This window comes from Acidovorax sp. Root217 (assembly GCF_001428645.1).
GTDB lineage: Bacteria > Pseudomonadota > Gammaproteobacteria > Burkholderiales > Burkholderiaceae_C > Acidovorax.
In genome coordinates this window covers 63694-118672 of the sequence record NZ_LMIH01000023.1, presented here as the reverse complement: position 1 = coordinate 118672, position 54979 = coordinate 63694, and the positions used below count along the sequence as shown (strand labels likewise).

Here is a 54979-nt window from a genome sequence, read left to right as displayed (position 1 = left end):
CCGGTGTGCCGCCTGATGGACTACGGCAAGTTCAAGTACCAGGAGCAAAAGCGCGCTGCCGAGGCGAAGGCCAAGCAGACGGTGATCGAGATCAAGGAAGTCAAATTCCGTCCGGGCACGGACGATGGCGACTACAACATCAAGATGCGCAACATCCGCCGCTTCCTGGCCGAGGGTGACAAGTGCAAGATCACGCTGCGTTTTCGCGGCCGTGAAATCACCCACCAGGAACTGGGCCTGGCGCTGCTCAACCGCATCCGCGACGAGCTGGCCGACACCATTCTGATCGAGCAGTTTCCCAAGCTGGAAGGCCGCCAGATGATCATGATGATTGCGCCGGGCAAGAAGAAGCCCGCCGCTGCCAAGCAGGCCAGTGCCGAGAGCACGCCTTCCGGCAGCGCAGCCTGACGGCTGGCAGTCCTCAAGAAAGAGACAGAATTTGCCAGGCGGGCCCCGCAAGGGGCTCGCCGGGTGATAGGCAGCGGTCACACGCTGCCGCACAGCCGGTGCAAACCGGCTGAAAAAGTGGCTCGGGGCCAACAAGTTTGCAGATCCCTTTGCAAACGCCTCACGAGCACAACGAAAAGGAGCATTCACATGCCCAAAATGAAGACCAAGAGCAGCGCGAAAAAACGTTTCCGCGTTCGTCCCGGTGGCACCGTCAAGCGCGGTCAAGCCTTCAAGCGTCACATCTTGACGAAGAAGACCACCAAGAACAAGCGCCAACTGCGCGGTTCGGTTGCTGTGCATGAGACCAATATGGGCTCTATTGCACAAATGCTGCCCGGTGCTGGCCTTTAATAACGACGAACAAGGAGTACTCACATGCCTCGCGTCAAACGTGGTGTAACGGCCCGTGCCCGTCACAAGAAAGTTCTCGCCCTTGCAAAGGGCTTCCGTGGTCGCCGCGGTAACGTCTACCGTATCGCCAAACAGGCGGTAATGAAGGCTGGGCAATATGCCTACCGCGACCGCCGCACCAAGAAGCGCGTGTTCCGCCAGTTGTGGATCGCCCGTATCAACGCCGCTTCGCGCGAATTGGGGCTGACCTACAGCCAGTTCGCCAACGGCCTGAAGAAGGCATCCATCGAGATCGACCGCAAGATGCTGGCCGACCTCGCAGTGCACGACAAGGCTGCCTTTGGCAGCATCGTGGAGCAAGTCAAGGCCAAGCTGGCTGCTTGAGTTCACGACAGGCGGCCGTCTCTTACCGGACGGCTGTTTGCGCAATAACAGCAAGGGCTAGGGCTTGTGAAGGCACTAGCCCTTGTTCATTTTCAAGAGTCGATATGAACGAGTTGGATTCCCTGGTCGAGAGCGCGACGCAACTGTTTGCCCAAAGCGCCACCCCTGCTGATCTGGAAAACGCCAAGGCGCAGTTTCTGGGCAAGGCCGGTCGCGTGACCGAGCTCATGAAGGGCATGGCGCAGCTGTCGGTGGACGAGAAGAAGTCCCGCGGCGCGGCCATCAACGTCGCCAAGCAGGCCATCGAGGCCGCGCTCACTGCCCGCCGCCAGGCTCTGGCCGATGCGGAGCTGCAGGTCCAGCTCAAGGCCGAGGCCCTGGATGTGAGCCTGCCAGGGCGCCAGCGCGGCCAGGGCGGCCTGCACCCGGTGTCGCTCACGCTCGAGCGCATCGAGGGTATCTTCGGCTCCATGGGCTTCGACGTGGCCCAGGGCCCCGAGATCGAGACCGACTGGTTCAACTTCACCGCACTGAACACGCCGGAAGACCACCCCGCGCGTTCCATGCACGACACCTTCTATGTGGAAGGCGGCACCCCCGAGGCGCCCAACCTGCTGCGCACGCACACCAGCCCGATGCAGATCCGCCACGCGGTGCAGCACGTCAAGAAGCACCGCGCCGCGCTGGATGCCGGCCAGCCCATGCCCGAGATCCGCGTCATCGCGCCGGGCCGCACCTACCGCGTGGACAGCGATGCCACGCACTCGCCCATGTTCCACCAGTGCGAAGGCCTGTGGGTCGGCGAGAACGTGAGCTTCAAGGACCTGAAGGTGATCTTCACCGCCTTTTGCCGCACCTTCTTCGAAAGCGACGACCTGGTGCTGCGCTTCCGTCCGAGCTTCTTCCCCTTCACGGAGCCCAGCGCCGAGATCGACATCCAGTTCCAGACCGGCCCGCTGGCCGGCCGCTGGCTGGAGGTGTCAGGCTCCGGCCAGGTGCACCCCGATGTGGTGCGCAACATGGGCCTGGACCCTGAAAAGTACATCGGCTTTGCCTTCGGCATGGGCCTCGACCGCATGACCATGCTGCGCTATGGCGTGAACGACCTGCGCCTGTTCTTCGACGGCGACATCCGCTTCTTGTCGCAGTTCCAGTAAGCAAAGGCCGGCCCTGCCTGCAAGGCCGGGCCACCCAGCCGTTTTCGCCCTGGCGCGCGCTTCGAGATCCTGGCCGCGCAAGGCACTTTCCGTACAAGAGTTCGACTATGCAATTCCCTGAATCCTGGTTGCGTGAGTTCTGCAACCCACCCCTTTCGACTGCCGAGCTGGCCGAGACTTTGACCATGGCCGGCCTGGAGGTGGAGGAGCTGCGCCCCGTGGCCCCACCGTTCGCGAAGATCGTCGTGGGCGAGATCAAGGAGGCCGTGCAGCACCCCGACGCCGACCGCCTGCGCGTGTGCCAGGTGGACGTGGGGCAGGGCGCGCTGCTCAACATCGTCTGCGGTGCGCCCAATGCGCGCGTGGGCATCAAAGTGCCTTGCGCCCTGGTGGGTGCCGAGCTGCCGCCCGGTGACGACGGCAAGCCCTTCCTGATCAAGGTCGGCAAGCTGCGCGGCGTGGAAAGCCAGGGCATGCTGTGCTCGGCGCGCGAACTCAAGCTGTCGGAAGACCATGGCGGCCTGCTCGAGCTCGATGCCTCCGCGCCCGTGGGCCAGGACATCCGCGAGCACCTGAACCTGGACGATACGCTGTTCACGCTCAAGCTCACCCCCAACCTGGCGCACTGCCTGAGCGTGTACGGCATTGCGCGCGAAGTCTCGGCGCTGACCGGCGTGCCGCTCTCGCAGCCGGCCTTCCCGGCCGTGGCGACCAAGGTGGCTGACATGCTGGCCGTGAAGATCAGCGCCCCCGACCTGTGTGGCCGTTTCAGCGGCCGCGTGGTGCGCAACGTCAACACCCGCGCCACCACGCCGCAGTGGATGCTCGACCGCCTGGCCCGCTGCGGCCAGCGCGGCGTGTCGCCGCTGGTGGACATCTCCAACTACGTGATGTTCGAGCTGGGCCGCCCCTCGCACATCTTCGACCTGGACAAGATCCATGGCGGGCTGGACGTGCGCTGGGGCAAGGCCGGCGAAGAGCTCAAGCTGCTCAACGGCAATACCATCACCGTGGACGAGAAGGTCGGCGTGATCGCCGACGGCCAGCAGGTTGAATCGCTCGCCGGCATCATGGGTGGCGATGCCACCGCCGTGTCGGACGACACCAAGCACATCTACATCGAGGCCGCCTTCTGGTGGCCCAAGGCCGTGGCCGGGCGCTCGCGCCGCTACAACTTCTCGACCGATGCGGGCCACCGCTTCGAGCGCGGTGTGGATCCGGAGCTGACGGTGGAGCACATCGAGCGCATCACGCAACTGGTGATCGACATCTGCGGCACGCCCGAGACGGCCTGCGGCCCGATGGACGACCAGCGCGTGAACCTGCCCGTGCCAGCACCCGTCACGCTGCGCGTGGCACGCGCGGCCAAGGTCATCGGCATGCCGATCACGCAGGCGCAGTGCGCCGACGTGTTCAAGCGCCTGGGCCTGCCGTTCACGGAAGGTGAGGGCACCGTCACCGTGGCGCCGCCAGCCTACCGCTTCGACATCACCATCGAGGAAGACCTGATCGAAGAGGTCGCGCGCATGGTGGGCTACAACAACCTGCCCACCACGCCGCCGCTGGCCCCCATCACGCCCAAGCTGCCGGCCGAGGCCACGCGCAGCCCGTTCGCCGTGCGCCGCACGCTAGCCGGCCTGGGCTACCAGGAGACCATCAACTTCAGCTTTGTGGAAGAGCGCTGGGAGCAGGAGCTGGCCGCCAACGCGCAGCCCATCAAGCTGCTCAACCCGATTGCCAGCCAGATGAGCGTGATGCGCTCGACCTTGCTGGGTTCGCTGCTGCAGGTGCTCAAGTTCAACCTGGACCGCCGCGCCGAGCGCGTGCGCGTGTTCGAGCTGGGCCGCGTGTTCCTGCGCGATGCCAGCGTGCGCAACACCGACACCACGGTGGAAGGCTTTCACCAGCCCATGCGCGTGGCCGGTGTGGCCTATGGCGCCAACGACATGCTGCAATGGGGCCGCAAGGAGCAGGGCATCGACTTCTTCGACGTGAAGGGCGATGTAGAGGCCCTGCTGGCACCGCTGCAGGCCACGTTCGAGCCGGGCGAACACCCGGCCATGCACCCCGGCCGCTGTGCCCGCGTGCTGGTGCAAGGCAAGCCCATCGGCTTCGTGGGCGAACTGCATCCCCAGTGGCGCCAGTCATGGGAGCTGCCGCTGGCGCCGGTGATGTTCGAGCTGGAGCTCGATGCCGTGCTGCAGCGCGTGGTGCCGCAGTTCAAGTCGGTCGCCAAGCACCAGGCCGTGGAACGCGATCTGGCGGTGGTCGTGGCCGAGCGCGTGACACATACCGATGTCGTGGCCGCCGTGCAGGCTGCCGTGCCCGGCGGCATGCTGCGTTCGACCGTGCTGTTCGACGTCTACCGTCCCAAGCCGCTCAAGGCCGGCGAAGAGACGCCGGCCGGCGGCCTGGCCCCGGGCGAGAAGAGCCTGGCCGTGCGCCTGACCCTGGGCAGCGACGAAGCCACCCTGACCGAAGCCGAGATCGAGGCCGCCGTGCAGGCGGCTGTGACGCAGCTCACACAGCGCGTGGGCGCGCGGCTGCGCGGCTGACCATCGCGGCGACAATAGCCCAAGCGACGAACACAACAACATGACGATGCTGACGGGGAGAGATGCCGTGATCGAATTTGCAGTCGAAAGCCTGGAAACCCCTGCGCTCACCAAGGCGCAGCTGGCCGATCTGTTGTTCGACCAGATCGGGTTGAACAAGCGCGAGTCCAAGGACATGATCGACGCGTTCTTCGACCTCGTCTCGCAGAGCCTGGTGGAGGGCAAGGACGTGAAGCTCTCGGGCTTTGGCAACTTCCAGATCCGCACCAAGGCGCCACGCCCGGGGCGCAATCCGCGCACGGGCGAGGCGATTCCGATCCAGGCGCGCCGCGTGGTGACGTTCCACGCCAGCAGCAAGCTCAAGGAGCAGATCCAGGCGGCTGCCGGATTGTGAATTTTTGCCAGTTTGCGCGCTGAATTTCAGGGGTGGGCTGGCAGTTCCCGCCGGCCTGCAGTACCCTTGCAGGCTTTCCTGTTTGAATCCGGAACCCCATGGGCACTGTGCTTCCCGCCATTCCTGCCAAGCGCTACTTCACCATCGGTGAGGTGGCGGAGCTGTGCGGTGTGAAGCCGCATGTGCTGCGCTACTGGGAGCAGGAATTCACGCAGCTGCGCCCCATGAAGCGGCGCGGCAACCGCCGCTACTACCAGCACCACGAGGTGCTCATGATCCGCCGCATCCGCGACCTGCTGTACGACCAGGGCTTCACCATCAGCGGTGCCCGCAACCGCCTGCAGGAACTGGCGCTGCCCGCGCGCAGCGATGCAGGGCAGGGCGATGCAGACGGTAGCGATGTCGAGCTGCCCAGCATGCTGGTGGACGACGCGGGTGACCTTTCCATCGGCTCGTCGGCCTATGCTTTTGACTCGAATGCGGTGCGCCAGGAATTATTTGAGATCAGAGCACTGCTTTCTCCAAACTGACCTGAAATTGTGCATATAATCTAAGTCTTGTCGGCGTGTAGCGCAGCCTGGTAGCGCACTTGCATGGGGTGCAAGGGGTCGCGAGTTCGAATCCCGCCACGCCGACCATTTTCTTCGATGAACAACGGGCTATCGCCACAAGCGGTAGCCCGTTTTTCATTGTCCGATCGCACTCGCCCGGGTTGGGGCAAGATCCGCTGTGGTGCTGCTACTTGCCCAAGCGTGCCAGCGATTGCTGGATGTTGGCAAAGGCCTGGGTGAGCTTGTGGGTGGCGCGCTGCAACGCCTCGGGCGTGACCTCGCTGGTGCGGCGGCACCGGGGGCAGGTGATGCGCGGGCTGAGCTTGAGCTTGCCCAGCCGCTCTTTGACCGTCTGCTGGCAGTGCGGGCAGGGCAGTTCGATGCTGGCGTCGTCCAGGACAGTCATGGTGGCCCCTCTCGAAAGATGGTGGGTGCGAACTGGTGGAGCTTGCCGGGCCATTGTGACCGGTTTGCCGGTGTGCGCCAAATGCGGATTGTGCGCCGGTGTGAAGCTGGCTGGCTTGGACGGGGCTCTGTCGAAGTGGGCTGGCAGTGTCGCGCGCATGCTGCACCGTGTGGTCAAAGCGCCCTGTTTGAAAGGTCGGTGGTTACAATACGTACTGGCTTTTGGATGGATGTGCGTGGCGCCCATGGTGGTTGCTCCGCAGGTCAAGACAAGGCGCCATGCGGGTTGGTCCGATGCGACGGGGCAGTTCGACTCCGGGGCGGGCCATGGTTTCAGGGGAGCGGGGTGGGGTGATCGCCACGGGTTGGCGATGCTGCTGCGGCCTGGCATTCCTGGAAAACGCCCGTGCTGGCGGCGACCCCATCATTCACAGCGAAAGCCCAGAGCCGTTGGTCCTGGGCTTTTTTTGTGGGCAGGGGTGGCGGGTTTTTCGAGACTGCTGTGTTCCGGCTGGGTGGGTGGGGCGATGGCCCCGGCGAGAACAAACCGACAACAAGTGCTGGATGGGGATTGCATGATCGATGGACTGATTTCGGGCCGTCTCTACGGGGGCCCAGAGCGGCGTCTGGACAAGGTAGGAAAGCCCTACATGGTGGCCAAGGTGCGGGCGCCGAGTGCGGAGGGCGAGATGCTGTTTGTCAACGTCATTGCGTTCGATGACGACGTGTGCATGGCCATGGAGCAATTGCACGATGGCGAGTCCATCTCTGTGGCCGGCTCGGTCACCCCCAAGGTGTGGACCGACAAGCAGGGCAATGTGCGCCCGGCGCTCGACATGGTCGCCCACCGCGTGATGAGCGCGCGCGACGCTTGCCAGACGCAAACGAACTGACCTGCAACTGGCTGGTGGGGTGGGCGTTGCCGCCTTGGCCCTGCCGTTCGCTGTGCGCGGCGACCCCTGCTGCCTGTGCTGCGCTCAGGATGCCTTGTTCGGCGCGGTGGTACCTGCCTGCGCATCGCCAAAGCCCATGGCCACCAATTCCTCGGGCGAAAGATGCAGTTCACGCACTTCCGGCTGGCGCGGCTCGATGGAGCGGCGCCGCTCGTGCTTGTCCGGTGGGCCGGCTTCGGTCTGGCGGCGGTCCTTGCCGCTGCGCCGGTCACAGGGGGTGTTCTTGTCCATGGCGGGGGCTGTCATTGGTGGGGTGCATTGGCTGCATGGCAGGCGCTGTCTTCGTGCAAGCCTTCATGGTGATTTGAGTATGCCCGGGAAGCGGGTGCCAAAGCCGCCCCGCAACGCTTGTTCACGATTGTTGCGGGCGTGCCTGGAGATGGGGTGTCGCCACCCCCGGGCTGGATGTGTCAGCCCATCAGCGCGGCCTTGAGCAAGTACCCCGCCAATTGCGGATTTTCCTTGAGCCGACGAATGCTGTAGCCATGCCAGTCCTGTCCATAGGGCACGTAGATCCGCACCGGGTAGCCCCTGTCGCGCAGGCGGTCGCGTAGGGGCTCGCACACGCCCAGCAGCATCTGGAATTCCAACCCTGAAGGCGCAGTTTCGCCGCCACGGCGCCTTGCTGCCGCAATGACCTGCTCGATCAGCGCCTCGTCGTGGGTGGCCACTGCGACGAAGGTGCCGGTGTCCAGGCAGCGCTCGACGTGGTGCAGAAAGTGGCTGTTGATGGCGTGCCGGTCGTGGCGGGCGCCCTCTACCAGGTGGGCCTTGTCCTCGACATAGATGCCTTTGCACAGGCGCAGGTTGTTGTGGCGGCCCAGCAGTGGCTCGATGTCCCGGTAGGTGCGCTTGAGGTAGGCCTGCAGGGCCAATCCGGTATTCCCATGGCCATTGGCCCTGAGCCTCTGGAGCAGGTCGATTTCCGCCTGGGTGCACTGCAGGTCTTCCATGTCCATGCGCACGAAATTGCCGTGCCGCCGGGCTGCCGTGGCCAGCGCCGCGATGTGGGTCTCGCACTGCTGCGCATTCAGCAGAAGGCCCAGCGCCGATGGCTTGACGGAGATGTTCGCGCGCAAGCTGTGGTGGTGGATGGCGTCCAGGACGCCCTGGTATTCATCGGCCGTCTGCTGTGCCTGCGCAAGGTCGCGGGTGACCTCGCCGAGCACGTCGATGGTGGCTGTGAAGCCTTGTGCATTGAGTTCCTGCACGCGCACGACGGCCTCGGCGATGGATGCGCCGGCAATGTAGCGGCGCGAGATTTTCTGCACGAGAGGACGGGGCACATGGGCAATGGCTCGGGCCACTGCGGTGTTGAAAAAAGAGGCAAGCATGGGCTATCCAGGTGGCGATGACAACGGAACAAGATGCCGTCCGCACACGGGCACGCACCACCGCGCCAGGGCATGGCGCGGTGCGGTGTCAGGGAGTGGCGCGATGCGAAGCGGCCCGCCGGATGGCTGGATCCGGCAGGTGCCTCAGACGCAGCTGCAGCAGTCAGGCGCGCCAGTGGTGGCGTGCGCGACATGCGAGCGCGTTCAGCGTGTCTTCGTCAGGGGAGGCCAGGCGGCTGCGTGCATGGGGGTTGTGGGTGTCAATCGGCAGGGTGGAATGCGACTGCTGTGGCGCAGTGTAGCCTTCGTGCGCAGATCCTGCGTGGGAGCCGGGAAATTGCCGCGCCTTCAGGCCTCTGCAGGCGTGGCGGTGGCCGGGTCGTTCCGGGCGCGCCATCAAAATCTGCGCCTCAGTCCCCATGCAAAAAGCCCCTGACTCTTGCGAATCAGGGGCTTTCATTTGGTGCCGGAGAGATGAATCGAACACCCGACCTTCTCATTACGAATGAGCTGCTCTACCGACTGAGCTACACCGGCGTAAGCCTCAAATTATAGCGTGGAATGGTAGCTTGTGACGCGTTCGACCTCATTTTTTGATCCGAGGATCACGCTGACGCGTTCATGCAACTGTGTGGGCTCGATGTCCATGATGCGCTGCTTGCCGTTGGTGGCGGCGCCGCCGGCCTGCTCGATGAGCCAGGACATGGGATTGGCCTCGTACATCAGGCGCAGCTTGCCGGGCTTGTTCGGTTCGCGCTTGTCCCAGGGGTACAGGAAGATGCCGCCGCGCGTGAGGATGCGGTGCACGTCGGCCACCATGCTGGCGATCCAGCGCATGTTGAAGTCCTTGCCGCGCGGGCCGTCCTTGCCCTGCAGGCACTCGTCGATGTAGCGCTTCACGGGGGCGTCCCAGTGGCGCATGTTGCTCATGTTGATGGCGAATTCCTTGGTGTCGTCGGGAATGCGCACATTCTCTTCGGTGAGGATGAACGAGCCCTGCTCGCGGTCCAGCGTGAACATGGCCACGCCGTCGCCCACGGTGAGCACCAGGGTGGTCTGCGGGCCATAGATGCAGTAGCCGGCCGCCACTTGTGCCGTGCCGGGCTGCAGGAAGTCGCCAGCCTCCACGCCGCGGTCGTCATCGGGCTTCTTGAGCACGCTGAAGATGGTGCCGATGCTGACGTTCACATCGATGTTGCTCGACCCGTCGAGGGGGTCGAACAGCAGCAGGTATTCGCCCTGCGGGTAGCGGTTGGGCACCAGGTAGATGCCGTCCATTTCTTCCGAAGCCATGGCCGCCAGGTGGCCACCCCATTCGTTGGCTTCGATCAGCACTTCGTTGGCGATGATGTCCAGCTTCTTCTGGATCTCGCCCTGCACGTTCTCGCTGGAGGCCGTGCCCAGCACGCCGCCGAGCGCGCCCTTGTTGACGGCTTGGCTGATGCTCTTGCACGAGCGGGCCACCACTTCGAGCAGCAGGCGCAGCTGCGAGGGGATGAGCCCGTCGATGCGTTGCTGCTCGACCAGGTAGCGGGTGAGGGAGATGCGGGAGCTCATCGGTGGTGTGTCCTTGGGCTTTGGGTTTTTGTGAAATCAGGGTTGCGACTGTTCGCGCTCGGCCAGTTCTGCCAGCGTGGCCTCTGCTTCTTCGAGCAGGTCTTCATCGCCGCTGGCGTGGGCAATGGCCACGCGCTGCTCAAGCAGGCTGTGCGCCAGTGCGCTGTCGCCGGATTCGTGCGCCAGCACACCCTGCTGAAAAAGCGTGTCCAGCACGATGCCGTCGTCGTTGAGGGCCTGGCCCAGCGCCAGGCGCTGTTGCAGGTAGCGCCGCGCCTGGGCCGCGTCGCCCATTTCGTAGGCGTTTTGCGCCAGGTTGTTGATCAGGCCCGACAAGCGCACGTCCGTGTCGGAGCCGAAGGCGCTCTGCGCATCGGTCAGCAACTGCTGGTTGTGCGCTAGCGCCTCGTCAAAGCGCCCGGCCTCGTGCAGGGCATAGCCGATCTCTTCGCGAATGCCCAGCTTCTGCTCGGCACCCAGCGTGGCGCCGGCATGGTCGGCCCAGTGGGCCGACTGGCGCAGGTGCTCGATGGCAGTGTCGTACTCTTCGGACTGCAGGGCCGACTCGCCGATGGCGTAGTGCTGCTCGTAGCGCTCGGTGGGCGTGAGGTCCGACAGGGCGCTGCGGATGGCCAGGGCGCGCAGCCCCAGGGGCAGTCCCTCGTCGTCCATCTGGCGCTTGGAATAGACGACGAACTGCAGCCAGAGCAGCTGGGCCAGCTCGGAGGACTCTGCGCCCAGGCCTTCCGCCAGTGGGCGCAGGGCGGCCAGGTCGGCCGACATGGCCGAGCCGCTGAACATGGCGCTGGCGTCGTACACGGTGTCGCGCAGCGGGTTGAAGCGCTGCGCGAACTGCTCGGCAGGGGTGGTGGATGCCATGGGTGCCGCTGCCTGTCAGTCCGCCAGTGCGCGGGTGACCACCTCGCGCACGTCGTTGCTCAGGTCGGGGCGCGTGGCCACGCGGGCGATGGCCTCGCGGGCTGCGGTGCGCCAGGGTTCGGCCAGCTTCTTCCAGCGGTCGAGCGCACGCGCCAGCCGGGCGGCGACCTGCGGGTTGATGGCGTCGAGCTCGATCACGCGGTCGCTCCAGAACACGTAGCCTGCTGCATCGCTGCGGTGGAAGGCACCGGGGTTGGCGCTGCAATAGCTGAAGATCACGCTGCGAGCGCGGTTCGGGTTCTTCAGGCTGAAGTCCGGGTGCTGCATGAGCTGGCGCACGGCCGGCAGCACGTTGCCGCCCTTGTCCGGCGCGCCGGCCTGCAGCGCAAACCACTTGTCGATGACCAGGGGCTCGTCCTTGAACAGCGCGTGAAAGCGCGCCAGTGCGGCTGCCGCATGCGCGCTGCCGCTGGCCACCAGGGCCGTGAGCGCGTTGAAGCGGTCGGTCATATTGCTGGCCACCTTGAAGCGCTGGTAGGCCTTGCCGGGCCACACTTCGTCGCCGGTACGCTGGGCGGCGATGCACAGCATGTGCAGCGCCATGCCGCTGAGCGAACGGCGGCCGGACGATACCGGGTCGGGGCTGTAGCCACCGGTGTCCTGGTTCTGCTCCCAGGCCCATTCCCAGTCGGCCTTGAGGGCCAGGGCGAGCTGCTCGCGCATGCCTTCGCGCACGGCGTGGATGCGCTGCGGGTCCACCACGTCGAGCTGTTCGGCGATGTAGGTCTCCGACGGCAGTGTCAGGACCAGTTCCTTGAAGGCCGCGTCCAGCGCCGGGTTGCGCAGCACGCTGCGCAGCGCGTCGACCACGGCGGTGGGAAGGATGTCGCCGCTGGTCGGGCCGCTGCCGGTGATGGCATGGATGGCCGTGCGCAGCGCCAGGCGCTGGCCGGCTTCCCAGCGGTTGAAGGCGTCGGTGTCGTTGGCCAGCAGGGTGAGCAGCTGTTCGTCGGTGTACCCGATGTCCAGCACCACGGGGGCGGTGAAGTCGCGCAGCAGCGAGGGCACGGGCTCGGCGTCGAGGCCGGTGAACACCAGCGTCTGGCTGGCTTCGGTCAGCACCACGGTGCGCGATGGTGCGCCGGCCGTGTCCTCGCCCTGCAGTTGCAGGGGCAGGGCGGTGCCCTGGTGCGTGAGCAGGCCCAGGCCGACAGGGATCACGAAGGGCAGCTTCTCGGCCTGGCCCGGCGTGGGGGCGCAGCTTTGCGCCAGGGTCAGGGTGTAGGTGCGCGCGGCGGCATCGTAGCGGCCTGTGGCCTTCACGCGGGGCGTGCCGGCCTGGCTGTACCAGCGCTTGAACTGGGGCAGCAGGCGCGCCAGGTCGCTGGCGGGGTTGGCGTCGGCAATGGCCTGGGCGAAGTCATCGCAGGTCACGGCCTGGCCGTCAAAGCGCTCAAAATACAGTTTCATGCCCTTGGCAAAGCCTTCGCGGCCCACCAGGGTGTGCATCATGCGCACCACCTCGGCACCCTTTTCGTAGATGGTGACGGTGTAGAAGTTGTTGATCTCGATGTAGCTGTCGGGCCGCACCGGGTGGGCCATGGGGCCTGCATCCTCGGGGAACTGCGCCGTGCGCAGCACGCGCACGTCCTCGATGCGCTTGACGGCGCGGGCCGAGGGGCTGCCGGCCAGGTCCTGGCTGAACTCCTGGTCGCGGAACACCGTGAGGCCTTCTTTCAGGCTCAGCTGGAACCAGTCGCGGCAGGTGACGCGGTTGCCCGTCCAGTTGTGGAAGTACTCATGGCCGACCACGCTCTCGATGTTGGCGAAGTCCACGTCGGTCGCGGTCGATTCGCTGGCCAGAACATACTTGGTGTTGAAGATGTTCAGGCCCTTGTTCTCCATGGCGCCCATGTTGAAGTCGCTGGTGGCGACGATCATGAAGCGTTCCAGGTCCAGTGGCAGGCCGAAGCGCGCCTCGTCCCAGGCCACGCTGGCCATCAGCGAGTTCATGGCGTGCTCGGTCTTGCCCAGGTCGCCCGGGCGCACGTACACCTGCAGCAGGTGGTCGGTGCCGGTGCGGGCGCGGATCTTCTGCTCGCGCGCCACCAGCTTGCCTGCCACCAGGGCGAACAGGTAGCAGGGCTTCTTGTGCGGGTCGACCCATTGGGCGAAGTGGCGGCCATCTTCCAGGTCGCCGCTGTCCACCAGGTTGCCGTTGGACAGCAGCACCGGGTACTGGGCCTTGTTGGCGCGCAGCGTGACGGTGTAGCTGGCCATCACGTCCGGGCGGTCCAGGAAGTAGGTGATGCGGCGGAAACCCTCGGCCTCGCACTGCGTGAAGAAGGTGCCCTGGCTCACGTACAGGCCCATCAGGTGCGTGTTCTTGGCCGGGCAGCAGGTGGTGAAGATCTCGAGCGCGAAGGCATCGGTGCCGGTGGGCAGGTTCTCCAGCACCAGGCGCGAGCCCTCCATCTTGAACGAGGTGCCCTGGCCGTTGACCAGCACGCGCGCCAGGTTCAGGTCCTCGCCATCGAGCTTCAGTGGCTGTTCGGCCACGTCGGGGTTGCGGCGCAGCGTCATGCGGTTGAGCACGCGCGTCTTGGCCGGGTCCAGGTCGAAGGTCAGCTCGACGCTGTCGATCCAGTAGGCGGGGGCGGTGTAATCCTCGCGGCGGATGGCAATGGCCGGTCCCGCGCCGCTTGCGTCTGCGTTAGGCGATGGCAACATGGATGCGCTCCAGAAAGTCGGTGTTCATGAGTTCGTGGTAGTCACGCACGGCGGCCAGCACATGCGGGCCCGCCAGTTCCTGCGCGCTGTGGGTGCTGCACACGGCCACGGCATGCATGCCCGCGCGGCGTGCGGCTTCGATGCCGAAGGGGGCGTCTTCAAACACGATGCAGCGCTCGGGCGCAGCGCCGATGCGGCGTGCCGCTTCGAGAAAAATCGCAGGCTGTGGCTTGCCGGGCAGGCCCTCGTCGCCGCGCACGATGGTCAGCGGCTCGGGCTCCATGCCCAGGCGCGACATCGCGAAGGCCACGTTGTGGATGTCGCCTGCCGTGCCCACGGCCAGCTTGTAGCCGCGGGTGGAAGCCTGCGCCGCGAAAGCGCGAAAACCCGCCACCTCGGTGAACGAGGGGCCGAACAGCTCGCGGTAGATGTCTTCCTTCTCGCGTGTGAGGGCGTCGGCCTCGGCCTGCTCCACCTCGCGCTGCAGCAGCTCGCGGATGCACTCGGTGCCATTGCGGCCCGTGGTGCGGGCCATCAGGTCGGGCACGTCGATGGCCATGCCGCGGCGCCGCGTGAACTCGACCCAGGCCTTGGCGTGCCAGGGCATGGAGTCGATCATGGTGCCGTCCATGTCGAAGATGAAGGCCTCTACGGCAATCGCGCTGCGGCCCGGGGCCGTGGCTGCGACGGTGGTGGCGGCTGCTGCGTCGCGCTGCATCACACGCCCTGCTTGAGCGAGGCTTCGATGAAGGCGTCCAGGTCGCCGTCCAGCACCTTCTGCGTGGCCGAGATTTCCACCCCGGTGCGTAGGTCCTTGATGCGGCTGTTGTCCAGCACGTAGCTGCGGATCTGGTGGCCCCAGCCCACGTCGGTCTTGGTGTCCTCCAGCTTTTGCTGCTCTTCCTGGCGCTTGCGCATCTCGTGGTCGTACAGGCGCGAGCGCAGGCGCTGCCAGGCGATGTCGCGGTTGCCGTGCTGGCTGCGGCCGTCCTGGCACTGCACCACGATGCCGGTGGGCATGTGGGTCAGGCGCACGGCCGAGTCGGTCTTGTTGATGTGCTGGCCGCCCGCGCCCGATGCGCGGTAGGTGTCGGTGCGCACGTCGGCCGGGTTGATGTCGATCTGGATCGAGTCATCAATCTCGGGGTAGACGAACAGGCTGGCAAAGCTGGTGTGGCGCCCGCCCGAGGAGTCGAACGGCGACTTGCGCACCAGGCGGTGCACACCGGTCTCGGTGCGCAGCAGGCCGTAGGCGTACTCGCCCTCGACCTTGATCGTGGCGCTTTTGAGGCCGGCGATGTCGCCCGGGGTTTCTTCCTCGACCGTGGTCTTGAAGCCCTTGCGTTCGGCGTACTTGAGGTACTGGCGCAGTAGCATGCCGGCCCAGTCGCAGGCCTCGGTGCCGCCGGCGCCGGCCTGGATGTCTACAAAGCAGTTGAGCGGGTCGGCCTCGTGGCGGAACATGCGGCGGAACTCGAGCTGCTCGATCTCGGGCTGCAGCTTGGCGGTTTCGGCCTCGATGGTCATCAGGCCGTCTTCGTCGCCGTCTTCCTTGCTCATGTCATAGAGCTCGGTGTTGTCGGCCAGCTCGCGCGTGAGTCGTTCCAGCGTGAGCACCACGCCGTCCAGCGACTTCTTCTCTTTGCCCAGTTCCTGGGCCTTCTTTGGATCGTTCCAGACCGAGGGGTCTTCGAGCGATGCGTTGACGGTTCTCAGGCGTTCGAATTTGGCATCGAAGTCAAAGATACCTCCGTAACTCTTGCGTGCGCACGGTCAGGTCGCTCAAGGTGTTGCCGATGAGGTTGATGCGTTCTGCGTCCATGGTGGTGTCCTGGTAGGTGTGTTCTGTAGAGGGTGACAAGGCTGAACAGGCCCCTGGTGCACTGCGCTGTGGGCGCACGCAAGGGGATGACCCGCACTGGGGCGGGGTGGTTCAGCATCGCCCGAATCGGCCATTTTCTCATGGATGGGCAGGGAGGCCTGCAATGCCCCTTGCCCTTGTGAAAACGGCCGCAGAACAGGGCCGCAGGATGGCTCAGCCTCTCAGCAAGACAGGTGCCCTTCGATCAGCCGCGCCACCGCTTCGGGCTGGTCATGGTGCAGCATGTGGGCGGCGTCCTGCACCACGGCCGTGCGGCAATTGCGCACGTGGGTCAGGCGCTGGTGGTATTCGCCCAAGTCGTAGCGGCCCTTCCACCACTGGCCCAGGCTGTCGTCGCTGGCCTCCACAGCCAGCACCGGCGCGGAGATGCGCTCGTACAGGGCCAGGGCTTCGTCGAGCCGGTACAGCTGCGAGCTTGTGATCTTGTGCGCCGGGTCGCCCAGTATCTCCCACCGGCCTTGTGCATTGGGCTCTGCCCAGTGCTGGGCCAGCCAGTCGGCCTTGTCCTGTGACAGGCGCGGGTTGGTCTTCATCAGGCGCTGGGCCACGCCGTCCACGCCCCCGTAGGCCTTGAGGGCCATGTCGCCCGTCTGCAGCTTCTTGATCTCGTCGATCCACTGGGCATAGCGCTTGGGCGCCTGCTCGGGCTTGGTGGCGGGCATGCCGAAGCCCTCCAGGTTGACCAGGCGGCGGATGCGCTCGGGCCGCACGCCCGCATACATCATGGCGATGTTGCCGCCCATGCTGTGGCCCACCAGGTCCACCGGCTGGTCGCCCACGTAGTGGTCGAGCAGCAGGTCCAGGTCGGCCAGGTAGTCGGGAAAGGTGTAGTGGTCGCAGGGCGTGGGCACTTTGCTCAGGCCGAAGCCGCGCCAGTCGGGGGCGATGATGTGCCGGCCATCGGCGAACGCGGCCGAGAACGCATCCACAACGAACTGGTAGGAGGCGCCCACGTCCATCCAGCCGTGCACCAGAACCAGCGGGGGCCTGACCTTGTCGCTCGATGCCTCGCCCCAGTGGCGGACGTGGTAGTTCAGGGTGCGGATGGGGACGAACTCGCTGCGCGAGGTGCGGACGGTGGAATACATGGACGAGCGATGTGAAAGGGTGAACAGGCGTTGCTGCTATGGTACGTCGGCAGCCTGGCGGTGGTGGCTGCGGGGTTGTCGCATTGGCGCCTGCCGAGCCATGGGTATGGAAATTGCTGAGGTTGACGCAAATCAAAGCGGTGCGCTCCGATGCGTGCTGCGCCCCCACCCACGCCGAGGTCCTGCCTGATGGTTCCCATGTCTGCCCTGTCCCTGGATCTGTCGGCGCTGCAGCAGCGCCCGCTGTTCACGTCGGACCTGCGGGTGGACTCCCATGACCTGGTGGCGCGCGAGTTCTCGGACCATGGGCTGAAATGGTGCGGCGGGCCGGTGGCCACCTCGCTGTCCAAGGTGCGGGTGCGCCAGCTGCAGCTGTTCATGCTGCAATACGGTGCGGAGGTGGAGATTCGCCCGCGCCCCTTCGACGACTTCGTACTGGTGCACCTGTCGCTTTCGGGCACGGCCGAGATGGTGTCCGACGGCGTGCCCATCCGCCTGCCTGCCGGCGCCGCCGCGCTGATCGCGCCGCGCCACAACCTGCACATGCGCTGGCAGCAGGGCGCGCGCCAGCTCATCCTCAAGGTGCCGTGCCAGTTGCTGCGCGCCTGGGCGCCCGAGTCGCTGGTGGGTGATTCGACCTTTGTTCACCCGCTGCTGCCGCTGAGCGCAGGGCAGGGCCAGCAGTGGCACTTTCTCATGCAATCGTTGCTGCACGTGAGCCAGCAGGCGGTGGAGAGCACCGCGCATGCGCGCTGGGTGGACCACATGGAGAGCAACGTGGCGCTGTTCCTGGCCTCCTGCGCGCAGAGCGTGCCGGTGCCTGCGGCGCCCATGGTGCCCTTGCTGGACGCGGGTGCCGGCAACCCCTTGCCAGGCGCGCATGGCGATGTGCGCCGGCTCGACCGGCTCGACGCTTACATGCGCAGCCGCCTGTGCGCGCCCGTGGCGCTGGAAGACCTGGCGCGTGCCGCCGGTGTCAGCGTGCGCGGCCTGAACATGCTGTGCCAGCGCCACCATGGCGAATCACCCATGGCGCTGCTGCGCAACATGCGGCTCGACGCGGTGCGTGCGCGCCTGCAGGAGCGCCCCGGCCACTGCGTGACCGATGCGGCGCTGGAGTTCGGCTTCGGCCACCTGGGCCGCTTTTCGAGCTACTACCGCGAGCGCTTCGGCGAGCTGCCGAGCCAGACCAGCTTCAATTGAGCGGGCGCCACTGCACATTTGCAAGAACCGGACAGGCCCGCAGCGCCGCGTGCCGATAGTGGATAGCGGGGCAGGGCGTTGATTTCTAGCATGGAGGCATACCAATCGAAGAGGTCTCGTCCATGTCTGAAATCCCCGTCGTCGAAGTCGCGCCACCCGTTTCGCTCAAGGCGCAGCGGCAGGTATTCTTCCCGCAGTCCGATGGCTCCAGCGTGCCCTACCGGGTGTTCAGCTCGCAGGAGGTGTACGAGCGCGAGCAGGAGCGCATCTTCCGCGGGCCGGTGTGGAGCTTTCTGGGGCTGGAGGCCGAGATTCCGAACGTGGGCGATTTCAAGTCCACCTTCGTCGGTGATACCCCCGTGGTGGTCACGCGCACGGCCGAGGGGCTGGCCTGCTGGGTCAACCGCTGCGCCCACAGGGGCGCCATGGTGTGCCGTGAAAAGCGCGGCAACGCCGCCAGCCACACCTGCGTGTACCACCAGTGGAGCTTTGCGGCCAACGGCGACCTGCAGGGTGTGCCGTTTCGCCGCGGCCAGAAGGGCATGGTCGGCATGCCCAAGGATTTCAAGACCGAAGAGCACGGCCTGCAGAAGCTGCGCGTGGACAGCTACAAGGGCCTGCTGTTCGCCACCTTCAGCGAGGACACGCCGCCGCTGCCTGAATACCTGGGCGAGCAGATGCGCCCGTGGATCGACCGCATCTTCCACAAGCCCATCGAGTACTTGGGCTGCACGCGCCAGTATTCCAAGTCGAACTGGAAGCTGTACTTCGAGAACGTCAAGGACCCCTACCACGCCAGCCTGCTGCACCTGTTCCACACCACCTTCAACATCTTCCGCGTGGGGATGAAGGCGCGCTCCATCCCCGATGCGAACCATGGCCTGCACAGCATCATTACCGTGACCAAGCCTGAGGTGGAGACGGACACCGCCGCCGCCTACAGCGCGCAGAACATCCGCTCCATGGACGAAGGCTTCGAACTTGAAGAGCCTGCACTGCTCGGCCAGATCCAGGAGTTCGACGAGATGACCACCAACCACATCCAGCCCATCTTTCCGCAACTGGTGGTGCAGCAGATCCACAACACGCTGGTGGCGCGCCAGCTGCTGCCCAAGGGGCCGGGCAACTTCGAGCTGGTGTTCCATTTCTTCGGCTACGCCGACGACACGCCCGAGCTGCGCGAACTGCGCATGCTGCAGGCCAACCTGGTGGGGCCCGCGGGCTACATCTCGATGGAAGACACCGAGGCCACCGAGCTGGTGCAGCGCGGCACGGTGCGCGACGGCGACAAGCACTCCTACATCGCCATGGCGCGCGAGGCGCCCGAGCAGATGGACACCGTGATCACCGAGAACCTGATCCGCCGCTTCTGGGTGGGCTACCAGGGACTGATGGGTTACTGAAGGACCGCACGCCATGACCACGATGACCACCCCTACCGCCCCCATCGAGATCAGCCGCCAGGAGCGCCTGCAGCTGTGGACCGAGCTCTTGGAGCTGCAGCACCGCTACGTGAGCGCGCTGGACAACAACCGCCTTGAAGAGTGGCCGGGATTTTTCGTCGAAGAGGGCCGCTACGAGATCATTCCCAAGGAGAACTTCGACGCAGGCTTTCCCGCGCCCATCATGTACTGCCGCAACGCCGGCATGCTGCGCGACCGCGTGCTTTCGCTGCGCAATGCCAACATCTTCGAGGACCACGTCTACCGCCACGGCACCTCGGGGCTGGTGATCACGGCGGTGAAGGACGGCGTGGTGCACACCCAGTCGAGCTACGTGGTGGTGATCACCGGCACGGCCGGCGAGTCCAGCGTCTACCAGGCCGGCACCTACCTTGACGAGGTGGTGCAGCACCAGGGCGAGTGGCGCTACCGCAGCAAGCGCGTGGTCTACGACACCTCGCGCGTGGCCACCTTGCTCGCCACCCCCATCTGAGGCCCTGCCATGCAAACAAGCACCGAAAACGCACCTGATCGGAGCGCAGCGCTCGCCGATGGCATAGCCGCGTGGCACGACGTGGGCGAACCCGAGGATTTTCCCGACGGTGCCGTATGGCCCGTGGTGGTGGATGGCCTGCCCGTGGCGGTGTTCCGCGACGGGGAAGGGCTCTTTGCCCTGTACGACCTGTGCACCCATGGCGCCGCCAAATTGTCGGATGGCTGGGTGGAAGACGGCTGTGTGGAATGCCCCTTGCATCAGGGCACCTTCGACATCCGCACGGGGGCGCCTTGCAGGGCACCGGTCACCGAAGCGGTGCGCACATTCCCGGTGCGCGTGGTGGCAGGGCGTGTCGAAGTGGGGCTTTGACACCCGCATCCGCAGCGCTCCCGGTTTTTTGGTTTTCCTTTTGTTGATGGATAAGGATTGAAGATGGCACAACTCTCCCGCACCTCGCTTCGCAACCGGCTCGAAGTAGTCGCTCTGGCCGCACTGGCCACTTTGGCGGCCTGCGCAAGCTTCACAGCAACGGCGCAGCAGGGCCCCATCAAGGTCGGCATGGCGCTCGACATCTCGGGCCCGTTCGCCGGCCCCGGCGCCGATGCGCGCGACGGCTTCAACCTGGCCATCAAGAAACTGGGCGGCAAGCTCGGTGGCCAGCCGGTGGAGTTCGTGCAGACCGACATGGCCGGTAGCCCCGACCAGGCCAAGCAGCTGGTGGACCGCTTCGTGCAGCGCGAGAAGATCGACCTGTTCACCGGCCCCATCGCCTCCAATGTCGCGCTGGCCGTGGCACCCACGCTGTTCGCGGCCAAGGTGCCCTACCTGTCGAACAACGCCGGCCCGAGCCAGTTGGCCGGTGCGCAGTGCAATGCCTACTTCTTCGGCACCGCCTACCAGAACGACCAGTACCACGAGGCCGCGGGCCAGTTCGCGGCCGACCGCGGCTTTGGCCGCATGGTGCTGATCGCTCCCAACTACCCTGCCGGCAAGGACGGGCTCACGGGCTTCAAGCGCAAGTTCAAGGGCACGGTGGCCGACGAGATGTACACCAAGGTCGGCCAGATCGACTATGCAACGGAGCTGGCGCAACTGCGCGCCGCCAAGCCCGAGGCGGTGTACTTCTTTTTGCCCGGTGCCATGGGCATCAACTTCATCAAGCAGTTCGTGGGTGCGGGGCTGTCCAAGGACATCATGCTGGTGACCAGCGGCTTCTCAGCCGACGAGGACATCATCGGCGCGGTGGGCGAGCCCATGCTGGGCCTGTTCAACACCTCGCACTGGGCGCATGACCTGGACAACGCGGCCAACAAGGCCTTCGTGGCCGCCTTCCGCAAGGAATACGGCGGGCGCTACCCGTCGATCTACGCTGCGCAGGCCTTCGACGTGATCAGCGCCATGGACTCGGCCGTCAAGGCCGTGGGCGGCAAGGTGGCCGACCGCGAGGCCCTGGTCAAGGCCCTGGCCAAGGCGCAGTTCCCCTCGGTGCGCGGCAGCTTCCGCTATGCCAACAACCACTACCCGGTGCAGAACTTCTACCTGCGCACCATCGGCAAGAACGCCGAAGGCCGCGTGACCAACAAGACCATCAAGACGGTGCTGGAGAACTACGGCGACGCTTTCTCCGCCCAGTGCCCGCTGAAGTGACCTTGCCACGATTGCCCCTGCGCAGCCCCTTCACGCCATGAATCCGATCCTCGTCATCGAGCAGTTGCTCAACGGAGCCGGCTATGGGCTCATGCTCTTCCTGATCGCAGCGGGCCTGACCCTGGTCTTCGGGATCATGGACGTGATGAACCTCTCGCACGGCTCGCTGTTCATGGTGGGCGCCTACGTGGCGGCCACCGTGCATGTGCACAGCGGTTCGTTCGCGGGGGCGGTGCTGGTGGCGATTGCCGCCACGGTGCTGGTGGCGGTGCTGCTGGAGGTGACGCTGATGCGCCGCCTGTATGGGCGTGACCACCTGGCCCAGGTGCTGGCCACCTTCGGCGTGATCCTGGTGGCCGACGATGCGGTCAAGATGATCTGGGGCCCATCGCCCGTGATGGCGCCCACGCCTGCTGCGCTCTCGGGCCCGGTGGAGCTGTTCGCCGGGCTGCCTTACCCCTCGTACCGGCTGGTGGTGCTGGCGGCCGGGGTGCTGGTGGCAGGCCTGTTGTACCTGCTGGTCAACCACAGCCGCGTGGGCATGCTGGTGCGTGCGGGGGCGTCGGACCGGTGGATGGCCGAGCTCATGGGCGTGCGCGTCAAACGCGTGTTCAGCGGCATCTTCGTGCTGGGCGCGGCGCTGGCGGCCCTGGCGGGGGCCCTCATGGGCCCGCTGATGGCCGTGCAGGTGGGCATGGGCGAGGCCATCCTGATCCCGGCGCTGGTGGTCATCGTCATCGGCGGCATCGGCTCGGTGCGTGGGGCCTTCGTGGCTGCGCTGCTGGTGGGGCTGGTGGACACCATCGGCCGCGCCTTCTTGCCGCTCTTGCTGCGTGCCACCCTGCCACCCGCCGTGGCCGCCGACCTGGGCCCGCTGTGCGCCGAGGTGGCCATGTACGCCTTGATGGCGGCGGTGCTGAGTTTTCGCCCTGCTGGGTTGTTTTCTGCCAAGGCCTGAGCATGTCCGCTTCCCTGACTTCTTCGCTGCCTGCGGGCGCTGCAACGCCACTCTGGCGCGGTGCACTGCTGCCGCTGGCCTTGCTGGTGGCGCTGGCGCTGTTCCCGCTGGTGGCATCGGCCCTGGGCCTGGATTTCTACATCGGCTTCGTGCGCCGGGTGCTGGTGGTGGCGCTGGCCGCCGCCAGCCTGAATTTCATCATGGGCTTTGGCGGCATGGTGGCGCTGGGGCATGCGGGCTTCGCCGGCGTGGGCGCCTATGCGGTGGTGGTGATCAGCGATGCGGGCGCCACCTCGGCCTGGGTCGTCTGGGGCTCTGCCATGGCTGCTGCCGCGCTGGTGGCGGCGCTGGTGGGCGCCATCTCGCTGCGCACCAAGGGCGTGTACTTCATCATGATCACGCTGGCCTTCGCGCAGATGCTGTACTTCGTGTTCGTCTCGCTGCGCAGCTATGGCGGCGACGACGGCTACACGCTACCCATGCGGCCGGCGCTGGGCCTGGGCCTCGATGTGATGCACGAGCCCACGCTGTACTGGGTGGTGCTGGCCTTGGTGGCGCTGGTGCTGTGGTGGCTGGACCGGGCCACGGCCTCGCGCTTCGGTGCGGCGCTGGCGGGCATTCGCGACAACGAAACCCGCATGCGCGCCCTGGGCTACCCGGTGTACCTGCTGCAGCTGGCGGCCTTCACGCTGGCCGGTGCCATCGCCGGCCTGGCGGGTGCGCTGCTTGCCACGGGCAACAGCTTCGTGAGTCCGTCGATGATGCACTGGACGCAGTCGGCCACGCTGATCGTGATGATCGTCATCGGCGGCCTGGGCCGGCGCTGGGGCGGGCCGCTGGGCGCCGCCGTGTGGCTGGCGCTCGAAGAGGTGCTCAAGCTGCACACCGACTACTGGCACATGCCGCTGGGCGTGCTGTTGATCGCCACCGCGCTGTATGCGCCCAAGGGCCTGGCCGCGCTGGCGGACCTGCGCGCAAGGAGCCTGAGATGAGCCTCTTTCAAGTGCAGGGCCTGGTCAAGCGTTTTGGCGGCCTGCTGGCCACCGACCATGTAGACCTGTCGGTGGCGCATGGCGAGGTGCATGCCCTCATCGGACCCAACGGCGCGGGCAAGACCACGCTGGTCAACCAGATCTCGGGCCTGCTGGCGCCCGACGCGGGCCGGGTGCTGCTCGACGGTGCCGACATCACCGCGCTGCCCATGCACCGCCGCGTGGCCAAGGGGTTGTCGCGCTGCTTCCAGGTCACGCGCATCTTCCCGCAGCAGAGCGTGCGCGACAACCTGTTGCTGGCCGTGCAGGCGCACAGCGGGTCGAGCTTTCGCTTCATGCAGCCGCGTTCGCAGGCCCATGGTCTGTACGAGGCCGCCGACCGCCTGGCCGAGCGCGTGGGGCTGCAGGCCAGCATGGGCGAGGTGGCGGGTGCATTGCCGCATGGCGCACAGCGCACGCTCGATGTGGCGCTGGCGCTGGCCTCGGCCCCCAAGCTGCTGCTGCTGGACGAGCCCATGGCCGGCATGGGGCCGGACGAATCGCTGCAGATGGTGCAGCTCATCGAAACCCTGCGCAAGGACATGGCGGTGCTGCTGATCGAGCACGACATGGAGGCCGTGTTCCGCCTGGCCGACCGCATCTCGGTGCTGGTCTATGGCCGGGTGCTCACCGCCGGAACGCCCGACGAGATCCGCAACAACGCCGAGGTGCAGGCCGTTTACCTTGGTACTGAATCACTGGGCACCGAAACCCTGGAGACGACCCCATGAGTGCGCCCGAGCCATTGCTGAGCTGCCAGGGCCTGGAGGCCGGCTACGGCGTGAGCCAGGTGCTCTTCGGCATCGACCTCGCCATCGCTGCAGGCGAGGTGGTGTCCCTGCTCGGCCGTAACGGCATGGGCAAGAGCACCACCATCAAGACCCTGGTAGGGGCCTTGCGCCCCACGGCCGGCGGCATCCGCTTTGCGGGGCAGGCTACCGGGGCGATGAAAAGCGACGCCATCGCCCGCCTGGGCCTGGCCATCGTGCCCGAGGGGCGCCACGTGTTCCCCAACCTCACGGTGCGCGAGCACCTGCTGGCCTTTGCCGACCACCGCAACGGCCTGCGCGATGCCTGGGATATGGAGCGCATCTATGGGGTGTTCCCGCGCCTCAAGGAGCGCCAGAACCACCTGGGCAACCAGCTCTCGGGTGGCGAGCAGCAGATGCTGGCCATCGGCCGGGCGCTGTCGACCAACCCGCGCCTGATCATCCTGGACGAGGCCACCGAGGGCCTGGCCCCGGTCATCCGCGAGGAGATCTGGCGCTGCCTGGCCACGCTCAAGGCCGCCGGGCAGACCATTCTGGTGGTCGACAAGTACGTGCACCGCCTGGTGGGACTGGCCGACCGCCATGTGATCCTGGAACGCGGGCGCGTGGTCTGGCAGGGCGATTCCGCCGCGCTCAATGCCGACCGCAGCTTGTGGTCGCGCTACCTCACCGTCTAAGCCACCAAGGGTTTCCCATGCAGATGATCGAAGAGGTCGGCGCAGCCGTGGCCGAAGTGCCTGTGCATGCCATCACCCTGTTACCTTCGGGCAAGGCCTTCACCAGCCAGGCGGGCGAAAGCGTGCTCGATGCCGCCCTGCGCCAGGGCATCTTGCTGCCCCACCAGTGCAAGACCGGCACCTGCGGCGCCTGCCGTGCCCGGGTGGTCGGTGGCAAGGCGGCGTGCCTGCCCGGCGCGCAGCCTGCTGCCCTGGCGCCGGACGAAGCCGGGCAGGGCGTATACCTGCTGTGCTGCACGCAGGCGAAAAGCGACCTGCGCATCGAATGCGCCGAGATTCCCCACATCCCCGGCATCGCCGTGCGCAAGCTGCCGGTGCGCGTGGTGGCCATGGAGCGCCTGGCGCCCGATGTCATGCGCGTGCAGCTGCAGCCCCCGGCAGGCCAGCGCCTGCACTATGCCGCCGGGCAGTATGTGGACGTGCTGCTGCCTGGCAACCGCCGGCGCAGCTACTCGCTGGCCACGCCGGCCCGTGACGGGCAGGAGCTGCTGGAACTGCATATCCGCCACCTGCCGGGCGGCCTGTTCACCGACCAGGTGTTCGGCAAGCTCAAGGTGCGTGACGTGCTGCGCATCGAGGGACCGTTCGGAACCTTCGGCATGCACGATGGCGCATCGCAGGCGCCGGCCATCCTGCTGGCCAGCGGGACCGGCTTCGCGCCCGTGAAAGCGCTGGTGGAGCAATTGCTTGCAGCCGGCAGCGAACGCCGCGTGCACCTCTACTGGGGCGGCCGTGCGCGGGCCGATCTGTACCTGCACGGCCTGTGCCTGGAGTGGGAGCAGGCCCTGCAGGGCCGCCTGAGCTATGTGCCCGTGCTGTCGGATGCGCCCGAGGCCGATGCCTGGGCCGGCCGCACCGGCTGGGTGCACCAGGCCGTGCTGCAGGACCATGCGGACCTGTCGCAGCACGAGGTGTATGCCTGTGGTGCCCCGGCCATGGTGGATGCTGCCCGGCACGACTTCGCCGCGCTGGCGGGCATGCGGCCCATGGCGTTCTTTGCCGATGCCTTCGTGGCGCAGCCGGGGTGAGCCGGATTCAGTGGGGCTGGCCGTTGCGCTGGCGGGTGTCCGACGGGGTCTCGCCAAAGCGCCTGCGGTAGCCCTCGGCAAAGTGGCCCAGGTGAAAGAAGCCGTAGCGCGCCGCGATGTCCGAGACCTGCGGCGCACGCTCTGCCAGGGAGGGCTGTTGCAGTGCCGCGCGCGCCGCATCGAGCCGCAACTCGCGCAGGAAGGCCATGGGGCTCTTGCCTGTGCACTGTGCAAAGGTCTGCTGCAGCGACCGGGCGCTAATGCCCACATGCGCGCACACCTCGGCCAGGGTGATGGGCAGCTCCAGCCGGCTGTGCATGAACTCCTGCGCGCGCTTGACCACGCGCGGCAGCACCACGGGTGCGCTGCCCGGCATGGCCGTGCCGGCGCCCAGGGCCTGTGAATAGTTGTGCTGCGTGGACAGCAGCAGACTGGTGAGCAAATGGTTTTCGGCCTGCTCGGCCAGCACCGGGTGGCCCAGCAGGAAGGCGTTGGTCTCCACCGCCGAGCGCAGGTAGGCAATGAAGCTGGCCATGCCCATGAGCGCGGGCTGGGCCAGGTCCACCCCTAGGTCGAACACCAGTGGCTGCTGCACCGGTGCCTGCAGCAGGGCCGACAGGCGGGTATGCAAGGCCGCGCGGTCGATCTTGACGATGAACTGCGGGCTGTCTTCGTGCCAGCGCATGGACAGCGGCTCGGTGGGCGAGGGCAGCGAGGCCATGAGCGCATGCGATTCCACCGCCTGGCCGCCGCAACGCACCGTGGCGCCACCGCGCAGCGGTATCTGCAGCAGGTAGAAGCCGCCCAGGTGGCCCGGCTCGATGCGCACGGCCGGGCCGTACTGCACGTAGTTCAGGCTGGCATCGCGGTGCAGGGGCACGCTGTGGTGGCAGGCATCGAGCTGCGCGCCCCGGTGCAGGGTCGCCAGCTCGTGCGGGCAGAACACGCGGCCAACGAACTCGCGCGCCTCGTCCAGGTCGTGGCTGTCGAACAGGCGAAAGCGCTCCAGCGGTAGCGGGTGCGCGGTGCTGCTCTGCTGGGCGGTGTGCATGCGGTTCGGCCGGTGGGGTGTTGGTTCTTGGGCAAGCACGAAACACGCCACGGCAGGGGGCGCGAAAACATGCGTTTGCGGGATACGCCCTGCGCTTTCGGGATGCGGATGCGCGGGCTGCCTTTCTATTCTTGTGCAGGCCCCGGGTGCTGCGCAAGAGCGTTAGCACCCGGGTGCACAGGGCGGATGTGACGGCGTGTTACCGCTGATGCACTGCAACATGTTTCGGACAACACAGGAGTCAGCATGGTCCAGGGATTCGACAGCATGCGCGGCAAGAGCGCGATCGTGACCGGGGGCGCCACCCTCATCGGCGCCGGGGTGGTGCGTGCCCTGCACCAGGCTGGGGTGCGGGTGGTGGTGGCCGACATCAACGCCGAGGCCGGGCAGGCGCTGGCGGACGAGCTGGGGGTCGGGGTGCTGTTCAGCCGTACCGACATCACTGATGACGCCCAGGTGGCCGCTTGTGTGGCCCTGGCCGCAGAACGCCACGGCGGGGTGAACTACTTGGTGAACCTGGCCTGCTCGTACCTGGACGATGGCATCGCCTCGCCGCGCGAGGACTGGCTGGCCTCGCTCAACGTCAACCTGGTCAGTGCGGTGATGGTGCTCAAGGCCGTGCGCCCGCATTTCCAACAGGCCGGGGGTGGGGCGGTGGTCAACTTCACCAGCATCTCCTCGGGCGTGGCGCAGACTGGGCGCTGGCTGTACCCGGTGGGCAAGGCGGCCATGGTGCAGCTCACGCGCAGCATGGCCATGGACCTGGCGGCCGAGGGCGTGCGCGTGAACAGCGTCTCGCCCGGCTGGACCTGGTCGGCCATCATGGACCAGCTCACCGGCGGCGACCGCGCCAAGACCGACCGCGTGGCCGCGCCCTTCCACCTGCTGCGCCGAGTCGGCGACCCGGCCGAGGTGGCCAATGTGGTGCTCTTCCTGTGCTCGGACCTGGCCAGCTTCGTGACCGGTGCCGACTATGCATGCGACGGCGGCTACTCCGCCATGGGGCCCGAGTCGCACGAGCCCGCCATTCCCAAACTCATGTCCTGAAGGAGCGCCACCATGACCAGAACCGTAGGCATCATCGGTGCCGGCTTTGCCGGCCTTTCCACCGCCAAGGTGCTGCGCGCCTTCGGCTTCGAGGTGACGGTGTTCGAGAAGGAGCCCGACGTGGGCGGCGTCTGGGCTGCTTCGCGCCGCTACCCGGGCCTGACCACGCAGAACCCGCGCACTACCTATGCGCTGTCGGATTTTCCGATGCCGGCCAGCTACCCCGAGTGGCCTTCGGGCCAGCAGGTGCAGGCCTACCTGCAGTCGTATGCCGAGCACTTCGGACTGGTGCCGCACCTGCGCATGTCCACCACGGTGGAGAGCGCCGTGCTGGACGAAGAGGCCGGCGTGTGGACCCTGAAGGCGCGCCGAGCAGCAACCGGCCAGGGCGGCGCCTTGCCGGCCGAGGTGCACCGCTTCGACTACCTGGTGGTGTGCAACGGCATCTTCAGCGAGCCGGCCGTGCCGCAGTACCCGGGCGCGGATGCATTCGTGGCTGCTGGCGGGCGCGTGTGCCATACCAGCCAGTTCAACGACGCGAACGAGGCGCGCGGCAAGCATGTGCTGGTGGTGGGCTACGGCAAATCGTCGTGCGACGTGGCCAATGCCATCGCGGCCGACAGCGCCAGCACCACGGTGCTCGCGCGCCAACTGATCTGGAAGATCCCGAAGAAGTTCATGAACGTGCTGAACTTCAAGTTCCTGCTGCTCACGCGCATGGGCGAGGCGCTGTTCAAGTACATCGAGCCCAAGGGGTTCGAGAAATTCCTGCACGGCCCGGGCTTGCCGGTGCGCAACTCCATGCTGGGCAGCGTGGAGTCGGTGGTCACGCGCCAGCTCAAATTGCGCGAGATCGGCCTGCACCCGGGAACGCCGCTCGAAACCATCGCCCGCAGCACCGTGAGCCTGGTGACCGACGGCTTCTACGAGAAGGTGGCTGCCGGCGAATTGGGTGTGCGCAAGGGCGTGAGCATCCGTACGCTGCAGCCCGGCCAGGCCGTGCTGAGCACTGGCGAGACGGTGCCCGCCGACCTCGTGGTCTGCGGCACGGGCTGGCACCAGCAGGTGCCGTTTCTGGACAGCAGCGTGCTGCAGCGCGTGACCGATGCGCGCGGCAACTTCCGGCTGTACCGCTCCATTTTGCCCGTGGGCATGCCGCGCCTGGCGTTCAACGGCTACAACTCCTCGTTCTTCAGCCAGCTCAACTGCGAGATCGGTGCGCTATGGCTGGCCAACCACCTGCGCGGCGGGCTGCAGCTGCCACCCCCAGACCAGATGAACGCGCAGATCGACCGGCGCCTGGCCTGGATGGAGGAGCGCACCGACGGCAAGCATTCCAAGGGCACCAACATCATCCCGTTCTCGGTGCACAACATCGACGAGTTGCTGCAGGACATGGGTTTGCCCCTGGGCGTGCTCACCCGCTTCAAGCAGTGGCTGGGGCCGGTGGACCCGGCGGACTATGCTGTGGTCACGCGGCAACTGCTGGCGCGGCATGCCGGCGCATCCCCTGCGGCTGGTGCGTCGCAGGCCGTGCCCGGTGCTACCGCTTCCTGAAACTCCCACGAACCCAAGACCATAAGGAACCCTACCATGCCAGGACAATGGACTACGCTCGACGCTGCAGACGGCAGCGGCAGCTTTCGCGCCTACCTTGCCACCCCCGCCAGCGGCAGCGGCCCTGGGCTGGTGCTCGCGCAGGAGATCTTCGGCGTGAACGCCACCATGCGCGATGTGGCCGACTACTACGCCGAGGAAGGCTATGTGGTGCTGGTGCCCGACCTGTTCTGGCGCCAGGAGCCTGCCGTGGAGCTGGACGCCGCCAGCGACATGCCGCGCGCCTTCGGGTTCTACCAGGGCTTTGACGAGGCCAAGGGCGTGCAGGACCTTCAGACGGCCATCTCGGCGCTGCGTGCGCGCCCCGAGGTCCGCGCGCACGGCGGCAAGGTGGGCGTGCTGGGCTTTTGCCTGGGTGGCAAGCTGGCCTACCTGGCCGCCTGCCGCACCGATGCCGACGTGGCCGTCGGGTACTACGGCGTGGGCATCGAGGCCGCGCTGACCGATGCGGCGGACATCCAGTGCCGCCTGGTGCTGCACATCGCCGAGCTCGATGGCTTTTGCCCGCCCCCTGCGCGCGAGGCCATCGTGCAGGCCCTCTCGGGCCGCGAGAGCGTGGAGCTGTACGTCTACCCCGGCACCGACCATGCGTTTGCGCGCGCGGGGGGCGACCATTTCCACAAACCTTCGGCGCTGATGGCGCACCAGCGCAGCGTGGCCGCGCTGCGGCGCGAGATGGGCCCGCACTACGACCTGTCGGCTCTGTGGGACAAGCACTGCGAGTACGAATTCGCCACGCGCGACGTGGACGCCACCATGTCCACCATGGTGGCCGAGCCCTATGTGAACCACATCCCCACCATGACGGGCGGCGTGGGCTACCGCCACCTGCACGACTTCTACACGCGCCACTTCGTCAACAGCAACCCGCCCGACACCAGCCTGACCCCCATCTCGCGCACGGTGGGCGCCACGCAGGTGGTCGATGAGATGCTGTTTTGCTTCACCCACACCACCGAGATCCCGTGGATGCTGCCCGGCGTGGCGCCCACGGGCCGGCGCGTTGAGATACCGCTGCTGGCGGTGGTGAAGTTCCGCGGCGACAAGCTCTTTCACGAGCACATCTACTGGGACCAGGCCAGCGTGCTGGTGCAGGTGGGGCTGCTCGATCCCAAGGGCCTGCCCGTGGCGGGGGTGGAGACGGCGCGCAAGCTGCTCGACGAGACTCTGCCCTCGAATGGATTGATGGAGCGCTGAGCGCGCGAGGTCTCGATGTTCTAGGTGATAACCCGACAGGTCTTGTGACTGATGTGCCGCATCAGAAACAATGATTGGCCGCCGTCGCTGAGCCCGCCTACATTGGGGCCACTAGAACATCAAGGAGACAAGCATGCAGCGCATTCTTTGTGCCGGGGCCCTGGCCGCCGGTCTGTTCGTGCAGTGCGCACAGGCGGGCACCGTGACCGTACTCACCTCCTTTCCCAAGGAACTCACCACGGCCTACCAGAAGGCCTTCGAGGCGAAGAATCCGGGGATCAAGATAGAGATCCTGAACAAGAACACCACGGCGGCGATCGCCTACGTGCGTGAGCTGCCCGAGGGCCAGCGGCCCGACATCATGTGGGCGTCGGCACCCGACGCCTTCGAGGTGCTGGCACGCAACAAGCTGCTGCAGGCCGCGCCGGACACGAAAAACCCTGCCGCACCGGCCAAGATCGGCAACTACCCGCTCAACGACCCGCAGGGCCTGTACTACGGCCAGGCGCTGGCGGGCTACGGCATCATGTGGAACACCCGCTACCTGCAGGCCAACAAGCTGCCGGCGCCCAAGGAGTGGGCCGACCTCACGCGCCCTGAATATTTCGGCCATGTGGCGATCTCCTCGCCATCCCGTTCGGGCACCACCCAGCTCACGGTGGAGACCATCTTGCAGGGCGAGGGTTGGGACAAGGGCTGGTCGCAGCTGCTGGCCATGATGGGCAATGCCGCAGCCGTCACCGACCGCAGCTTTGCCGTGCCCGATGGCGTGAACAACGGCCAGTACGGTATCGGCATCGTGATCGACTTCTTCGGCCTGGCGGGCAAGTACTCGGGCTTTCCGGTGGACTTCGTCTACCCGGCCATGACCGCCGTGGTGCCGGCCAACATCGCGCTGATCGCAGGGGGCAAGAACACTGACGAAGCCAAAAAGTTCATGGCCTTCAGCATGTCCACCGAGGGCCAGCAGTTGCTGTTCGATCCCAAGATCAGCCGCCTGCCCATCCTGCCCTACAGCAGCCTCAAGGCGCCTGCGGGCTACCCGGTGCCGCAGGACGTGGCGCAGCGCGCCAAGGTGCAGTTCGACGCAGACCTGTCCGAGAACCGCTACCAGGTGGTCACCAGCCTGTTCGACCAGATGGTGACCTTTCGCCTGAAGGAACTGCAGGCCGCGACCCGCGCCATCCACGATGCAGACAAGGCCTTGAAGGCCAAGCCCAACGCCAAGGGCACCGAGCTCTTGCAGCAGGCGCGCAGCCTGGCCTACACCGCACTGGTGGGCGAAAGCAACGTGAAGAACGATGAGTTCCTGGCGCTGTTCCGCAAGAACCGGCGCGATGTCGAGGTCTCCAAGCAGCTCACGGGCCTGGAGCAGCTGTGGGCCACCAAGGCGCGCGAGAACTACGAGCGCGCGCGGGGCTTGGCGCAGCAAGCGCAAGGCATGGCCAAGTAAGGGCCTCCACCCTCTCTCCTTCAACTGGGCGCCCTGCAGGGGCGCCGGGAAGCCACCACCATGTCTGCTGTCTATTCCGAACCCGGCGCCGCCGGGCCCGGTGCGGTCCGCCCGCGCCGTCTGCTGCACGCCCTCACGGGTGTGGGGCCCTGGGTCGCCTTCGGGCTGATCCTGGCTTTCCTCCTGCTGTTCCTGCTGATACCGGTGGGCCTGGTGGTCTACACCGCATTCATCAACGAAACGGGTGCGCTCACCATTGGGCATTTCGCCAATTTCTTCGAGCAATCGGTGTTCCGCGAGTCATTCTTCAACAGCCTCGTGGTATCGCTGGCGAGCGTGTTCTTTGCCAGCCTGATCGCGGTGCCACTGGCCTACCTCACGGTGCGCTTCGAGTTTCGCGGGGCTTTGCTGATCCAGACGTTGGGCGTGCTGCCGCTGATCATGCCGCCCTTCGTCGGCGCGGTGGCGCTGCAGCTGATCTTCGGGCGCAATGGTTCCCTCAATCTGCTGCTCAATGAGTATTTCGGCTTCACCATTCCCATCATGGACGGCTTGGTGGGGGTCACCTTCGTCGAGAGCATCCACTACTTTCCGTTCATCCTGCTGAACCTGGTGGCATCGATGCGCAACATCGACGGGGCCATGGAGGAGTCGGCCCTGAACCTGGGGGCGCGCGGCTGGCGGCTGTTCCGCCGCGTGATATTCCCGCTGGCCATGCCGGGCTACCTGGCCGGTGCGGCGCTGGTCTTCGTGAAGGTGTTCGACGATCTGGGCACGCCGCTGGTCATGGGCGTGACCAACATGCTCGCGCCCCAGGCCTACCTGCGCATCACGTCGGTAGGCATCGATGACCCGCTGGGCTATGTGATCAGCGTGATCATGATCGCCTTCTCGATCCTCGCGCTGTGGATGGCCGCGCGCGTGATGAGGGGCAAGGATTACGCCACCCTGCAAAAGGGCGGTAGCTCGCTGCAGCGCAGGCGGCTGTCGGCGTGGGAGTCGGTGCTGGCCTATGGCTGGATAGGGCTCATCCTGCTGGTCACGCTGGCGCCGCACATCGGCATTTTGCTGATGTCGTTCTCCAAGGTGTGGAGCTTCTCGGTGCTGCCCGACTCTTACACGCTGGAGCACTACGCCACGGTGTTCACCGACTCCAAGCAGATGATAGGCAACACGCTGCTCTACTGCTTCATCGCGGCCGGGCTGGACGTGGTGATCGGCACCTCGATCGCCTACCTAATCCTGCGCACGCAGCTGCCGGCCCGCCGCTGGCTTGACTACCTGGCGTCGGCCGCGCTGGCCATCCCGGGGCTGGTGCTGGCCATTGGCTACCTGCGCATGTTCAAGGGCGTGAACCTGCCGTTCACCGACACGCCGGTGGTCACCACCTGGGTGCTGATCATGCTGGCCTATGCCGTGCGGCGCCTGCCGTATGCGCTGCGCTCGTGCATGGCGGCGCTGCAACAGGTGCATGTGTCGCTGGAAGAGGCGGCGCAGAGCCTGGGGGCATCGCGCCTGTCCACCATCCGCCGCATCATGGTGCCGCTGATGATGGGCGGCATCCTCGCAGGCTTCGTCACCAGCTTCATCACGGCGGCGGTGGAGCTGTCGGCCACCATTTTGCTCTCGTCGGCGCAAAGCCAGGCACCCATGAGCTACGGCATCTACCTGTACATGCAGAGCATCTCGGGCCGCGGCCCGGGCGCGGCGCTGGGTGTGCTGGCCGTGGTGGTGGTGGGGCTGGGTACATATTTCTCGCACCGCTTCGTGGAGCGTTCGCGCACCACGGTGCAGGCCAAACAGGGGTGAACATTCCATGCACATGAACAAAGTCTCTCTCGAAGCTCGGCACATCAGCCTGAGCTATGGCAGCACCGAGGTGTTGCGCGACGTCAACCTGCGCATCGAACCCGGTGAGTTCTTCGCGCTGCTGGGTCCCTCGGGGTCGGGCAAGTCCACCCTGCTGCGCCTGATCGCGGGCTTCAACCAGCACCAGCGCGGCGAGCTGTTGGTGGACGGGCAGGACATCACCGGCACGCCGCCGCATGCGCGCAACGTGGGCATGGTGTTCCAGAACTACGCGCTGTGGCCGCACATGACGGTGTGGGACAACGTGGCCTTTGGCCTGGTGGAGCGGCGCGAGACCAAGGATGCCATCCGCCGCAAGGTGGGTGCGGTGCTGGAGTTGGTGGGCCTGGGTGACTACGCGCAGCGCCGGCCCGGGCAGCTCTCGGGTGGGCAGCAGCAGCGCGTGGCGCTGGCGCGCACCGTGGTGATCGAGCCCAAGCTGCTGCTGCTCGACGAACCCCTGTCCAACCTGGACAAGCAGTTGCGCGTGCAGATGCGCGAGGAACTCAAGAACCTGCAGCGCAAGCTCGGGCTGACCACGATCTTCGTCACCCACGACCAGGAGGAGGCCATGACCACGGCCGACCGCATGGCCGTGCTGGACAAGGGCATCCTGCAGCAGGTGGGGGCCGCCACGGGGCTGTACGACTTTCCCATCAACCGCTTCGTGGCGGGCTTCGTGGGCACGGCCAACCTGCTCGAGGGGCAGGTGGTGTCGGTGGGCGGCGAGACGCTGGTGTTCCGCGTGGAGGGCCTCGGAAACCTCACGCTGCCCCGGCCGGCCGACCCGCCTGCCGTGGGCGCGGCAGCCCTGGCTTTCCGCCCGCACCAGGTGAGCATCCGTGTGCGTGACGAGCAGGTGGATGCCTCGCGCCTGTGGCTCAACGGGCTGGTGGAGAGCGCCGAGTTCCTGGGCGAGTTCTCGCGCTACCGGGTGCGCGTGGGCGACGTGGCCATGGTCACCGACCAGCCGCACTATGCCGGGCTGGCCATGTTCGCGCCCGGCTCGGAGGTACGCCTGGGCATCGAGCCCACGCAGGTGCGCTTTCTGGACCAGTAAGAAGGTGTGACCACGCCACAATGCAGCCCGATGCGTGAACTTTTCTTCTTCTGCTTCTCCGTGGCCTGACCGGCATGGAGATCTACCAACTGCGTGCCTTCGTCACGGCGGCCAAGCTCGGCCACGTGACACGCACCGCCGAAGCCCTGCACCTGACCCAGCCGGCCATCACCGCCCAGATCAAGGCGCTGGAGGAGGAACTGGGCGTGGCCTTGTTCGACCGGCGCCCCGGCCGCATCAGCCTCACGCGGGCCGGCGAGGCCTTGCTGTCCGATGCCGAGAACGTGCTCACGGCCGCCGGGCACCTGCTGGGCAAGGCGCGTGACCTGCAGGGCGAGGTCACCGGCTCGCTGACCCTGGGCACGGTGGCCGACCCCGACACCCTGCGCCTGGGCTCGCTGCTCGGCGCGCTGGTGCGCACCTTGCCGTTGCTGGAAATACGCACGCGCAATGGCCCGGCCGAAGAACTGCGCGAGCAGGTCGCGGCGGGGCTGCTGCAGGGTGCCTTCTACATCGGCCCCAACATCCCGCGCGAAGTGATGGGACTGGCGCTGCAGACCATCCACTACCGCATTGCCGGGCCGGCCAGCCAAGCGCCGCAGGTGCTGCATGCGGGCTGGCGCGACATCGCGGCCATGCCCTGGATCGGTGCGCCGCCGCTGCACCATGTGCAGACGCTGATGCGCGACATGTTCGCGCGCCAGGGGCTCACGCCGCACCAGGTGATCGAGTCCGACGAGGTCTCTTTGCCGCAAAGCCTGGTGCGCGCGGGCGTGGGCCTGTCGCTGCTGCGCGAGGACGTGGCGCTGCCCGCCAGCGAGCGCGGCGAGGTGGTGATCTGGCCGCATGCCCGGGTGGGGGCGCTCTTGAGCTTCATCTACCCGCGCGCAGCCGAGCACGACCCGGCCATCGTGGCCACGCTGCAGCTGCTGCGCAGCGTCTGGGGTCTGTCGGGGTAAGGGCGGAGGCCGGTGGTCAGGCCCTGGCCTGCAGACTTTCCCGGCAACCCGTAAACTGCGCGGCTTGCCAACGGAGTCCGCATGAAAACCATCCAGCTCGGTCAGAGCGATCTGCACGTCACCCCCATTTGCCTGGGCACCATGACCTTTGGTGAACAGGTCAACGAATCCGATTCCCACGACATCCTCGCCCGTTCGCTGGCCCGGGGCGTGAACTTCATCGACACCGCCGAGATGTACGCGGTGCCCGCCAAGGCCGAGACCTTCGGCGCCACCGAGACCATCATCGGCAACTGGTTCGCGAAGAACCCGGGCGCGCGTGAGAAGCTGGTGGTGGCCACCAAGGTGGCTGGCCCCTCGCGCGGCATGCCCTGGGTGCGCGAAGGCAAGGGCCTGACGCCTCAAGACATCGTCGCATCCTGCGAAGGTAGCCTGCGCCGCCTGCAGACCGAGGTGATCGACCTGTACCAGATCCACTGGCCTGAGCGCCATGTGCCGGCTTTCGGCACCATGTACTACGACCCGGCCAAGGAAACCTCACAGACGCCCATCCACGAGCAGCTGGAAGCGCTGGCGGGCCTGGTCAAGGCCGGCAAGGTGCGCTATGTCGGCCTCTCGAACGAGACGCCCTACGGTGTGCATGAGTTCGTGCGCCTGGCCGAGCAGCATGGCCTGCCGCGCGTGGCCACGGTGCAGAACCCCTACTGCCTGGTCAACCGCACCTGGGAAAACGCGCTGGACGAGACCTGCCACCGCCTGAACGTGTCGCTGCTGGCCTACTCGCCCCTGGCCTTCGGCCTGCTCACGGGCAAGTACGACGAGAGCGGCACCACCGGCCCCGATGCCCCCAAAGGCGCCCGCATCTCGTCTTACGAGTCGGTGCGCAAGCAGCGCTGGGGCCGACCCGAGTCGCTGGTGGCCGCGCGCCGCTACAACGCGCTGGCGCGCGAAAACGGCCTCACGCCCACGCAGCTGGCGCTGGCGTTCTGCTACACCAAGTGGCAGGTGGCCAGCACCATCATCGGCGTGACCTCGGTGGTGCAGCTCGAAGAAGACCTGAACGCCTGGGGCACGGAGCTGTCGCCCGAGCTGCTCAAGGCCATCGACGCCATTCGCCTGGAGTTGCGCGACCCGGCATTGTGAAGCCCCCCTGAGTCGCTTCGCGCCATCCCCCCAGGGGGACGCCCCCAGCGCGGCGGAGCGGCCCTTGCGCGGGGGCACTGGCCGGACCGCGCCACTTTCAGGCGCTGGTGATCGTGCTCAGCGCGCCTTCCTTCCAGGGCACGCCACCGGGCTCGCCCAGGTCCCAGAACAGGCCCGCCATCACGGCCAGGCCTTCGCGGGCCACGCTGGCCAGCAGGTGCTCATTGGGCGCATGCTGGGCACAGGCCGGGTACGAGTGGGGCACCCACAGCGTGGGCAGTCCCAGGTCGTCGGCAAAGATGTCGTTGGGCAGGGAGCCCGCCAGGTTGGGCAGCAAGGTGGCGGCCTCGCCCGCGCTGTGATGCATGGACGCCAACGCCCAGTCCACCCAGGGGTTGTGCAGGTCCAGGCGCGTGGCGCCGCACTGCATCCCGAGTTCGATCTCCACGTCGGCAAAGCCGTGTGCGTCCAGGTGGGCGCGCACGATGTCCTTGACGTTTTTCCAGTCCGTGCCCACCACGAAGCGCAGCTGGCAGTGCGCCACGGCGCTGGAGGGGATCGCATTGACGGGCCGTGCGGGCAAGCCCGCACCCAGCGCCAGCACCTCCAGCGTGTTCCAGCCGACCAATTGCTCGCCCGGTGTGAGGCCCGGCTCGCCCCAGCCCGGCGTCAGGGCCGGATCGTCGGCGCCGCCGCCAATCACCACGTCCTTGAGGGCGGTGCGCAGCTTCTCGGGCAGGGGTGGGGGCAGCAGGCCGGGTACGAGCATGCGGCCACGGGCATCCACCATGCTGGCCACGGCATGGGCCAGCACCGTCGCAGGGTTGGACAGCACGCCGCCCCAGTTGCCCGAGTGGTAGGCCTTGGGCCGGCTGCTCATCTTGAGCGAGAAATTGATGGCGCCGCGCGAGCCCAGGAACAGCGTGGGCCGCGCCGCGTTCACGCGCGGGCCGTCGCTGGCGATGAAGAGATCGGCCCTGAGGGCCTCGCGCTGCTGCTGGCAGAAGGCCGCCAGGCCCGGTGAGCCGGCCTCCTCGCCCATCTCCATGAGCAGGGTCACGTTGTAGCCCAGGCGCCCCTGGCGGGCGGCGATGGTCTGTGCCAGGGCCGCGAGCACCACCGTGTGCTGGCCCTTGTTGTCGGCCGTGCCGCGGCCGTACCAGCGGTCCCCTTCGATCGTGAGCTCCCAGGGCGACAGGCCTTCGCGCCAGTTGGCGTCCTGCCCGTTGACCACGTCGCCATGGCCGTAGGTGAGCACCGTGGGCAGGTCGGGCGATTCCACGCGGCGCGCCAGCAGCACCGGGCCACCGCGTGCGTCGGGGTTGTCCAGCACCTCGCAGGCAAAGCCCAGCGGTTCGAGGCCGGGCACGATCTCGTCGGTCAGGTACTGGCGCAGGGCGGGGGCGCCGGGTTGGCCGGTGTCGCTCTCGGTGCGCCAACCCACGCGGCGGCGCAGGTCGGCCTCGAACTGGCCCGCATCGAAGTAGCGGTGGACGCTGGTCAGCAGTTGGTCCCGGTTCATGGTCGTAGTCATGTCTTCGTCACTCCACAATGATCTTGGCGCGGTGGGCCAGGGCGCGGTAGCGCCCGATCTCGTCGTCGATAACGGCACGCGTGGCCACGGGCCCCAGGTGCACGGGCTCCATGCCCTGGGCGCGCATCTGCTCCTGTATGGCGGGGTCGCGCGTGACGGCCTCGACCTCGGTCACCAGCCGGCGGATGATGGGCAGCGGCGTGCGTGCCGGCGCGGCGATGGCGTACCAGGCGTCGAACGCCGCGTCGGGCAGCTGGAGTTCGGCCACCGTGGGCACGCCGGGCAGCATGCTGGAGCGGCTCTTGCCCGCAATCGCCAGGGCACGCAGCTTGCCCGCGCGGATCTGCGGGGCAGCGGCGGTCACGGTGTCGATGCCGAGTTGGATTTCACCGCCGATCAGCGCCATCAGCGACTGGCTGCTGCCGCGGTAGGGCACGTCCTGCAACTGGATGCCAGCGGCCTGCTCCAGCAGCGCGCCCGCCAGGTGCGGGCCCGAGCCGGAGCCGAAGGTGGCGTAGTGAATGGTCTTGGGCGCGGCCTTGGCGGCTGCGATCAGGGCGTTGAGGTCCTTGTAGGGCGCACTGGCGCTGACCACCATCACCAGCGGCGCGCGGGCCACGGTGGCCACGGGGATCAGGTCCGTCGCAGGGTCATAGGGCAGCTTGCTGCGCAGCGCAGGGTTCACCGAGTAGCTGGTGGAGCCCGAGACCAGCAGGGTGTAGCCATCGGGCTTGGCACGCACCACGGCCTCGGTGCCGATGATGGTGGAGGCGCCAGGCTTGTTGTCCACCACCACGGGCGTGCCCAGGCGGGCACCGAGCTTCTGCCCCAGGGCGCGGGCCACCGCGTCGGTGCCGCCACCAGGCGGGAAGGGTACGACCAGGCGCACGCTCTGCTCGGGCCAAGGGTCTTTGGCGGCAGTGGCGGTTTGGGCATGTGCCGCTGTCAACGTGGTGGCAAGCACGGCAAGAAGCAGGGGGATTCGAAGGCGGTGGTTCATTGAAGCTCCAGAGTAGGGCGCCGGGCTTTGCAGCGCAAGGCGCAGCACCCGCGTGGCTATCGGTTGATTGGAGCCTCGATGCACGCAAGATCGATGCTGGTTTACCATTGCTATTCATAGAGAATAAGCAACTAACCATTGCCTTGAAGGCAATACAAGAGCGCCCCATGTCCCTGTCCCTGCTGAGCCTGCCCCTGCGCTACTTCCTCGAAGTGGCCCGCACCGGCTCGGTCAACCAGGCCGCGCAGCGCCTGCATGTGGCCGCTTCAGCCGTGAGCCGCCAACTGGGCAAGCTGGAGGATTCGCTGGGTGTGTCGCTGTTCGAGCGGCAACCGCGCGGCATGCGCCTGACGGCGGCGGGCGAGCGCCTGCTGGCGCATGCGGGCGCGCATGCGCAGGAGTCGGCCCAGTTGGTGGAGCAGTTGCAGGGCCTGGCGGCGCAGGAGGCGCGGCGCGTGCGGCTGGCCTGCACCGAAGGTTTCGCTGCGGGCTTCATGCCGCTGGTGATGGCGCAGTTCCGCGATGTCCACCCCGAGGTCGAACTGCAGTTGCATGTGGGCGTGCCCGAGGAGGTCTCGGCGCAGGTGGCGCGTGGCGATGCGGACCTGGCCCTCAAGTACAGCGTTGCGCCCGAGAAGGGCCTTGCGGTGCTGCACTCGGCCATTGCCCCGGTGTTCGCGATCACGGTGGCCGCCCATCCGCTGGCGCAGCAGCGCGTGGTGAGCGTGGCCGACGTGGTGCGCTACCCGCTGCTGCTGGGCACGGCCGGCATCACCGGGCGCCAGCTGTTCGACCTCTCGTGCACGCTGCAGGGCCTGCGCTACACGCCGGCCGTGGTGAGCAACTTCTCGTCGGCGCTGCTGCCGCTGCTGGGCCCGCGCGACGTGGCGCTGGCCAGCTACCTCACCGCGGCGCGCTGGGTGGAGGAGGGCGTGCTCGCCGCCCGCCCGTTCGAAGACGTGCAGCTGCAGCAGCGGCGCCTGCAGGTGCTGGCGCTCGACGGCCGCGTGCAGCCGCCGCTGGTGCAGGAGTTCACCGGCGTGCTGGTGGCTGCCATTGAGCAGTACGGCAAGCGCAAAGTGGGGCGGCGCAAGCGTGTGCCCGTGTGAATGGGTACTATCGCTGCGCCATGGTCAAGAAAGAACACGTCTCCGAAACCCCTGCTACCCAGCTCCTCAAGGCGCGCAAGGTGGCCTTCACCGAGCACCCCTACGAGTACCTGGAACACGGCGGTGCACTGCACAGCGCCGAGGTGCTTGGGCTCGACCCCTTCACCGTGGTCAAGACCCTGGTGATGCAGGACCAGAACGCCAAGCCCCTGATCGTGCTGATGCACGGCAACCGCAAGGTCTCCACCAAGAACCTGGCGCGCCAGATCGGCGCCAAGTCGGTCGAGCCCTGCGCCCCCGAGGTCGCCAACCGCCACAGCGGCTACCTGGTGGGCGGCACCTCGCCCTTTGGCACGCGGCGCGAGATGCCGGTGTACATCGAAGGCAGCATCCTTGACCTGCCGCGCATCGCCATCAATGGCGGGCGGCGCGGTTTCCTGGTGCAGATCGACCCGCAGGTCTGCGTGCAACTGCTCGGTGCGCAGACCGTGCACTGCGCGCTGGCAGAATAGCGGGCCTGCGCACGCCCGCCGTGCGCACCCCCATTCCAAGGAGCTGATTTGACCGCCGTGTACCCCCTTCTGGCCACCATAGCCGCCTACCTGCTCGGCTCGCTGTCGTTTGCCGTGATCGTGACGCGCGCCATGGGCATGCGCGACCCGCGCACCTATGGCAGCAAGAACCCCGGCGCCACCAACGTGCTGCGCTCGGGCAGCAAGGTGGCGGCCGTCGTCACCCTGGTGCTCGATGCCGTGAAGGGCTGGCTGCCCGTGGCCCTGGTGGTCTGGTTCGGCAAGCCCTACGGGATGGAAGAGGGCACCATGGCGCTGGTCGGGCTGGCGGCCTTCCTCGGCCACCTGTGGCCGGTGTTCTTCCGTTTCGAAGGGGGCAAGGGCGTGGCCACGGCGCTGGGCGTGCTGCTGGGCGTGAGCGGCTGGCTGGGCCTGGCCACGGCGGTCACCTGGGTGATCATCGCCTTCTTCTTTCGCTATTCGTCGTTGGCTTCGCTGGTGGCGGCGGTGTTCGCGCCGGTGTACTACCTGCTGGCCGATGGCGTGGTCTGGAATGCCGATGGGCGCATTGCGGCCGCCATGGCCGTGATGGCCCTGCTGCTGGCCTGGCGCCACAAGGAGAACATCAAGCGCCTGCTGGAGGGCAAGGAATCGCGCCTGGGCAGCAGCAAGGTGGTCAAGGCCAAGGGCGCCAAGGGCTGAGTCCTTCACTACCGCGAAGGCTGCAGCCCGGTGGGCTGCCTTGCAATGAATCAGCGCGTTCCGAGGGATGCGGGTGCCGTGATGAGCGAGCGCATGCTCGAGATGCGCTGTGCCGCATACAGGCCCAGGCGCACCATGGTGCGGTGGTTGAGCTCCACCTTCACCGCGGAGCGGGCCACGGCCGACTGGATGCGCGGCTTGCCGCTGGCCGTCTGGTACAGGTTGGGCAGGTTCTGCTGCTGGCCCACAGGGTCGAGCAGGCTGGCCACCAGCGGGTAGTTGGCCTTTTCGCTGCGGCGCAGCACGATGGCCACCTCGCCGTTGTCCAGCCGCACAAAGGTGCCGGGCGGGCACAGGCCGATGGAGCGCACCAGCGTATAGCTGACCTCGTCGCGCTGGTCCACCTCCTGGCCCACGATGGCGCGCACCGAATCGGTGGCGCTACGCCCGGCGCGCGATTTGCGCGGGCTGATCATGGCCGCGTAGCGGTCGATGGTGCCCAGGATGCGCGTGAGGCGGTCCTCGGGGTTCTGCTGGGCCAGGGGAACCTGGTCGGCCATGTTGGTGTGGTGCTGGCCCACGACCTCGAGCCACAGCGGGTCGTTCACGAACAAACGCTCCAGCAGGGCCTGGCTCTCCTCAGGGTGGCTGCGGATGGCTTCCTGCTGCACGTTGCTGGGGCGCTCGCGCTGTTCGGCCAGTTCGTCCTGCAGCGCGGTCATGCCGATGTTCATGGTGAGCGCGGCGCGCACCAGGCTGTCGCGTTCGCTCTGCACCAGGCGCAGGTCCTGCGCCATGATGTGGCACAAGGTGCCGCAGACCAGCGCGTGCGCTGCGCTGTAGCCCACCGACGAGGTGGACGCCAACTGAAACATCAGGTACAGCGCCGCATCGATGTCGTGCGCCACCAGGTCCTGCAGCCACAGGTCGAAACTGCGCACCTTGCCCGGAAAATCCTGCACCTGCAGCGGCTTGGACAGCAGCACTGACAGGGCCGACTCCAGGTCCGACCACAGGCCGAGCAAGTCCTCGTACTCGCCCTCATGGGGGCTGCTGTTGCTGGGCAGGTGGGGGGTGGCGTTCATGGCGGGGTTGGTGGGGCCGCGCCTGCTCAGTGGCGCTTTTCCAGCACCATCTGGTCGTTGGTGCGGGTCATCTGGAACTGCGTCAGAAAGCTGTTGCCCAGCAGCACGAAGGGCATGCCCTCGGGCATGATGACCGCCGTCACACCGAGCACTTCCACATCGCCCAGGCGCACGGAATTGAGGCGCACACGCCAGCCGGTGGCAGAGCCGTTGGCCGTGCTCATGATCACTTTCTGGCTGTCGTCGACCTTGATGCCCATGCGCTCCGCATCGGGCCTGCCGATGGCGACCACGGACGCGCCGGTGTCCACCATGTACTTCATCTGCTTGCCGTTGATGGTGCCGGTGTTGACGAAGTGGCCCTGGCTGTCGGCCATCAGCACGATGCGCTTGCCGCTGCCGCTGGAACCCAGCGCCACGGGGGACTCACCCAGCCTCAGCATCCGGCGGGCGCCCTGGACTTCCACCGTGGCCTCATCGCGCGTCACGGACAGCACCTTCACGCCCTGGTGCGTCTCGCCCGGTCCGACGGCGCGCGGTGCGCTGCCATCGACCACCAGCAGCGCCTTGCTGCCGAGCACGCCGGCCAGGGCGATGGACTGGTCGGCGGCCACCGCAGGCAGCGCAATGGCCAGGCCGGCCGCCAGGGCCAGGGAGATCGCAGTGCGAAGGGCTTGCATGGAGGTCGAGGCCGCGCAGGTCCGTTCAGTCGCGGAAATTGTCGAACGACAGGGGCACGTCGGTCACGTCCTTGCGGATCAGTGCCATGGCGGCCTGCAGGTCGTCGCGCTTGGCGCCGGTGATGCGCACCTTGTCCTCCTGGATGGCGGCCTGCACCTTGAGCTTGCTTTCCTTCATGAGCTTCTGGATCTTCTTGGCCAGCTCGCTTTCGATGCCGTTGCGCACTTTGATGACCTGCTTGACCTTGTCGCCGCCCATTTTCTGCACGTCGCCCATGTCCAGAAAGCGCACGTCCACATTGCGCTTGGTGAGCTTGTTGCGCAGCACGTCTTCGATCTGGGTGAGCTGGAAGTCCGCATCGCCGATCAGCGTGATGTCCTTGTCCTTGATCTCGATGCTGGCCGACGTGCCTTTGAAGTCGAAACGGGTGCCGATTTCCTTGGCGGTGTTCTCGACCGCGTTCTTCACTTCGACCAGGTTGGCTTCGCAGACGGTGTCAAAAGATGGCATGGTGGTGGTTCTCTCTCTCGGGAATACGGTTTTCGCCGCAGCGCCAGGATGCGCGGGTGCGACAATCGGGTCAATGGTAGTCGAGAAAAACGCCCCTTTGCAGCCCTGCAACACCTTCGGCATTGCGGCACGCGCCCAAACCCTGGTGCGCGTGCGCTCGGCCGATGATATTTCGGCCTTCCTGGCCGATAGAGAACTGTCTGGCAGCCCGGTCTTTGTGCTGGGCGGCGGCAGCAACATCATTCTGACCGGTGACGTGCGCCCCGTGGTGCTCAAGATGGAGATCAAGGGCCTGCGCCTGGTCGAGGAAACCCCCAAGGCCTTCATCGTCGAGGCCGGTGCCGGCGAGGTCTGGCACGACTGCGTGGCCTGGACCCTCGCGCAGGGCTATCCGGGCCTGGAAAACCTGGCGCTGATCCCCGGCACCGTGGGGGCATCGCCAGTGCAGAACATCGGCGCCTATGGCGTGGAACTGCAGGACCGCTTCGAGTCGCTGGACGCGATGGACCTGGCCACTGGCGAGCGCTTTACGCTCAACGCCGCACAGTGCGCCTTCGGCTACCGCGACTCGGTGTTCAAGCACGCCCCTTCGCAACCCGAGGTGGCCGGTGGCCTGCCGCGCGGCATGGGCCTGGCCGGGCGCGCGGTGATCACGCATGTGCGGTTCCGACTGCCGCGCCCCTGGAAGCCGGTGCTGGGCTACGTGGAGCTGGAGCGCCGCAGGGCCGAGGCCGGTATCGACCATCCCACGGCACAGCAAATGTTTGACTGGGTGTGCGATATCCGCCGCGCCAAGCTGCCCGACCCCGCCGTGGTGGGCAATGCCGGCAGTTTCTTCAAGAACCCCACGGTATCGCCCGAGCAGTGCGCCGACATCATCGCGCGCGAGCCCAAGATCGTGCACTACCCCATGCCCGATGGCAGCATCAAGCTGGCCGCCGGCTGGCTCATCGATGCCTGCGGCTGGAAGGGTAAGTCCATCGGCAAGGCCGGCGTGTACGAAAAGCAGGCCCTGGTGCTGGTCAACCGCGGGCGCGGTGCCCACAGCGTGACCGGCGGCGAGGTGATGACCCTGGCCAAGGCCATCCAGACCAGCGTGTACGAGCGCTTTGGCATCCGGCTGGAGCCTGAGCCGGTGGTTGTATAGGCCGCTTCTGTTCGCCCCCCAATGCAAGAAAGCCACCCGAGGGTGGCTTTCTTCATGGTGCGGGAGCGGTGTTACTCGCCGCGCTCGTTGTTCAGCTGCGCCAATGCGGCATTGCCGTCCAGCGACAGCAGGCCGCTGCGCGCGTACACGCCCAGCTTGGCACGCGTGTCGATGATGTCCAGGTTGCGCATGGTCAATTGGCCGATGCGGTCGGCGGGCGAGAACGGCGCGTCTTCGACCTTTTCCATGCTCAGGCGCTCGGGCGCGTAGGTCAGGTTGGGCGACTCGGTGTTCAGCAGCGAGTAGTCGTTGCCGCGGCGCAGTTCCAGCGTCACGGTGCCGGTGATGGCGCGGGCCACCCAGCGCTGGGCCGTGTCGCGCAGCATGATGGCCTGGGGGTCGAACCAGCGGCCCTGGTAGAGCAGACGGCCGAGCTTGAGGCCGTTCAGGCGGTACTGCTCGATCGTGTCCTCGTTGTGGATGCCCGTCACCAGGCGCTCGTAGGCGATGTGCAGCAGCGCCAGGCCCGGGGCCTCGTAGATGCCGCGGCTCTTGGCCTCGATGATGCGGTTCTCGATCTGGTCGCTCATGCCCAGGCCATGGCGGCCGCCGATGCGGTTGGCCTCGAGGATCAGGGCCACGGGGTCGCTGAACTCCACGCCGTTCAGGGCCACGGGCTGGCCTTCTTCGAAGCGCACCGAGACTTCTTCGGACTTGACCTGCACGTCGTCCTTCCAGAACGCGACGCCCATGATGGGGTTCACGATGCGGATGCCGCTGTTCAGGAACTCCAGGTCCTTGGCCTCGTGCGTGGCACCCAGCATGTTGCTGTCGGTGCTGTAGGCCTTCTCGGCGCTCATCTTGTAGCCGAAACCTTCCTTGGTCATGAAGGCCGACATCTCGGCGCGGCCGCCGAGCTCGTCGATGAACAACTGGTCCAGCCAGGGCTTGTAGATCTTGAGCGAGGGGTTGGTCAGCAGGCCGTAGCGGTAAAAGCGCTCGATGTCATTGCCCTTGAAGGTCGAGCCGTCGCCCCAGATGTGGACGTCGTCTTCCTTCATGGCGGCCACCAGCATGGTGCCGGTGACGGCACGGCCCAGCGGCGTGGTGTTGAAGTAGGTGACGCCGGCGGTGCTGATGTGGAAGGCGCCGGCCTGCAGGGCGGCAATGCCTTCGTGCGCCAGTTGCGTGCGGCAGTCCACCAGGCGGGCCTTTTCGGCGCCGTATTCCATGGCCTTGGCGGGGATGGCGTCGTAGTCGGGCTCGTCGGGCTGGCCCAGGTTGGCCGTGTAGGCGTAGGGCACGGCGCCCTTGTTCTTCATCCAGCGCAGCGCGGCGCTGGTGTCGAGGCCGCCGGAGAAGGCGATGCCGACCTTCTCGTTGAGGGGCAGGTTCTGGAGGATGGTGGCCATGTCGTTCAGGGCTTTCTGGCGGCTCAGCCGAAGTGGCAGATGTAGTGGTAGGCGCTGGCGACGCGGATCTCGAACTTGGAGTTGCCGGGCACGCTGAACTTCTCGCCTGCGGCGGACTTGACCCAGGCGTCGGTGCCGTCGAGCTTGTACTCGCACTCGCCGCCCACGCATTCCATGATCTCGGGCGCGCCGGTGTTGAAGGTCAGCGAGGCGGGCAGGACCACGCCCACCGACTTCTTCGTGCCATCGGGGAAGGTGATGTTGTGGCTCACGCACTTGCCGTCGAAGTACACATTGGCCTGGGTGGTGACGGACACGCCGTCGATTTTTTCGGTGGTCATGGATGCGCGTTGGTTAGAGGGAAACCCCTGATTTTAGGCCACCGTGCCGCATGGACGCTTTCGATGCGGCGCAGGGCAAAAAAAAGAGCCCCGAAGGGCTCTTGGAGGACTGGACGCCAGGGGAGGGCAGCCGTCAACGGCAATGGTCACTGGGCCGGCGGCGTGTTCATGCCGCCAGCTGCCTGGGCTGCCCGTCCGAATCAGCGCCAGTAGGGATTGCGCGGGTGGTGGTACGAGCGGTCGTAGCCGTACTCGATCACCGTGACCGGGGGCGTCACGTAAGTGGGGGGCGGCGCCGGATAGGTCGAGGTGACCACGCCGGGCTGGGCGTAGCCCTGCTGGTACGAGGGCTCCGTGGAGTAGGTCTGGCCCGGCTGCACGCTCACGGGGATCCAGCGGCCCGGGTCGTACTGGGTGCGGGTGGTGTACTGGCGGCCTGCGTATTCGTAGGTCACGTTGTAGCCCACGGTGCGGTTCTCGTAGTAGGTCTGGTTCTGGCAGCGCTGCACGTTCTCGTACTGCGGCTGGCCGCCCTCGATGTTGTTGCCCAGCACGGCACCACCGATCAGGCCCAGTGCCGTGGCCGCCGCGCGGCCACTGCCCTTGCCGATCTGGTTGCCGACGGCACCTCCGGCAATCGCACCGATCACTGCGCCGCCACCCGTGGTGCGGTTGCCGCTGTACACGGTTTCGTTGTTGCATACCTGCTGGGGCACGGCCACCTGCTGGACGATGGGGGTGGTCGAGAGCACGCGGCCCTGTTCCTGGGCTGCGGCCAGGGAGGCAATGGCTGCCATGGCGGAAAAAACGACGATCTTTTTCATGGAGAAACTCCTTTCAGGTCGGTACATAACGCACCAGACTGTTGAAAAGTTTAGGCGCTACCCGTCAATACCGGGTGGGCAGGCCGTAAAACTGCGTAAAGATTTGTGCAATATCTCCGGTTTCAGTGCACGCAATCCCTGCGATGTCAGTTATTGGAGCCCGTTGAACCCCATTCGTTCCAGGTTTCGGGCGCAAAACCGACCGAAATACGGGTGGTGCCGCCCTGCACCCACTCCACCACAGGGCGTTTGACTACGCTGGGCTGGGCCTGCAGCAAGGCGCTGGCGCTGGCGTCGTCGGTCACGGCGGCCTGGGTGTCCGCGTCGAGCTTGCGCCAGGTGGTGCCCTGGCGGTTGACGAGCTTGTCGCGCCCCACGGCGGCCAGCCAGGCGGGCAGGCGGTCGGCGGGCACGCCCTGTTTCTTGAAATCATGGAATGTGCAGTCCAGCCCCTGGTCGGTGAACCAGGTGCGGGCCTTCTTCACGGTATCGCAGTTGGGAATGCCGTAGAGGGTGATGGTGCGGGGTCTTGTCATGGGTAATAGGGTGTGAAGGTGTGCACGACCGTGGGCTCGGCGACAATCGCGGGCTGTATGCACACCAATAATATCGACACCCTGGAAGGCTGGCTGCAGCACTGCGAGCAGCTGCACCCGCACAACATCGACATGGGCCTGGACCGGGTCAGCGAAGTGGCCCGCCGCATGGCGCTGCGCTTCGACTGCCCGGTGATCACCGTGGCGGGCACCAATGGCAAGGGATCCACCTGCGCCATGCTGGAGGCCGTGGGCCTGCAATCGGGCTACCGCACGGGGGTCTACACCTCGCCCCACCTGGTGCATTTCGAAGAGCGCTGCCGCGTGCATGGCGAAATCGTGGCCGCCGCCGACCTGGTGCCGCACTTCGCGGCGGTGGAGGCCGCCCGGGTGCAGGGCGGCGAGGCCATCTCGCTGACCTACTTCGAGTTCAGCACCCTGGCCATCCTGCGGCTCATGAGCCAGGCGCGCCTGGACCTGGCGATCCTGGAGGTGGGCCTGGGCGGACGGCTCGACGCCACCAACATCATCGACGCCGACTGCGCCATCATCACCAGCATCGACATCGACCACACCGAATTTCTGGGCAAGGACCGCGAAAGCATCGGCCGCGAGAAGGCCGGCATCATGCGCACCGGCCGCCCGGTGATCGTGAGCGACCCCATGGCCCCGCAGAGCGTGGTGGACCATGCCACCGAGATCGGCGCCGACCTGTGGCGCTCGGGCCGCGACTTCAATGTCTCGGGCGACAAGCAGCAGTGGAGCTGGGCCGGGCGCGGGCGCCGCTATGCGGGCCTGGCCTACCCCTCGCTGCGCGGCGCCAACCAGCTGGTGAACGCTGCGGGCGTGCTGGCCGCCTTCGAGGCGCTGCGCGAGCGTATTCCCGTAACGGCCCAGGCCGTGCGCACGGGCATGGCCATGGTGGAGCTGCCCGGGCGCTTCCAGATCGTGCCGGGCGAGCCCACGCTGGTGCTGGACGTGGCGCACAACCCGCATTCGGTGGCGGCCCTCACGGCCAACCTGGATGCGATGGGTTTCTTCCCCACCACGCACGCCGTGTTCGGCGCCATGGCGGACAAGGACCTGGCCACCATGCTGGCCAAGGTGGGCCCGCTGGTGGACCGCTGGTACTTCACCAGCCTGCCCACGCCGCGGGCCGAGACGGGGGCGGCGCTGCAGCAGAAGTGGAACGCCCTGCAGATGGTGGCTGGCGGGCGCCGCGAGGTGGCCACCAGCGTGCACCAAGACCCCATGCAGGCACTGCAGGCCGCCGTGGCGGCGGCAGGGCCCGCTGATAGAATCGTGGTCTTTGGCTCGTTCTACACGGTGGGCGGGGTATTGATCAACGGCACCCCTCGCCTGCACGCCAAACATCTGGGCGCGTAAGCACCCCGCACGAGTCGCAACTCCATGGCATTTTTCAAGTTTCGGTGGCCCGGTCAGAGTGAACCCGCACCGGCCGACAAGCCGGCCAAGCGCTCGCGCGCAGCGCCCCCTGCCGAAAGCATCGAAGCGATGCGCCGGCGTGCGCGCCACCGCCTGATTGGTGCGGCCGTGCTGGTGGCCCTGGGGGTGGTGGGATTTCCGCTGCTGTTCGATACCCAGCCGCGCCCCATTGCGGTGGACATTCCCATCGAGATCCCCGACCGCAACAAGACCGCGCCCGTGGTGGTGCCCGCACCCGTTGCCGCGCAGGCCCCATCGCCTGCGCCGGCCTCTGCGGCCGTGGCGCGCCCAGCGGCACCGGCCACGCCCTCGGGCAGCCGCACTGCGGTGGGCCAGGCCAGCGCAGGCAATGGCCTGAGCGAGGGCGAGGAGATCATCGCCAGCCCCAAGCCCGCGATGGTGCCCAAGCCGCCCGTGGTGGCCGCCGCGCCCAAGCCAGAGCACAAGCCCGAACCGAAACCGGAGCCGAAACCCGAGCCCAAGCCGGCAGTGGTGGCGGCCGCGCCAGCGCCCGCCCCGGCGGTGCCGGCGCGTGCCAACGACGAGGCCGCTCGCGCCCGTGCCCTGCTGGAGGGCCGCACCGCGGCGCCGGCCGCTGCCGCCGTGGCTTCGGCCAGCTCTGAGGATGCCCGTTTCATCGTGCAGGTGGGCGCGTTTGCAGACGCGGACAAGGCCCGCGAGGCGCGCACCAAGGTGGAGCGCTCCGGCCTCAAGACCTTTGTGCAGGTGGTGGATACCAAGGACGGCAGGCGCACCCGGGTGCGCGTGGGCCCCTTCAACAACCGGGCCGATGCGGACAAGGCCGCTGGCAAGATCCGCGCGCTGGAACTGTCGGCATCGGTGCTGACGCTCTGATGCTGGAGCAGGCTGCGCCGGTGATGGCCGCGCTGGACTGGGTTTTCGTGGCCGTCCTGCTCGCTTCCATGCTGATGGGGGCCTGGCGCGGCCTGGTGTACGAGGTGCTGTCCCTGGTGGGATGGGTGGTGGCGTTTTTTGTGGCGCAGTGGCTGGCCGACGATATGGCGGCCTTGCTGCCCATGGGCGAATCGGCCGCTGGCCTGCGCTATGCGGCGGGCTTTGCCCTGGTGTTCATCGGTGCGGTGTTTGCGTGCGGATTCGTGGCGTGGCTGGTCAAGAAGCTGGTGGAGTCCATCGGCCTGCGCCCGGTGGACCGCACGCTGGGTGCGGCCTTCGGGGTGCTCCGGGGCATGGTGCTGCTGCTGGCCGTGGCCGTGGTGGCGGGGCTCACGCCCCTGCACGAGGCTGCGTGGTGGCAGGAATCGCGGGGTGCACCGGTATTGACCCAGGTGCTCGAAGGGTTGAAACCGGCGCTTCCGGAAGAATTTACAAGGCACTTGCCTTCGTGAGGCGGCAACGGCCAGAAGCGGTTGTCGTGGGTTTGCAGCGGGGATGTTCCCGCAAACGGATGGAAACGAACTATGTGTGGAATCGTCGGCGTCGTCAGTACCGCGCCCGTCAATCAGTTGATCTATGACGCGTTGCTGCTGCTGCAGCACCGGGGCCAGGATGCCGCCGGCATCGTGACCCAGCAGGGCCGCAAGTTCTTCATGCACAAGGCCAAGGGCATGGTGCGCGACGTGTTCCGCACGCGCAACATGCGGGCCTTGCCCGGCAGTGTGGGCCTGGGCCAGGTGCGCTACCCTACCGCCGGCAACGCGTACAGCGAAGAAGAGGCACAGCCCTTCTACGTGAACGCGCCTTTCGGCCTGGTGCTGGTGCACAACGGCAACCTGACCAATGCCCAAACGCTGCGCACGGAGCTGTTCCAGACCGACCACCGCCACACCAACACCGACAGCGACTCGGAAGTGCTGCTCAACGTGTTCGCGCACGAACTCGAGCGCGCCACCGCAGGCGTACCGCTGCGGCCCGAAAATGTGTTCGACGCTGTGCGTGCCGTGCACAAGCGCATCAAGGGTTCGTATGCCGTGATCGCCATGATCGCCGGCCACGGCCTGCTGGCCTTCCGCGACCCGCATGGCATCCGCCCGCTGGCCATCGGCCGCAGCGCGGACGGCAACGTCATGGTGGGCAGCGAATCGGTGGCGCTGGAGGGCACCTCGCACGTGTTCGAGCGCAATGTCGAACCCGGCGAGGCCGTGTTCATCACGCTCGACGGCACCGTGCATTCGGCCCAGTGTGCCGAGAACCCGCAGCTCAACCCCTGCATCTTCGAGTTCGTGTACCTGGCACGCCCCGATTCGGTGCTCGACGGCATCTCGGTCTACCAGGCGCGCCTGAACCTGGGCGAGGCCCTGGCCAAGCGCGTGGTCTCCACCGTGCCGCCCAACGAGATCGACGTGATCATCCCGATCCCCGAATCGAGCCGCCCCAGCGCCACGCAACTGGCGCACCTGCTGGGCATTCCGTACCGCGAGGGCTTCGTGAAGAACCGCTACGTGGGCCGCACCTTCATCATGCCGGGACAGGGCGTGCGCAAGAAGTCCGTGCGCCAGAAGCTCAACGTGATCGCCAGCGAGTTCAAGGGCCGCAACGTCCTGCTGGTGGACGATTCCATCGTGCGCGGCACCACCTCGCGCGAAATCGTGCAGATGGCGCGCGACGCCGGTGCCCGCAATGTCTACCTGGCCAGCGCTGCGCCGCCGGTGCGCTACCCCAACGTGTACGGCATCGACATGCCCACCAGCAGCGAGCTGGTGGCCCATGGCCGCACGGTGGAAGAGATCCGCCAGGTCATCGGCTGCGACGCCCTGATCTACCAGGACGTGGACGGCATGAAGCGCGCCATCGGCTCGCTCAACAAGGCCATCGTTGGCTTTGACGCATCGTGCTTCGACGGCACCTATGTGACCGGTGACATCACCGCCGAAGACATCGCGCGCCTGAACGAAGGCCGCGTGGGTGTGGAAGAGAACGAGGAAGACACTTCGCGCCTGGCGCTCCCCAACGCTCAAGACGCCTGAGCGCGCTGAATGCAGCCTCGGGCGAGGCTGCATTCCTGCTTGGCAGCCATTCGTGGGCGCACCGATCAAACGGGGCGCCCATGCCGTTTGAGGAGCGCGGAACCGGGGCGCAACCCCGGAGCCTGTGGCGCGGCACTTATCATTACCGGCATTGACCGCCGCCTTCGCGCCTGCCTTTACCGCGGCAGGGCAGGGCGGTCCACCCAGCAAGACCTATGACCGACCAGAACAACACCCCCGCCACCGGCCGCGTGCGCACGCGCTTTGCGCCATCGCCCACCGGCTTCATCCACCTGGGCAACATCCGCTCGGCCCTGTACCCCTGGGCCTTCGCGCGTGCCATGGGCGGCGACTTCATCCTGCGCATCGAAGACACGGACGTGGAGCGCTCCAGCCAGGTTGCGGTGGACGTGATTCTGGAAAGCATGGAATGGCTGAGCATGCAGCCCGATGAGGGCCCGTTCTACCAGATGCAGCGCATGGACCGCTACCGCGCCGTGCTCGAAGACCTCAAGGCCACCGGCCTGGTCTACCCCTGCTACATGGGCATCGCCGAGCTCGATGCCCTGCGCGAAGCGCAGATGGCCGCCAAGGAAAAGCCGCGCTACGACGGCACCTGGCGCCCCGAGGCCGGCAAGACCCTGCCGCCCATCCCCGAAGGCGTACAGCCGGTGCTGCGCTTCAAGAACCCGCAGGGCGGCGTGGTCGCCTGGGACGACAAGGTCAAGGGCCGCATCGAGATCAGCAACGACGAGCTCGACGACCTGGTGATCGCGCGCCCCGATGGCACGCCTACCTACAACTTCTGCGTGGTGGTGGACGACATCGACATGGCCATCACCCACGTGATCCGCGGTGACGACCATGTGAACAACACACCGCGCCAGATCAACATCTTCCGCGCGCTGGGCAAGGAGCCGCCGGTGTATGCCCACCTGCCTACCGTGTTGAACGAGCAGGGCGAGAAGATGAGCAAGCGCAATGGCGCCAAGCCCGTCACCCAGTACCGCGACGAGGGCTACCTGCCCGACGCCATGGTCAACTACCTGGCCCGCCTGGGCTGGAGCCATGGCGACGACGAGATTTTCAGCCGCCAGCAGTTTCTGGAATGGTTCAACCTCGACCACCTGGGTCGCAGCGCCGCCCAGTTCGACGAGGCCAAGCTGCGCTGGGTGAACGCCCAGCACCTGAAGGCCATGGACGACGAGGCCCTGGCTGCCCTGGTGTCGGCCCTGCTGCAAAAGCGCGGCGTGGCCGCAGCCGAGCTGGCTGATGGCCGCCTGCCCCGCATCTGCGCACTGTTCAAGGACCGCTGCGACACCACGGTGGCCCTGGCCGACTGGGCCCAGGTGTTCTATGGCGACGTGACTCCCAACGAAGCCGAGCGCGCCCAGCATGTGACCGAGGCCATCGCCCCCGCCATCGATGCGTTGGCTGCAGCACTGGCCACTTGCGAGTGGAACAAGGCTGCGATCAGCGCCGCCTTCAAGCAGGTGCTGGCTGCACAGGGCCTGAAGATGCCCCAACTGGCCATGCCCGTGCGTGTGCTGACGGTCGGAACGGCGCATACTCCATCGGTCGATGCGGTGCTGGAATTGGTTGGACGCGAAAAAGTTGGCGTTCGTTTGCAAAACCGCTAAAAACCTGTCTATAATTCAAGGCTCTGATGAAGACGACATACACAGTGTGAATGAAGTCTGAAAAGGGTGGTTGAAAAGAGATTTTCGGCCACTTCAAGTGGGGGTATAGCTCAGCTGGGAGAGCGCTTGCATGGCATGCAAGAGGTCATCGGTTCGATCCCGTTTACCTCCACCACTTACATCGGAAACGGTTCGCAA

Annotated in this window: 54 protein-coding genes and 3 tRNA genes (1 of these 57 cut by a window edge); 37 read left to right on the top strand and 20 right to left on the bottom strand. The window is 66.7% G+C overall.

Annotated elements, in window-relative coordinates:
- From infC to ASE31_RS20435, 8 genes are all read left to right on the top strand, one after another.
- On the top strand, positions 1-408 hold the 3' portion of the coding sequence (gene infC / locus ASE31_RS20465; protein WP_057203640.1) for a translation initiation factor IF-3. Its footprint begins 129 nt before the window's first position; 408 of the gene's 537 nt are visible here — the last part of the coding sequence; its start codon lies off the left edge, out of view; its stop codon occupies positions 406-408.
- 189 nt (positions 409-597) lie between these two features.
- A complete protein-coding gene (gene rpmI / locus ASE31_RS31175; protein WP_082604278.1) occupies positions 598-801 on the top strand; it encodes a 50S ribosomal protein L35 in 204 nt (67 codons plus the stop codon).
- A 24-nt stretch (positions 802-825) separates the two neighbouring features.
- Complete coding sequence (rplT, locus tag ASE31_RS20460; RefSeq protein WP_057203639.1) at positions 826-1185, top strand: 50S ribosomal protein L20; 360 nt, start codon at positions 826-828, stop codon at positions 1183-1185.
- 104 nt (positions 1186-1289) lie between these two features.
- Complete coding sequence (gene pheS / locus ASE31_RS20455; RefSeq protein WP_057203638.1) at positions 1290-2342, top strand: phenylalanine--tRNA ligase subunit alpha; 1053 nt, start codon at positions 1290-1292, stop codon at positions 2340-2342.
- Positions 2343-2449: 107 nt separating this feature from the next.
- Positions 2450-4897 carry a phenylalanine--tRNA ligase subunit beta gene (gene pheT, locus ASE31_RS20450; RefSeq protein WP_057203637.1) on the top strand — a complete coding sequence of 816 codons (2448 nt, stop codon included), beginning with the start codon at positions 2450-2452 and terminating at the stop codon, positions 4895-4897.
- Positions 4898-4937: 40 nt separating this feature from the next.
- Positions 4938-5291 (top strand): integration host factor subunit alpha, encoded by a 354-nt coding sequence (locus ASE31_RS20445; RefSeq protein ID WP_057203636.1) that lies wholly within the window; start codon positions 4938-4940, stop codon positions 5289-5291.
- A 98-nt stretch (positions 5292-5389) separates the two neighbouring features.
- Positions 5390-5821 carry a MerR family transcriptional regulator gene (locus tag ASE31_RS20440; protein WP_057203635.1) on the top strand — a complete coding sequence of 144 codons (432 nt, stop codon included), beginning with the start codon at positions 5390-5392 and terminating at the stop codon, positions 5819-5821.
- A 31-nt stretch (positions 5822-5852) separates the two neighbouring features.
- A tRNA-Pro gene (locus ASE31_RS20435) sits at positions 5853-5929 on the top strand.
- Between the two features lie 100 nt (positions 5930-6029).
- Here ASE31_RS20435 and ASE31_RS20430 read toward each other — a convergent pair.
- The gene (locus tag ASE31_RS20430) at positions 6030-6248 is read right to left on the bottom strand and encodes a hypothetical protein (protein WP_057203634.1); all 219 of its coding nucleotides are present in this window, start codon (positions 6246-6248) and stop codon (positions 6030-6032) included.
- A gap of 574 nt (positions 6249-6822) precedes the next feature.
- Between ASE31_RS20430 and ASE31_RS20425 the strand changes: the two genes are divergently transcribed.
- Positions 6823-7140, top strand: coding sequence for a single-stranded DNA-binding protein (locus ASE31_RS20425; protein WP_057203633.1), 318 nt, complete (start codon positions 6823-6825; stop codon positions 7138-7140).
- An 84-nt stretch (positions 7141-7224) separates the two neighbouring features.
- Here the strand turns inward: ASE31_RS20425 and ASE31_RS20420 are convergent, their stop codons facing one another.
- From ASE31_RS20420 to ASE31_RS20380, 9 genes are all read right to left on the bottom strand, one after another.
- Positions 7225-7431: a hypothetical protein gene (locus ASE31_RS20420; RefSeq protein WP_057203845.1), complete on the bottom strand. Its 207-nt coding sequence runs from the start codon at positions 7429-7431 to the stop codon at positions 7225-7227.
- Positions 7432-7610: 179 nt separating this feature from the next.
- Positions 7611-8534, bottom strand: coding sequence for a proline dehydrogenase family protein (locus ASE31_RS20415; protein ID WP_057203632.1), 924 nt, complete (start codon positions 8532-8534; stop codon positions 7611-7613).
- Between the two features lie 461 nt (positions 8535-8995).
- Positions 8996-9071 (bottom strand) — tRNA-Thr (locus tag ASE31_RS20410).
- Positions 9072-9083: 12 nt separating this feature from the next.
- Entirely contained in the window at positions 9084-10091 is a 1008-nt protein-coding gene (locus ASE31_RS20405; protein ID WP_057203631.1) for a class 1 fructose-bisphosphatase, read from the bottom strand.
- Between the two features lie 36 nt (positions 10092-10127).
- Positions 10128-10970, bottom strand: coding sequence for a tetratricopeptide repeat protein (locus ASE31_RS20400; protein WP_057203630.1), 843 nt, complete (start codon positions 10968-10970; stop codon positions 10128-10130).
- A gap of 15 nt (positions 10971-10985) precedes the next feature.
- Positions 10986-13700, bottom strand: coding sequence for an aminopeptidase N (gene pepN, locus ASE31_RS20395; RefSeq protein WP_057203629.1), 2715 nt, complete (start codon positions 13698-13700; stop codon positions 10986-10988).
- Positions 13684-14418, bottom strand: a complete 735-nt coding sequence (locus ASE31_RS20390) for an HAD family phosphatase (RefSeq protein WP_082604277.1) — start codon at positions 14416-14418, stop codon at positions 13684-13686. The genes pepN and ASE31_RS20390 overlap by 17 nt, the downstream gene beginning before the upstream one ends.
- Positions 14418-15522, bottom strand: a protein-coding gene (gene prfB / locus ASE31_RS20385) for a peptide chain release factor 2 (RefSeq protein WP_157412597.1) whose coding sequence is annotated in 2 segments (ribosomal slippage) — positions 14418-15440 and positions 15442-15522 — 1104 coding nt in all. Because the reading frame shifts where the segments join, the coding sequence is not laid out codon by codon here. The genes ASE31_RS20390 and prfB overlap by 1 nt, the downstream gene beginning before the upstream one ends.
- 221 nt (positions 15523-15743) lie before the next feature.
- Entirely contained in the window at positions 15744-16670 is a 927-nt protein-coding gene (locus ASE31_RS20380) for an alpha/beta fold hydrolase (RefSeq protein ID WP_057203627.1), read from the bottom strand.
- Positions 16671-16868: 198 nt separating this feature from the next.
- Here ASE31_RS20380 and ASE31_RS20375 point away from each other — a divergent pair, with 198 nt between their 5' ends.
- The 10 genes from ASE31_RS20375 (at position 16869) to ASE31_RS20330 (ending at position 25982) form a co-directional block, all read left to right on the top strand.
- Entirely contained in the window at positions 16869-17873 is a 1005-nt protein-coding gene (locus ASE31_RS20375; protein WP_082604276.1) for an AraC family transcriptional regulator, read from the top strand.
- A 122-nt stretch (positions 17874-17995) separates the two neighbouring features.
- A complete protein-coding gene (gene andAc, locus ASE31_RS20370; protein WP_057203625.1) occupies positions 17996-19276 on the top strand; it encodes an anthranilate 1,2-dioxygenase large subunit AndAc in 1281 nt (426 codons plus the stop codon).
- A gap of 13 nt (positions 19277-19289) precedes the next feature.
- The gene (andAd, locus tag ASE31_RS20365; protein WP_057203624.1) at positions 19290-19808 is read left to right on the top strand and encodes an anthranilate 1,2-dioxygenase small subunit AndAd; all 519 of its coding nucleotides are present in this window, start codon (positions 19290-19292) and stop codon (positions 19806-19808) included.
- Between the two features lie 9 nt (positions 19809-19817).
- Entirely contained in the window at positions 19818-20180 is a 363-nt protein-coding gene (andAb, locus tag ASE31_RS20360; RefSeq protein ID WP_057203623.1) for an anthranilate 1,2-dioxygenase ferredoxin subunit AndAb, read from the top strand.
- 63 nt (positions 20181-20243) lie between these two features.
- Positions 20244-21458 (top strand): ABC transporter substrate-binding protein, encoded by a 1215-nt coding sequence (locus ASE31_RS20355; protein ID WP_157412596.1) that lies wholly within the window; start codon positions 20244-20246, stop codon positions 21456-21458.
- Between the two features lie 37 nt (positions 21459-21495).
- The gene (locus ASE31_RS20350) at positions 21496-22416 is read left to right on the top strand and encodes a branched-chain amino acid ABC transporter permease (protein WP_057203622.1); all 921 of its coding nucleotides are present in this window, start codon (positions 21496-21498) and stop codon (positions 22414-22416) included.
- A 2-nt stretch (positions 22417-22418) separates the two neighbouring features.
- Positions 22419-23408, top strand: coding sequence for a branched-chain amino acid ABC transporter permease (locus ASE31_RS20345; RefSeq protein ID WP_082604275.1), 990 nt, complete (start codon positions 22419-22421; stop codon positions 23406-23408).
- On the top strand, positions 23405-24178 hold the full coding sequence (locus tag ASE31_RS20340; RefSeq protein ID WP_057203621.1) for an ABC transporter ATP-binding protein: 774 nt from the start codon (positions 23405-23407) through the stop codon (positions 24176-24178). The genes ASE31_RS20345 and ASE31_RS20340 overlap by 4 nt, the downstream gene beginning before the upstream one ends.
- Entirely contained in the window at positions 24175-24894 is a 720-nt protein-coding gene (locus tag ASE31_RS20335; RefSeq protein WP_057203620.1) for an ABC transporter ATP-binding protein, read from the top strand. Before ASE31_RS20340 ends, ASE31_RS20335 begins: the two co-directional genes overlap by 4 nt.
- 17 nt (positions 24895-24911) lie before the next feature.
- Positions 24912-25982 (top strand): CDP-6-deoxy-delta-3,4-glucoseen reductase, encoded by a 1071-nt coding sequence (locus ASE31_RS20330; protein ID WP_235514705.1) that lies wholly within the window; start codon positions 24912-24914, stop codon positions 25980-25982.
- Positions 25983-25989: 7 nt separating this feature from the next.
- Here the strand turns inward: ASE31_RS20330 and ASE31_RS20325 are convergent, their stop codons facing one another.
- A complete protein-coding gene (locus ASE31_RS20325; RefSeq protein WP_057203619.1) occupies positions 25990-27033 on the bottom strand; it encodes an AraC family transcriptional regulator in 1044 nt (347 codons plus the stop codon).
- Positions 27034-27279: 246 nt separating this feature from the next.
- On the opposite strand from ASE31_RS20325, the gene ASE31_RS20320 reads away from it, so the two are divergent.
- From ASE31_RS20320 to ASE31_RS20285, 8 genes are all read left to right on the top strand, one after another.
- On the top strand, positions 27280-28080 hold the full coding sequence (locus tag ASE31_RS20320) for an SDR family oxidoreductase (protein WP_200961145.1): 801 nt from the start codon (positions 27280-27282) through the stop codon (positions 28078-28080).
- Positions 28081-28092: 12 nt separating this feature from the next.
- On the top strand, positions 28093-29637 hold the full coding sequence (locus ASE31_RS20315; RefSeq protein ID WP_057203618.1) for an NAD(P)/FAD-dependent oxidoreductase: 1545 nt from the start codon (positions 28093-28095) through the stop codon (positions 29635-29637).
- Between the two features lie 36 nt (positions 29638-29673).
- Complete coding sequence (locus ASE31_RS20310) at positions 29674-30894, top strand: dienelactone hydrolase family protein (protein WP_057203617.1); 1221 nt, start codon at positions 29674-29676, stop codon at positions 30892-30894.
- 133 nt (positions 30895-31027) lie between these two features.
- Positions 31028-32347, top strand: a complete 1320-nt coding sequence (locus tag ASE31_RS20305; RefSeq protein WP_057203616.1) for an ABC transporter substrate-binding protein — start codon at positions 31028-31030, stop codon at positions 32345-32347.
- A 60-nt stretch (positions 32348-32407) separates the two neighbouring features.
- Positions 32408-34156, top strand: coding sequence for an iron ABC transporter permease (locus ASE31_RS20300; protein ID WP_057203615.1), 1749 nt, complete (start codon positions 32408-32410; stop codon positions 34154-34156).
- Between the two features lie 13 nt (positions 34157-34169).
- Positions 34170-35255 (top strand): ABC transporter ATP-binding protein, encoded by a 1086-nt coding sequence (locus ASE31_RS20295; protein WP_057203614.1) that lies wholly within the window; start codon positions 34170-34172, stop codon positions 35253-35255.
- A gap of 74 nt (positions 35256-35329) precedes the next feature.
- Positions 35330-36214, top strand: a complete 885-nt coding sequence (locus ASE31_RS20290; protein WP_057203613.1) for a LysR family transcriptional regulator — start codon at positions 35330-35332, stop codon at positions 36212-36214.
- An 81-nt stretch (positions 36215-36295) separates the two neighbouring features.
- Positions 36296-37357 carry an aldo/keto reductase gene (locus ASE31_RS20285; protein WP_057203612.1) on the top strand — a complete coding sequence of 354 codons (1062 nt, stop codon included), beginning with the start codon at positions 36296-36298 and terminating at the stop codon, positions 37355-37357.
- A gap of 97 nt (positions 37358-37454) precedes the next feature.
- On the opposite strand, the gene ASE31_RS20280 is transcribed toward ASE31_RS20285, so the two are convergent.
- Positions 37455-38879 (bottom strand): M20 family metallopeptidase, encoded by a 1425-nt coding sequence (locus ASE31_RS20280; protein ID WP_057203611.1) that lies wholly within the window; start codon positions 38877-38879, stop codon positions 37455-37457.
- A gap of 19 nt (positions 38880-38898) precedes the next feature.
- Positions 38899-39891, bottom strand: coding sequence for a tripartite tricarboxylate transporter substrate binding protein (locus tag ASE31_RS20275; protein WP_057203610.1), 993 nt, complete (start codon positions 39889-39891; stop codon positions 38899-38901).
- Between the two features lie 167 nt (positions 39892-40058).
- Here ASE31_RS20275 and ASE31_RS20270 point away from each other — a divergent pair, with 167 nt between their 5' ends.
- From ASE31_RS20270 to plsY, 3 genes are read left to right on the top strand one after another with little or no spacing between them, the layout of a single operon-like run.
- Entirely contained in the window at positions 40059-41000 is a 942-nt protein-coding gene (locus ASE31_RS20270; RefSeq protein ID WP_057203609.1) for a LysR family transcriptional regulator, read from the top strand.
- Between the two features lie 20 nt (positions 41001-41020).
- Positions 41021-41512 carry an aminoacyl-tRNA deacylase gene (locus ASE31_RS20265; protein WP_057203608.1) on the top strand — a complete coding sequence of 164 codons (492 nt, stop codon included), beginning with the start codon at positions 41021-41023 and terminating at the stop codon, positions 41510-41512.
- A 48-nt stretch (positions 41513-41560) separates the two neighbouring features.
- Positions 41561-42214, top strand: a complete 654-nt coding sequence (plsY, locus tag ASE31_RS20260; protein WP_057203607.1) for a glycerol-3-phosphate 1-O-acyltransferase PlsY — start codon at positions 41561-41563, stop codon at positions 42212-42214.
- Between the two features lie 50 nt (positions 42215-42264).
- On the opposite strand, the gene ASE31_RS20255 is transcribed toward plsY, so the two are convergent.
- From ASE31_RS20255 to ASE31_RS20245, 3 genes are read right to left on the bottom strand one after another with little or no spacing between them, the layout of a single operon-like run.
- Positions 42265-43299 carry an HD-GYP domain-containing protein gene (locus ASE31_RS20255; RefSeq protein WP_057203606.1) on the bottom strand — a complete coding sequence of 345 codons (1035 nt, stop codon included), beginning with the start codon at positions 43297-43299 and terminating at the stop codon, positions 42265-42267.
- Positions 43300-43325: 26 nt separating this feature from the next.
- Entirely contained in the window at positions 43326-43979 is a 654-nt protein-coding gene (locus tag ASE31_RS20250; protein ID WP_057203605.1) for a TIGR02281 family clan AA aspartic protease, read from the bottom strand.
- A 25-nt stretch (positions 43980-44004) separates the two neighbouring features.
- Positions 44005-44490: a YajQ family cyclic di-GMP-binding protein gene (locus ASE31_RS20245; RefSeq protein WP_008906652.1), complete on the bottom strand. Its 486-nt coding sequence runs from the start codon at positions 44488-44490 to the stop codon at positions 44005-44007.
- 73 nt (positions 44491-44563) lie between these two features.
- Here ASE31_RS20245 and murB point away from each other — a divergent pair, with 73 nt between their 5' ends.
- Complete coding sequence (gene murB, locus ASE31_RS20240; protein WP_057203604.1) at positions 44564-45637, top strand: UDP-N-acetylmuramate dehydrogenase; 1074 nt, start codon at positions 44564-44566, stop codon at positions 45635-45637.
- Positions 45638-45708: 71 nt separating this feature from the next.
- Here murB and argG read toward each other — a convergent pair whose 3' ends face one another.
- The 4 genes from argG to ASE31_RS20220 all read right to left on the bottom strand — a co-directional run bounded on the left by argG (position 45709) and on the right by ASE31_RS20220 (position 48750).
- On the bottom strand, positions 45709-47049 hold the full coding sequence (gene argG, locus ASE31_RS20235) for an argininosuccinate synthase (protein ID WP_057203603.1): 1341 nt from the start codon (positions 47047-47049) through the stop codon (positions 45709-45711).
- Between the two features lie 23 nt (positions 47050-47072).
- Positions 47073-47390 carry a pyrimidine/purine nucleoside phosphorylase gene (locus ASE31_RS20230; RefSeq protein WP_057203602.1) on the bottom strand — a complete coding sequence of 106 codons (318 nt, stop codon included), beginning with the start codon at positions 47388-47390 and terminating at the stop codon, positions 47073-47075.
- A 200-nt stretch (positions 47391-47590) separates the two neighbouring features.
- Positions 47591-48214: a glycine zipper 2TM domain-containing protein gene (locus tag ASE31_RS20225; protein WP_057203601.1), complete on the bottom strand. Its 624-nt coding sequence runs from the start codon at positions 48212-48214 to the stop codon at positions 47591-47593.
- A 146-nt stretch (positions 48215-48360) separates the two neighbouring features.
- Complete coding sequence (locus ASE31_RS20220; protein ID WP_057203600.1) at positions 48361-48750, bottom strand: arsenate reductase; 390 nt, start codon at positions 48748-48750, stop codon at positions 48361-48363.
- Positions 48751-48807: 57 nt separating this feature from the next.
- Here ASE31_RS20220 and folC point away from each other — a divergent pair, with 57 nt between their 5' ends.
- The 6 genes from folC (at position 48808) to ASE31_RS20190 (ending at position 54956) form a co-directional block, all read left to right on the top strand.
- Entirely contained in the window at positions 48808-50136 is a 1329-nt protein-coding gene (folC, locus tag ASE31_RS20215; RefSeq protein ID WP_057203599.1) for a bifunctional tetrahydrofolate synthase/dihydrofolate synthase, read from the top strand.
- Between the two features lie 24 nt (positions 50137-50160).
- Positions 50161-51051 carry an SPOR domain-containing protein gene (locus tag ASE31_RS20210; RefSeq protein WP_057203598.1) on the top strand — a complete coding sequence of 297 codons (891 nt, stop codon included), beginning with the start codon at positions 50161-50163 and terminating at the stop codon, positions 51049-51051.
- A gap of 23 nt (positions 51052-51074) precedes the next feature.
- A complete protein-coding gene (locus ASE31_RS20205; protein WP_057203839.1) occupies positions 51075-51563 on the top strand; it encodes a CvpA family protein in 489 nt (162 codons plus the stop codon).
- Positions 51564-51635: 72 nt separating this feature from the next.
- The gene (purF, locus tag ASE31_RS20200; protein WP_057203597.1) at positions 51636-53141 is read left to right on the top strand and encodes an amidophosphoribosyltransferase; all 1506 of its coding nucleotides are present in this window, start codon (positions 51636-51638) and stop codon (positions 53139-53141) included.
- A gap of 215 nt (positions 53142-53356) precedes the next feature.
- Positions 53357-54781, top strand: a complete 1425-nt coding sequence (gene gltX / locus ASE31_RS20195; protein WP_057203596.1) for a glutamate--tRNA ligase — start codon at positions 53357-53359, stop codon at positions 54779-54781.
- A gap of 99 nt (positions 54782-54880) precedes the next feature.
- Positions 54881-54956: transfer RNA gene (locus tag ASE31_RS20190), tRNA-Ala, on the top strand.
- The last annotated feature ends 23 nt before the right edge of the window (positions 54957-54979 follow it).

What these genes read in the sequence shown, in the direction of transcription:
- argG (WP_057203603.1), bottom strand. Translation starts at nt 47,049, where the DNA reads ATGGCCACCATCCTCCAGAACCTGCCCCTCAACGAGAAGGTCGGCATC.
- ASE31_RS20415 (WP_057203632.1), bottom strand. Translation starts at nt 8,534, where the DNA reads ATGCTTGCCTCTTTTTTCAACACCGCAGTGGCCCGAGCCATTGCCCAT.
- andAb (WP_057203623.1), top strand. Translation starts at nt 19,818, where the DNA reads ATGCAAACAAGCACCGAAAACGCACCTGATCGGAGCGCAGCGCTCGCC.
- pheS (WP_057203638.1), top strand. Translation starts at nt 1,290, where the DNA reads ATGAACGAGTTGGATTCCCTGGTCGAGAGCGCGACGCAACTGTTTGCC.
- pepN (WP_057203629.1), bottom strand. Translation starts at nt 13,700, where the DNA reads ATGTTGCCATCGCCTAACGCAGACGCAAGCGGCGCGGGACCGGCCATT.
- rpmI (WP_082604278.1), top strand. Translation starts at nt 598, where the DNA reads ATGCCCAAAATGAAGACCAAGAGCAGCGCGAAAAAACGTTTCCGCGTT.
- ASE31_RS20255 (WP_057203606.1), bottom strand. Translation starts at nt 43,299, where the DNA reads ATGAACGCCACCCCCCACCTGCCCAGCAACAGCAGCCCCCATGAGGGC.
- ASE31_RS20445 (WP_057203636.1), top strand. Translation starts at nt 4,938, where the DNA reads ATGACGATGCTGACGGGGAGAGATGCCGTGATCGAATTTGCAGTCGAA.
- ASE31_RS20320 (WP_200961145.1), top strand. Translation starts at nt 27,280, where the DNA reads ATGGTCCAGGGATTCGACAGCATGCGCGGCAAGAGCGCGATCGTGACC.
- ASE31_RS20225 (WP_057203601.1), bottom strand. Translation starts at nt 48,214, where the DNA reads ATGAAAAAGATCGTCGTTTTTTCCGCCATGGCAGCCATTGCCTCCCTG.
- ASE31_RS20340 (WP_057203621.1), top strand. Translation starts at nt 23,405, where the DNA reads ATGAGCCTCTTTCAAGTGCAGGGCCTGGTCAAGCGTTTTGGCGGCCTG.
- pheT (WP_057203637.1), top strand. Translation starts at nt 2,450, where the DNA reads ATGCAATTCCCTGAATCCTGGTTGCGTGAGTTCTGCAACCCACCCCTT.
- ASE31_RS20350 (WP_057203622.1), top strand. Translation starts at nt 21,496, where the DNA reads ATGAATCCGATCCTCGTCATCGAGCAGTTGCTCAACGGAGCCGGCTAT.
- ASE31_RS20270 (WP_057203609.1), top strand. Translation starts at nt 40,059, where the DNA reads ATGTCCCTGTCCCTGCTGAGCCTGCCCCTGCGCTACTTCCTCGAAGTG.
- ASE31_RS20440 (WP_057203635.1), top strand. Translation starts at nt 5,390, where the DNA reads ATGGGCACTGTGCTTCCCGCCATTCCTGCCAAGCGCTACTTCACCATC.
- andAc (WP_057203625.1), top strand. Translation starts at nt 17,996, where the DNA reads ATGTCTGAAATCCCCGTCGTCGAAGTCGCGCCACCCGTTTCGCTCAAG.
- ASE31_RS20330 (WP_235514705.1), top strand. Translation starts at nt 24,912, where the DNA reads ATGCAGATGATCGAAGAGGTCGGCGCAGCCGTGGCCGAAGTGCCTGTG.
- andAd (WP_057203624.1), top strand. Translation starts at nt 19,290, where the DNA reads ATGACCACGATGACCACCCCTACCGCCCCCATCGAGATCAGCCGCCAG.
- ASE31_RS20210 (WP_057203598.1), top strand. Translation starts at nt 50,161, where the DNA reads ATGGCATTTTTCAAGTTTCGGTGGCCCGGTCAGAGTGAACCCGCACCG.
- ASE31_RS20335 (WP_057203620.1), top strand. Translation starts at nt 24,175, where the DNA reads ATGAGTGCGCCCGAGCCATTGCTGAGCTGCCAGGGCCTGGAGGCCGGC.
- purF (WP_057203597.1), top strand. Translation starts at nt 51,636, where the DNA reads ATGTGTGGAATCGTCGGCGTCGTCAGTACCGCGCCCGTCAATCAGTTG.
- ASE31_RS20280 (WP_057203611.1), bottom strand. Translation starts at nt 38,879, where the DNA reads ATGAACCGGGACCAACTGCTGACCAGCGTCCACCGCTACTTCGATGCG.
- ASE31_RS20205 (WP_057203839.1), top strand. Translation starts at nt 51,075, where the DNA reads ATGGCCGCGCTGGACTGGGTTTTCGTGGCCGTCCTGCTCGCTTCCATG.
- ASE31_RS20310 (WP_057203617.1), top strand. Translation starts at nt 29,674, where the DNA reads ATGCCAGGACAATGGACTACGCTCGACGCTGCAGACGGCAGCGGCAGC.
- ASE31_RS20390 (WP_082604277.1), bottom strand. Translation starts at nt 14,418, where the DNA reads ATGCAGCGCGACGCAGCAGCCGCCACCACCGTCGCAGCCACGGCCCCG.
- ASE31_RS20375 (WP_082604276.1), top strand. Translation starts at nt 16,869, where the DNA reads ATGTCTGCCCTGTCCCTGGATCTGTCGGCGCTGCAGCAGCGCCCGCTG.
- ASE31_RS20300 (WP_057203615.1), top strand. Translation starts at nt 32,408, where the DNA reads ATGTCTGCTGTCTATTCCGAACCCGGCGCCGCCGGGCCCGGTGCGGTC.
- gltX (WP_057203596.1), top strand. Translation starts at nt 53,357, where the DNA reads ATGACCGACCAGAACAACACCCCCGCCACCGGCCGCGTGCGCACGCGC.
- ASE31_RS20250 (WP_057203605.1), bottom strand. Translation starts at nt 43,979, where the DNA reads ATGCAAGCCCTTCGCACTGCGATCTCCCTGGCCCTGGCGGCCGGCCTG.
- ASE31_RS20295 (WP_057203614.1), top strand. Translation starts at nt 34,170, where the DNA reads ATGAACAAAGTCTCTCTCGAAGCTCGGCACATCAGCCTGAGCTATGGC.
- ASE31_RS20315 (WP_057203618.1), top strand. Translation starts at nt 28,093, where the DNA reads ATGACCAGAACCGTAGGCATCATCGGTGCCGGCTTTGCCGGCCTTTCC.
- ASE31_RS20345 (WP_082604275.1), top strand. Translation starts at nt 22,419, where the DNA reads ATGTCCGCTTCCCTGACTTCTTCGCTGCCTGCGGGCGCTGCAACGCCA.
- murB (WP_057203604.1), top strand. Translation starts at nt 44,564, where the DNA reads ATGGTAGTCGAGAAAAACGCCCCTTTGCAGCCCTGCAACACCTTCGGC.
- ASE31_RS20405 (WP_057203631.1), bottom strand. Translation starts at nt 10,091, where the DNA reads ATGAGCTCCCGCATCTCCCTCACCCGCTACCTGGTCGAGCAGCAACGC.
- ASE31_RS20245 (WP_008906652.1), bottom strand. Translation starts at nt 44,490, where the DNA reads ATGCCATCTTTTGACACCGTCTGCGAAGCCAACCTGGTCGAAGTGAAG.
- ASE31_RS20425 (WP_057203633.1), top strand. Translation starts at nt 6,823, where the DNA reads ATGATCGATGGACTGATTTCGGGCCGTCTCTACGGGGGCCCAGAGCGG.
- ASE31_RS20430 (WP_057203634.1), bottom strand. Translation starts at nt 6,248, where the DNA reads ATGACTGTCCTGGACGACGCCAGCATCGAACTGCCCTGCCCGCACTGC.
- ASE31_RS20420 (WP_057203845.1), bottom strand. Translation starts at nt 7,431, where the DNA reads ATGGACAAGAACACCCCCTGTGACCGGCGCAGCGGCAAGGACCGCCGC.
- ASE31_RS20305 (WP_057203616.1), top strand. Translation starts at nt 31,028, where the DNA reads ATGCAGCGCATTCTTTGTGCCGGGGCCCTGGCCGCCGGTCTGTTCGTG.
- ASE31_RS20265 (WP_057203608.1), top strand. Translation starts at nt 41,021, where the DNA reads ATGGTCAAGAAAGAACACGTCTCCGAAACCCCTGCTACCCAGCTCCTC.
- ASE31_RS20290 (WP_057203613.1), top strand. Translation starts at nt 35,330, where the DNA reads ATGGAGATCTACCAACTGCGTGCCTTCGTCACGGCGGCCAAGCTCGGC.
- folC (WP_057203599.1), top strand. Translation starts at nt 48,808, where the DNA reads ATGCACACCAATAATATCGACACCCTGGAAGGCTGGCTGCAGCACTGC.
- ASE31_RS20325 (WP_057203619.1), bottom strand. Translation starts at nt 27,033, where the DNA reads ATGCACACCGCCCAGCAGAGCAGCACCGCGCACCCGCTACCGCTGGAG.
- ASE31_RS20285 (WP_057203612.1), top strand. Translation starts at nt 36,296, where the DNA reads ATGAAAACCATCCAGCTCGGTCAGAGCGATCTGCACGTCACCCCCATT.
- ASE31_RS20230 (WP_057203602.1), bottom strand. Translation starts at nt 47,390, where the DNA reads ATGACCACCGAAAAAATCGACGGCGTGTCCGTCACCACCCAGGCCAAT.
- ASE31_RS20220 (WP_057203600.1), bottom strand. Translation starts at nt 48,750, where the DNA reads ATGACAAGACCCCGCACCATCACCCTCTACGGCATTCCCAACTGCGAT.
- ASE31_RS20275 (WP_057203610.1), bottom strand. Translation starts at nt 39,891, where the DNA reads ATGAACCACCGCCTTCGAATCCCCCTGCTTCTTGCCGTGCTTGCCACC.
- ASE31_RS20400 (WP_057203630.1), bottom strand. Translation starts at nt 10,970, where the DNA reads ATGGCATCCACCACCCCTGCCGAGCAGTTCGCGCAGCGCTTCAACCCG.
- ASE31_RS20380 (WP_057203627.1), bottom strand. Translation starts at nt 16,670, where the DNA reads ATGTATTCCACCGTCCGCACCTCGCGCAGCGAGTTCGTCCCCATCCGC.
- ASE31_RS20355 (WP_157412596.1), top strand. Translation starts at nt 20,244, where the DNA reads ATGGCACAACTCTCCCGCACCTCGCTTCGCAACCGGCTCGAAGTAGTC.
- rplT (WP_057203639.1), top strand. Translation starts at nt 826, where the DNA reads ATGCCTCGCGTCAAACGTGGTGTAACGGCCCGTGCCCGTCACAAGAAA.